At 60.4% G+C, this 46,923-nt stretch carries 41 protein-coding genes; 20 read left to right on the top strand and 21 right to left on the bottom strand.

All coding sequences use genetic code 11. From position 1 onward, the window contains the following. Window positions 1-104 precede the first annotated feature (104 nt). From ACW5XD_RS21835 to ACW5XD_RS21820, 4 genes are all read right to left on the bottom strand, one after another. Window positions 105-797 (bottom strand): ABC transporter permease, encoded by a 693-nt coding sequence (locus ACW5XD_RS21835; protein WP_456496702.1) that lies wholly within the window; start codon window positions 795-797, stop codon window positions 105-107. 3 nt (window positions 798-800) lie between these two features. Beyond that, the gene (locus ACW5XD_RS21830) at window positions 801-1,541 is read right to left on the bottom strand and encodes an ABC transporter permease (protein ID WP_456496701.1); all 741 of its coding nucleotides are present in this window, start codon (window positions 1,539-1,541) and stop codon (window positions 801-803) included. A gap of 205 nt (window positions 1,542-1,746) precedes the next feature. Next, on the bottom strand, window positions 1,747-2,520 hold the full coding sequence (locus ACW5XD_RS21825) for an ABC transporter substrate-binding protein (protein WP_456496700.1): 774 nt from the start codon (window positions 2,518-2,520) through the stop codon (window positions 1,747-1,749). 65 nt (window positions 2,521-2,585) lie between these two features. Next, window positions 2,586-3,356: an ABC transporter ATP-binding protein gene (locus ACW5XD_RS21820; RefSeq protein WP_456496699.1), complete on the bottom strand. Its 771-nt coding sequence runs from the start codon at window positions 3,354-3,356 to the stop codon at window positions 2,586-2,588. A 554-nt stretch (window positions 3,357-3,910) separates the two neighbouring features. Between ACW5XD_RS21820 and ACW5XD_RS21815 the strand changes: the two genes are divergently transcribed. Then, a complete protein-coding gene (locus tag ACW5XD_RS21815; RefSeq protein ID WP_456496698.1) occupies window positions 3,911-4,813 on the top strand; it encodes a lysine exporter LysO family protein in 903 nt (300 codons plus the stop codon). A 91-nt stretch (window positions 4,814-4,904) separates the two neighbouring features. Here ACW5XD_RS21815 and iadA read toward each other — a convergent pair whose 3' ends face one another. Then, window positions 4,905-6,035, bottom strand: coding sequence for a beta-aspartyl-peptidase (gene iadA, locus ACW5XD_RS21810; protein ID WP_456496704.1), 1,131 nt, complete (start codon window positions 6,033-6,035; stop codon window positions 4,905-4,907). Between the two features lie 182 nt (window positions 6,036-6,217). On the opposite strand from iadA, the gene ACW5XD_RS21805 reads away from it, so the two are divergent. Beyond that, window positions 6,218-6,838, top strand: a complete 621-nt coding sequence (locus tag ACW5XD_RS21805) for an acyl carrier protein phosphodiesterase (RefSeq protein ID WP_456496697.1) — start codon at window positions 6,218-6,220, stop codon at window positions 6,836-6,838. A 52-nt stretch (window positions 6,839-6,890) separates the two neighbouring features. Here the strand turns inward: ACW5XD_RS21805 and ACW5XD_RS21800 are convergent, their stop codons facing one another. Next, complete coding sequence (locus tag ACW5XD_RS21800; protein ID WP_456496696.1) at window positions 6,891-7,286, bottom strand: DUF2069 domain-containing protein; 396 nt, start codon at window positions 7,284-7,286, stop codon at window positions 6,891-6,893. Continuing rightward, window positions 7,283-7,633: an arsenate reductase (glutaredoxin) gene (arsC, locus tag ACW5XD_RS21795; RefSeq protein ID WP_456496695.1), complete on the bottom strand. Its 351-nt coding sequence runs from the start codon at window positions 7,631-7,633 to the stop codon at window positions 7,283-7,285. The genes ACW5XD_RS21800 and arsC overlap by 4 nt, the downstream gene beginning before the upstream one ends. Before the next feature lie 60 nt (window positions 7,634-7,693). Between arsC and ACW5XD_RS21790 the strand changes: the two genes are divergently transcribed. Then, entirely contained in the window at window positions 7,694-8,173 is a 480-nt protein-coding gene (locus ACW5XD_RS21790; RefSeq protein WP_456496694.1) for a TlpA disulfide reductase family protein, read from the top strand. Between the two features lie 124 nt (window positions 8,174-8,297). Here the strand turns inward: ACW5XD_RS21790 and bepA are convergent, their stop codons facing one another. Then, window positions 8,298-9,752, bottom strand: a complete 1,455-nt coding sequence (gene bepA, locus ACW5XD_RS21785; RefSeq protein WP_456496693.1) for a beta-barrel assembly-enhancing protease — start codon at window positions 9,750-9,752, stop codon at window positions 8,298-8,300. Window positions 9,753-9,873: 121 nt separating this feature from the next. Here bepA and ACW5XD_RS21780 point away from each other — a divergent pair, with 121 nt between their 5' ends. The 3 genes from ACW5XD_RS21780 (at window position 9,874) to ACW5XD_RS21770 (ending at window position 12,189) form a co-directional block, all read left to right on the top strand. Beyond that, window positions 9,874-10,116, top strand: coding sequence for a sulfurtransferase TusA family protein (locus tag ACW5XD_RS21780; protein WP_456496692.1), 243 nt, complete (start codon window positions 9,874-9,876; stop codon window positions 10,114-10,116). A 15-nt stretch (window positions 10,117-10,131) separates the two neighbouring features. Continuing rightward, on the top strand, window positions 10,132-11,202 hold the full coding sequence (locus ACW5XD_RS21775; RefSeq protein WP_456496691.1) for an AI-2E family transporter: 1,071 nt from the start codon (window positions 10,132-10,134) through the stop codon (window positions 11,200-11,202). A 180-nt stretch (window positions 11,203-11,382) separates the two neighbouring features. Next, a complete protein-coding gene (locus tag ACW5XD_RS21770) occupies window positions 11,383-12,189 on the top strand; it encodes a MipA/OmpV family protein (protein WP_456496690.1) in 807 nt (268 codons plus the stop codon). A 72-nt stretch (window positions 12,190-12,261) separates the two neighbouring features. On the opposite strand, the gene ACW5XD_RS21765 is transcribed toward ACW5XD_RS21770, so the two are convergent. Then, on the bottom strand, window positions 12,262-13,062 hold the full coding sequence (locus ACW5XD_RS21765) for an alpha/beta fold hydrolase (RefSeq protein WP_456496689.1): 801 nt from the start codon (window positions 13,060-13,062) through the stop codon (window positions 12,262-12,264). A gap of 261 nt (window positions 13,063-13,323) precedes the next feature. Here ACW5XD_RS21765 and ppk2 point away from each other — a divergent pair, with 261 nt between their 5' ends. Next, window positions 13,324-14,139, top strand: coding sequence for a polyphosphate kinase 2 (gene ppk2 / locus ACW5XD_RS21760; RefSeq protein ID WP_456496703.1), 816 nt, complete (start codon window positions 13,324-13,326; stop codon window positions 14,137-14,139). Window positions 14,140-14,242: 103 nt separating this feature from the next. On the opposite strand, the gene ACW5XD_RS21755 is transcribed toward ppk2, so the two are convergent. The 5 genes from ACW5XD_RS21755 to yejK all read right to left on the bottom strand — a co-directional run bounded on the left by ACW5XD_RS21755 (window position 14,243) and on the right by yejK (window position 20,828). Continuing rightward, window positions 14,243-15,379 carry an ABC transporter ATP-binding protein gene (locus tag ACW5XD_RS21755; protein ID WP_456496688.1) on the bottom strand — a complete coding sequence of 379 codons (1,137 nt, stop codon included), beginning with the start codon at window positions 15,377-15,379 and terminating at the stop codon, window positions 14,243-14,245. Between the two features lie 191 nt (window positions 15,380-15,570). Continuing rightward, on the bottom strand, window positions 15,571-16,461 hold the full coding sequence (gene malG, locus ACW5XD_RS21750) for a maltose ABC transporter permease MalG (RefSeq protein WP_456496687.1): 891 nt from the start codon (window positions 16,459-16,461) through the stop codon (window positions 15,571-15,573). A 12-nt stretch (window positions 16,462-16,473) separates the two neighbouring features. After that, on the bottom strand, window positions 16,474-18,126 hold the full coding sequence (gene malF, locus ACW5XD_RS21745; protein ID WP_456496686.1) for a maltose ABC transporter permease MalF: 1,653 nt from the start codon (window positions 18,124-18,126) through the stop codon (window positions 16,474-16,476). Window positions 18,127-18,201: 75 nt separating this feature from the next. After that, complete coding sequence (malE, locus tag ACW5XD_RS21740) at window positions 18,202-19,383, bottom strand: maltose/maltodextrin ABC transporter substrate-binding protein MalE (RefSeq protein ID WP_456496685.1); 1,182 nt, start codon at window positions 19,381-19,383, stop codon at window positions 18,202-18,204. A gap of 395 nt (window positions 19,384-19,778) precedes the next feature. After that, complete coding sequence (gene yejK / locus ACW5XD_RS21735; RefSeq protein ID WP_456496684.1) at window positions 19,779-20,828, bottom strand: nucleoid-associated protein YejK; 1,050 nt, start codon at window positions 20,826-20,828, stop codon at window positions 19,779-19,781. A gap of 73 nt (window positions 20,829-20,901) precedes the next feature. Between yejK and ACW5XD_RS21730 the strand changes: the two genes are divergently transcribed. The 10 genes from ACW5XD_RS21730 to hdfR all read left to right on the top strand — a co-directional run bounded on the left by ACW5XD_RS21730 (window position 20,902) and on the right by hdfR (window position 34,245). Then, the gene (locus ACW5XD_RS21730) at window positions 20,902-21,129 is read left to right on the top strand and encodes a YejL family protein (RefSeq protein WP_042034515.1); all 228 of its coding nucleotides are present in this window, start codon (window positions 20,902-20,904) and stop codon (window positions 21,127-21,129) included. Window positions 21,130-21,171: 42 nt separating this feature from the next. Continuing rightward, on the top strand, window positions 21,172-23,022 hold the full coding sequence (locus tag ACW5XD_RS21725; protein ID WP_456496683.1) for a DUF3413 domain-containing protein: 1,851 nt from the start codon (window positions 21,172-21,174) through the stop codon (window positions 23,020-23,022). A gap of 308 nt (window positions 23,023-23,330) precedes the next feature. Continuing rightward, entirely contained in the window at window positions 23,331-25,496 is a 2,166-nt protein-coding gene (locus ACW5XD_RS21720; RefSeq protein ID WP_456496682.1) for a TonB-dependent hemoglobin/transferrin/lactoferrin family receptor, read from the top strand. Beyond that, entirely contained in the window at window positions 25,496-27,574 is a 2,079-nt protein-coding gene (locus tag ACW5XD_RS21715) for a prolyl oligopeptidase family serine peptidase (RefSeq protein WP_456496681.1), read from the top strand. Before ACW5XD_RS21720 ends, ACW5XD_RS21715 begins: the two co-directional genes overlap by 1 nt. Before the next feature lie 32 nt (window positions 27,575-27,606). Further along, window positions 27,607-30,021: a proprotein convertase P-domain-containing protein gene (locus tag ACW5XD_RS21710; RefSeq protein WP_456496680.1), complete on the top strand. Its 2,415-nt coding sequence runs from the start codon at window positions 27,607-27,609 to the stop codon at window positions 30,019-30,021. A gap of 56 nt (window positions 30,022-30,077) precedes the next feature. After that, a complete protein-coding gene (locus ACW5XD_RS21705) occupies window positions 30,078-31,448 on the top strand; it encodes an Lcl C-terminal domain-containing protein (RefSeq protein WP_456496679.1) in 1,371 nt (456 codons plus the stop codon). Continuing rightward, on the top strand, window positions 31,445-32,002 hold the full coding sequence (locus ACW5XD_RS21700) for an Lcl C-terminal domain-containing protein (RefSeq protein WP_456496678.1): 558 nt from the start codon (window positions 31,445-31,447) through the stop codon (window positions 32,000-32,002). Before ACW5XD_RS21705 ends, ACW5XD_RS21700 begins: the two co-directional genes overlap by 4 nt. Before the next feature lie 220 nt (window positions 32,003-32,222). Then, entirely contained in the window at window positions 32,223-32,705 is a 483-nt protein-coding gene (eco, locus tag ACW5XD_RS21695) for a serine protease inhibitor ecotin (protein ID WP_043557129.1), read from the top strand. Window positions 32,706-33,007: 302 nt separating this feature from the next. Continuing rightward, window positions 33,008-33,370: a DUF413 domain-containing protein gene (locus tag ACW5XD_RS21690; RefSeq protein ID WP_290040610.1), complete on the top strand. Its 363-nt coding sequence runs from the start codon at window positions 33,008-33,010 to the stop codon at window positions 33,368-33,370. After that, window positions 33,370-34,245, top strand: coding sequence for an HTH-type transcriptional regulator HdfR (gene hdfR, locus ACW5XD_RS21685; protein WP_456496677.1), 876 nt, complete (start codon window positions 33,370-33,372; stop codon window positions 34,243-34,245). Before ACW5XD_RS21690 ends, hdfR begins: the two co-directional genes overlap by 1 nt. A gap of 73 nt (window positions 34,246-34,318) precedes the next feature. Here the strand turns inward: hdfR and tyrA are convergent, their stop codons facing one another. The 6 genes from tyrA to glpT all read right to left on the bottom strand — a co-directional run bounded on the left by tyrA (window position 34,319) and on the right by glpT (window position 42,207). Further along, window positions 34,319-35,458: a bifunctional chorismate mutase/prephenate dehydrogenase gene (gene tyrA / locus ACW5XD_RS21680; RefSeq protein ID WP_456496676.1), complete on the bottom strand. Its 1,140-nt coding sequence runs from the start codon at window positions 35,456-35,458 to the stop codon at window positions 34,319-34,321. A 118-nt stretch (window positions 35,459-35,576) separates the two neighbouring features. Then, complete coding sequence (locus ACW5XD_RS21675) at window positions 35,577-36,650, bottom strand: 3-deoxy-7-phosphoheptulonate synthase (protein WP_456496675.1); 1,074 nt, start codon at window positions 36,648-36,650, stop codon at window positions 35,577-35,579. A gap of 355 nt (window positions 36,651-37,005) precedes the next feature. Then, window positions 37,006-38,085, bottom strand: coding sequence for a glycerophosphodiester phosphodiesterase (glpQ, locus tag ACW5XD_RS21670; protein WP_456496674.1), 1,080 nt, complete (start codon window positions 38,083-38,085; stop codon window positions 37,006-37,008). A 101-nt stretch (window positions 38,086-38,186) separates the two neighbouring features. Beyond that, window positions 38,187-39,674 (bottom strand): glycerol-3-phosphate dehydrogenase, encoded by a 1,488-nt coding sequence (gene glpD / locus ACW5XD_RS21665; protein ID WP_456496673.1) that lies wholly within the window; start codon window positions 39,672-39,674, stop codon window positions 38,187-38,189. Window positions 39,675-39,988: 314 nt separating this feature from the next. Next, window positions 39,989-40,747 (bottom strand): DeoR/GlpR family transcriptional regulator, encoded by a 759-nt coding sequence (locus ACW5XD_RS21660; RefSeq protein ID WP_005310067.1) that lies wholly within the window; start codon window positions 40,745-40,747, stop codon window positions 39,989-39,991. 101 nt (window positions 40,748-40,848) lie between these two features. Continuing rightward, window positions 40,849-42,207, bottom strand: coding sequence for a glycerol-3-phosphate transporter (glpT, locus tag ACW5XD_RS21655; RefSeq protein ID WP_456496672.1), 1,359 nt, complete (start codon window positions 42,205-42,207; stop codon window positions 40,849-40,851). A 488-nt stretch (window positions 42,208-42,695) separates the two neighbouring features. On the opposite strand from glpT, the gene ACW5XD_RS21650 reads away from it, so the two are divergent. Continuing rightward, complete coding sequence (locus ACW5XD_RS21650) at window positions 42,696-43,544, top strand: MIP/aquaporin family protein (RefSeq protein WP_456496671.1); 849 nt, start codon at window positions 42,696-42,698, stop codon at window positions 43,542-43,544. Between the two features lie 54 nt (window positions 43,545-43,598). Then, on the top strand, window positions 43,599-45,101 hold the full coding sequence (glpK, locus tag ACW5XD_RS21645) for a glycerol kinase GlpK (protein WP_456496670.1): 1,503 nt from the start codon (window positions 43,599-43,601) through the stop codon (window positions 45,099-45,101). A 203-nt stretch (window positions 45,102-45,304) separates the two neighbouring features. Here glpK and ACW5XD_RS21640 read toward each other — a convergent pair whose 3' ends face one another. Continuing rightward, window positions 45,305-46,207 (bottom strand): LysR substrate-binding domain-containing protein, encoded by a 903-nt coding sequence (locus ACW5XD_RS21640; RefSeq protein ID WP_456496669.1) that lies wholly within the window; start codon window positions 46,205-46,207, stop codon window positions 45,305-45,307. A gap of 194 nt (window positions 46,208-46,401) precedes the next feature. On the opposite strand from ACW5XD_RS21640, the gene ACW5XD_RS21635 reads away from it, so the two are divergent. After that, complete coding sequence (locus ACW5XD_RS21635; protein ID WP_456496668.1) at window positions 46,402-46,758, top strand: DUF6404 family protein; 357 nt, start codon at window positions 46,402-46,404, stop codon at window positions 46,756-46,758. The last annotated feature ends 165 nt before the right edge of the window (window positions 46,759-46,923 follow it).

The raw sequence follows: 46,923 nt of genomic DNA, 5'->3' as shown, positions 1-46,923 counted from the left end.
TGCTGGAGCGTTACGGAAGGGGAGTAAATATCAAAGCGTGTTTGCATGAGGCGCTGGGGCACCCCATGCAACACGTAATTGGAACATAGCCTTTTTTATAGGGATTACACGGTGCGGGGACGCAGGTGGGCGTGCCAGCGGGCTTCCCACTTCTTGAACAGCCAGACGATGACGAAGGTCAGCAGCATGTAGAGCAGGCCTGCAGTCAAAAACGCCTCGAACGGGCTGTAGTAGCGGGAGTTGATGATCCGCGCCGCGCCGGTCAGGTCGACGATGGTGATGATGCCGGCCACCGCCGAGCCCTGCAGCATAAAGATCACCTCGTTGCTGTAGGCGGGCAGCGCACGGCGAAACGAGTTGGGCAATATGATGCGGGTCAGGGTCTGCCAGCGAGTCATGCCAAAGGCGTTGGCCGCTTCAATCTGCCCCTTGGGCATGTTGAGCACGGCGCCGCGCACTATCTCGGCGGTATAGGCCCCGGTGTTGAGGGTGAACGCCAGCAGGGCGCAGAACCAGGCCTGGGCGAACAGCTCCCAGGCGGCGCTGTTTTTCAGCCACTCCCACTGGGCGGCGCCATAGTAGATGATGAACAACTGCACCAGCAGCGGGGTGCCACGGAAGAAGTAGATGTAGGCCCAGATCGGCCCCTTGATCAGCCAGTTGCGGCTGTTGCGCAGGATACCCATGGGCACCGCCAGGGCCAGGCCGAGCACCAGGGATGCCGCCACCAGCAGTACCGTGGTGTAGAGCCCCTGCCAGTAGGTCGGCCACTCTTTGAGAATGATTGAGAAATCCATGGCTTACCTCGTCTTTATCGCATAGTGACGTTCGGCCCACTTGAGCGCCGAGGTCGAGACCGCAGTGAAGATCAGGAAGATCAGGGCCACCGCCATGTAGAAGGTGAAGGGCTGCTGGGTCGATCCCGCCGCCAGGGATGCTTTGCGCACCATGTCATCGAGCCCGATGATGGAGACCAGCGCCGTGGTTTTCAGCAGCACCAGCCAGTTGTTGCCAAAGCCCGGCAGGGCGTGGCGCATCATCTGGGGGAAGAGGATCCGCACAAAGACCTGGGTCGCCCGCATGCCAAAGGCGCGAGCGGCTTCCAGCTCTCCCTTGTCCACCGCCAGAATGGCGCCGCGGAAGGTCTCTGTCATGTAGGCGCCGAAGATGAAGCCGATGGTGGCCACCCCGGCCGCGAACGGGCTGATGTCGATGTAGTCGGGCAGCAGGGAGACCCACTCCTGGTTGGGATTGCTCGCCAGCAGGTAGTTGTTGTAGCTCTCGTTGACCCAGCTGCAGAGGCTGTTGATCAGCACCTGACCGCCAAAGAACAGCAGCATCATCAGCACCAGATCGGGAATACCGCGAATAACGGTGGTGTAGGTGGTCGCGATGCCACGTGCCCACTTGTAGGGGGATAACTTGGCCAGTGCCCCCAGCATGCCCAGCAACAGCGCCAGCAGCAGGGAGGCCAGCGCCACCTCCAGCGTGATCCAGGCGCCCTCCAGCAGGGAGGTTTCGTATCCTTTCAAATCAAACATATGCGGCTCCATTACAACTGATTGAGCGGGCTCGCCCATCCCAACATCCTTTCAAACCAAACACATGCAGCTCCATTGCAACTAAGCGGGCCCATCGCTCCCTTGCGAGAGACAACGGGCCCGATGACTACAGACGAGGGTCAACCTGTCGTGATGATTCGCCGCAATCCCGCCGGCTCCTACTCAGGGTAGCGAGCCGTTGGGGTTACTCGCCGTACACGTCGAAATCGAAGTACTTGTCGTTGATTTCCTTGTACTTGCCGTTGGCGCGCAGCGCCAGGATGGCAGCGTTGAATTTCTCTTTCAGATCCTTGTCAGCCTTGCGCACCGCGATACCGGCACCCTCGCCGAACCACTTGGGATCGGTCAGTTTCGGGCCGACGAACTCGTAGGCATCGCCACCTTCCTTCTTCAGCAGGCCATCGCTGATGGCAGCGGAGTCGGCCATCACATAGTCAACCCGACCGGATTTCAGATCGAGATAGGCTTCATCCGCAGTGCCGTAACGCTTGATGGTGGCGTTCGGGAAGTTGTCGGTGATGTAGGTATCCATGGAGGTAGCGCGTTGTACCGCAACTGTCTTGCCATCCATGAAGGCCTTGTCGAGCTTGACCTCGGTGCCTTTCTTGGCAGCAAAGCGGGCCGGAATGTGCTGGTACTTCTGGGTGAAGTCCACCTTCTTCTTGCGCTCTTCGGTGATATCCATGGTGGCGATAATGGCGTCATATTTGCGCGACAGCAGCGCCGGAATGATGCCGTCCCAATCCTGCTTGATCAGGGTACACTTCACCTTCATCTCTTCGCACAGGGCGTTGGCGATGTCGATGTCGAAGCCTTTCACCTCGCCACTGGGCTCGGTCCAGGAGAAGGGAGGATAAGCACCTTCGACCCCGATACGCACCTCTTTCCACTCCTTGGCCATCAGGCTGCCGGAAGACAGGGCAGTGACTATGGCAGTCGCCAGCATCAGCTTGTTCATGTATCTCTCCTTGATAAAGTCGTCGACTGTTGACGTTGCAGTTTGTTGAAGATAAATCCCGCCCATCAATAGATGGAAGAGATGAATTGCTTGAACCGTTCAGACTTGGGATGAGCGAAGATCTCCTTCGGATTGCCCTCCTCTTCCACGCGCCCCTGATGCAGAAACATTACCTTGTTCGACACATCACGGGCAAACGACATCTCATGGGTCACCACCAGCATGGTGCGCCCCTCCTCGGCCAGCTCGCGCATCAGGCCGAGCACCTCTCCCACCAGCTCGGGATCCAGCGCCGAGGTGGGTTCGTCAAACAGCATCACCTCGGGGTCTACCGCCAGCGCCCGGGCGATGGCCGCCCGCTGCTGCTGGCCGCCGGAGAGGTGGCCCGGATAGTAGTCGCGCCGCTCCCACAATCCCACCCGGTTGAGCAGGTGTTCTGCCTTGGCGATGGCCTCGGCACGAGGCACCTTCAGCACCTGGATAGGCACCTCTATGATGTTCTGCATGATGGTCATGTGCGACCAGAGGTTGAAGCTTTGAAACACCATGGCCAGCCGGCTGCGAATGCGCTCTACCTGTCGCATGTCCTCCGGCAGCCGCTCACCGGCCCGGTTGGATTTCATGCGAATAAGCTCGCCATGGAGTGAAACTGTGCCGGAAGAGGGCGTTTCCAGCAGATTGATACAGCGAAGAAAGGTCGACTTCCCCGAGCCGGAGGAGCCGATCAGGGAGATCACATCTCCCTTGTGGGCGGTCATATCGATGCCCTTGAGCACTTCGTGGGTGCCGAAATACTTGTGCAATTCACGAACTTCCAGTGCGGCAACGTCACTCATGCATTACAACCTTGTCTGTCCCTAGACGCCGCTACGGCGTGACTCACACCATCATGAATTTAACAAAAAGTTAACCGATGGCAACCTTCAGCGAAAATATCACTCGAATAGTTAAAAAACAATACAGAACAGAGGTCTTTGGTGTTTTGTCTGTGTTTTTATTGGTCTTGCTGGTATTTTTCAGCACTTTGTCTGCATAAAACTCTGTCCAACCCAGATGGGCGACACCGCCTTTTTATACCCTGATCGCAAGGGTGGCAAGAAAATTCCGACATCATGACAGGAAGATGGAGAAAACGACTTTATTCATCAAGCCACTGTTTGCATCTTGTTGAAAAATGGGCGAGGAGCTTGATTTTATTGCAGCTCTCTTGCTGCAAGTTCGCCGCACCAAGGTGGGCCTTTGAGACAAATGAGTGCAGGTTGTTGCACCAAAAACATAACAATCTGATAAAAAGCCCCGGATGAGCCATCCAAACACACAGAAATGTGACACAGAGCCAATAAGTAGTGATAAGGTGTTATTTTTATCAGTTTTTGTGATCGAGGCCCCGATGTTGCTCAATGTATTGCTGATCCTGCTGCCACTGGCAATCGGCTATCTAGTTCCCCTCTCCTCTGCCCGACTGATCAAGCTGGTCAACCAGAGTCTGGGCAAGATGGTCTACCTCATCCTGTTTCTGATGGGGCTGGGACTGGCCTATGTGGAAAACCTGGGCAGCAATCTGGCGGTGATCTTCAAGGTGGCCGGCGTGATGCTGACCGCCATCACCGTCTGCAACCTGCTGGCGCTCTGGTGGCTGGACAAGCGCAGCCCGCCGACCCATGAGGCCAGCGATGGCAAGATGCCAAGCAAGCTGCATCTGCTGTGGGAATCCCTCCAGCTCTGTTTTGTGGTGTTGGGGGGCGTGCTGCTGGGGTTGCTGGTCGATCTGCAAGCTCTGCCCATCGACAAGTGGAGCGAGTGGGCCCTGATGCTGCTGCTGTTTCTCATCGGGGTGCAGATGCGCAACTCCGGCATGCGGTTGCGCCAGATCCTGCTCAACCCCTGGGGCATGAAGATCGCCTTCACCGTTATCATCAGCAGCTGGCTGGGCAGTTTGCTGGCGGCCCAGTTGCTGGACATGCCATTCAGTCACGCCCTGGCCCTCAGCTCCAGCTTCGGCTGGTATTCGCTCTCCGGCATCCTGGTGGCCGACAAGCTGGGCCCGGTGCTGGGTTCTGCCGCCTTTATCAACGATCTGGGCCGCGAGCTTATCGCCATCCTCATCATTCCCATGCTAATGCGACGCCATCCCTCCGCTGCCATCGGCTACGGCGGCGCCACGGCGCTCGACTTCACCCTGCCGGTCATCCAAAAAACCGGCGGCATCCAGATGGTGCCTGTGGCCATCGTCTCCGGCTTTATCCTGAGTCTGCTCGGCCCCATCCTGATCCTGGGTTTCCTGGCGATCTAGGCCACACCTGCCGCCGCAGAATCAAAGAAGCCCGACATTGCTGTCGGGCTTCTTTCATCTGGATATACAACACTCTCGCGCTATCCGCCGTTTATCCGCGCCACTGACCGCCGCTCATCACCCGCTCGATGGCGAAAGAGTGGGGATGGATCAGCAGCAGATCCGCATCCTGCCCCACTCCGATCCTCCCTTTTGCGGTCAATCCCAGCGCGCGTGCCGGATGGGTACTCACCACCGCCAGCGCCACCTCGAGCGACACCCCGAGCTGGCAGGCGCGCACGCACTCCTGCCACAAGCTGGCAATCTGGCCGCAGCGCATCTCGATCAGGCGCCCCTCGCCATCAAAGCGCGGCAGGCTGGCGTTGGCATCTGAGCTGAAAGTAATGCGCTCGGCAGGCACGCCGGCGGCCAGCAACTCGATCAATCCATCGGCAGCCAGTCGTTCGCCATCCTCCACCAGATCGGGGAAGCTGGAAGTGGTGAGATCGACCCAGCCTCCCGCCTTGCCCCAGGCGATCGCCTCGGCAAACAGCCAGGGGTTGCGGTTGCAGTGGGTAGGATAGAGCTGGCACAGCGGAATGTCGGTTTCATCGCGCAGGGCCCGCAGCGGTGCCAGCGCCCCGCGGCCATCCCCCAGATGGAAGAAGCTGACGCCGCTCTTGCCCGAGAGCAGCCCGGCCACCCGCGCCTCGCCCACCAGCCGGGCCAGCTCGTCATGGGTGGGGGCGCTGGATCTGTGATCGCTGATGGCGACCTCCCCCACCCCCAAGACCTCGGGGATCAGGATGATGTCCGACTCCACCGCACCGGTGAGGGTCTTGACGGGCAGATGGTAGGAGCCGGTATACATGAAGGCGCTCACCCCGGCGGCGCGAAATTCACGCACCTTGCCGAGCACCTGGGCCGGCGTGCGGGTCAGGCTGTCGGTGCCGAGCGCCGCCACCAGCGTGGTCACCCCCGCCTTGAGGGCCTCCCCGGCGGCCAACTCGGGCGTGCGAAAACCAAAGCCCCCCTCGCCACCGCCCCCGGTGATATGGGCCAGCGGATCCACCAGTCCGGGAATCAGGTAGCAGCCACGCCCATCGACACGGCTCAGGGGCCAATTCGCAGGAACCGTCAACCCTTTGCCAATCCAGGCAATGCGGCCATCGGCCACCAGCAGATCCTGTTGCCCAAGGTGGGTAGGGCTGAATAGTTCGGCACCCTCGATCAGGGTCAACATCATGCTTGTTCCTTGTAAAAATGACCGCACCAGAAAAACGCGGCGATAACGCAATGTACCCATCACTCGTACACCAGTGAAAGCACTTCCTGACGATGTCTGAGTCTGCTCGGCATAGGCAAGCACGGTCGGATCCGCTAGTCTCACTCGCAATGCCCGTTTGCTGGTCGACATCCACCGTCATGAACTATCTGGCTCATTTGCATCTGTCCACCCATACCCAAAGTTCCCTCACCGGCAACCTGCTGGGGGATTTCGTCAAAGGCCCTTTGCCAAGCACGCTCGGTCCCGCCTTCGATGAGGGGATCTGGCTGCATCGCAAGATAGATGCCTTCACCGATGCCCACCCCGAGCACAGGGCGGCGGTGGCCTGCTTCGAGGCGCCCTGGCGCCGCTTTGGCGGCATCCTGGTGGACATGCTCTACGACCACTGGCTCAGCCTGCACTGGTCGCAATTTGGCGAGGTGCCCCTGCCCCGTTTCCTGCAGCAGAGTTATGGGCAGCTGCTGGCGGATCATCAGCGCCTGCCGGATGGCTTGCCTGTTGCACTCAAGCGGATGACGGAGCAGAACTGGATCGCCTCCTATCGTCACAGGGAGGGGCTCGGCCGTGCGCTCAACGGCATAGGCCACCGGCTGCGTCGCCCCATCTTGCTGGGCGATGCCCTCGCTACCCTGGACGAGGCAAGCTGGCACAGTGGCGAGCAGGGATTTCTGCGCTTCTATCCCCAGTTGATGCGCTTTAGCGAGCAGCAGCTCGCCCACTATCGCGAGACGGGCGACAGCGCCGGCTTGCGGCCATGAAAAAACCGGACCCAGGATCCGGTTTGCAGATAAAGGTGCACTGACGCAGGCCTTATTTCTCTTGCTGTGAAGGCTCACCCTTCTTCTTGCGAATGCTGAGCCCCAGCTCGCGGCCACGTAGGCGGGCATAATAGATGGTGCCGACGAAGGCGAGTATGGTGAATACCAGCTCCACCACCGCCAGCCAACGCTCTCCCTCGTCCGTGGTGATCAGGGTCAGGGCGTGCAGGAAATAGGGCATCAACACGAAGTTGCCCCAGGCGTGGGTGTAGGGGTTGCCCTGCACTATGCCCTTGAGCGGGAACAGCAGGGGCACAGTCCAGATCACCGGCAACAGCCAGGGATTGAGGTCCGGGTGAGGGGAGAGCCATGTATGCCAGAGGATGACCCACCCCAGCAGACCAAAGAAGCCGACCAGGGTCAGCAGACGGGCGAAGCGAGTGGTCACTTGAGGATCTCCAGCACCTGCTCGGGCGGACGGCCGATGCGGGCCTGACCATTCCTGATGACGATGGGGCGCTCGATCAGCTTGGGGTGCTGGTGCATGGCGCGGATCAGGGCATCGCCGTTCACCTCGCTCAGCCCCAGCTCCTTGTAGAGCTCCTCCTTGGTGCGCATCAGCTGGCGCGGATCGGTGAAGCCGAGCTGGCTCAGCAGGGTGCGGATTTGCGCCTCGCTCGGGGCCTGCTCCAGATAGAGCACCACATCAGGGGCGATCCCGTGCTGCTCCAGCAGGGCCAGGGTTTCACGGCTCTTTGAGCAGCGCGGATTGTGGTAAATTTGGGTCTCGCTCATGGTAACTCCCTGATTGATCGCAAGATGGGACAAGAAACGGCGCTATTGTAGGGGAAACTGATGGTCAGGGTAAGCGGCAGTGGAAAGGAATTGAAACGAATTTGTTGGCTGATTGTGGCCGCTCTGCTGAGCGCCTGCACCCCGACGCCCGAATTCACCAACGGTCAGGGCCAGCCGGCGACACTGGCGCAATTTGCCGGCCAGCCGCTGCTGGTCAACTACTTCGCCCCCTGGTGTGCCCCCTGCCTGCGCGAGTTGCCGCTGCTGGAGGCGTTGGCGCGGGAAGGCTCCCTCGCCGTAGTGGCCATTCACTATGACCCGAGCACCCCGGCCGAGCTGGCGACACTGGCGAGCCACTACCGGGTCACCTTTCCGCTGCTGATCGCCGATGATGCGGCAAGCTTGCCTTTCCCCCGCCCGGCCGGGTTGCCTACCAGCTATCTGCTCGATGCAGAAGGCAAGCTGCAACAGACGATCGTCGGCGAACTCGATGCACAGCAGATTGCCACCCTCAAGAAACAGGCGGCGGCATTTCGCTAGCGCCCCCCGCCACGCCTGGGAGCCGCCCACCACGCCGCCTTATGGCGCTCGGCACCCATGGAAAATGAAACGGGGTGCGTCATCGCTGACACACCCCGCGCTATCACGGCAGCCTGCTGAACTATCACCCTTTCAGGCTGTCGAGATCCTTCTTCGCCCGCTCCAGCTCTGTGATACGCGCTTCCAGCCTGGCCAGGGTCAGCTTGTCGCTGGTGGAGCCACGGGCCACGATCAGCTCATCGATGGCAGCCTGATAATCCCCGCGCAGGGAGAGCATCTCGGCCCGAGCCATGTGCAGTTCGGTCATGCGACCCGCCTTGCGATAGGCATCGGAGAGCAGGCTCCAGGCCAGGTTGTTCTCTTCGTGCTCGCGGGCGTAAGGGTCCAGGATGGCGATGGATTTCTTGTAGTTGCCCCCTTCCAGATAGGCGTTGCCGAGGTTGACCACCACCACTTCGTTGTCCGGCATGCGGGTACGAAACTTCTCCAGCCGCGCGATGGCCTGGGCGCTGCGCCCCTTGGCGAGATCGATGTCGGTGAGGGCATCCACCACGAACAGATCTTCCGGGTGACGGGTCGCCAACTCCTGCATCAGAGGATCGGCCTCGTCGGTGCGCTTGAGCTGCAACAACGCCAGCGCCTTGCCATAAATGGCCGCATCCTTGAGCGGATAATCTCCCTTCTGCAGGCGGTTGTCGAAATAGCTGAGCAGCGCCTGCGGGCTCTCGGTGCCATAACGCACCTGAATGCGGACCTTGGCCAGCCAGAAGTCCAGGCTGGGGGGCAGGTCCCGGCGAGCGTAACTGGACGCGCGGCCACGGGCTTCGGAGATCCGGGTCTCGGGCAGCGGGTGAGTCAGCAGCATCTCGGGCGGCTTGCTGGCATAGCGATACTCCGCTGCCAGTTTCTGGAAGAAATTGGCCATGCCCATGGGATCGAAACCCGCGTCATACAGAGTTTTCATGCCGATCCGGTCCGCTTCGTATTCGTTTTCGCGGGTATAGTTGATGGCCGATTGCATGGAGAGGCCGAGCGTCGTCTGCAGGGCGGCAATCCCGGCGGTGGGGTTGATCACCGCCAGCGCAATGGAGCCCACCAGCCCGGCCAGGGTCATGGCGGAGCTGCTCGCCTGCGCCTCCATGTAGCGGGCGATGTGGCGCTGGGTCACGTGGGTGATCTCGTGTGCCAGTACCGAGGCCAGCTCGCTCTCGCTGTCGGCATAGAGGAAGAGACCTGTGTGCACCTTGACCCGCCCGCCGAGGAAGGCGGCCGCGTTGATGCTGGGATCATTGATGAGGAAAAAGGTAAACGGAAAACGTACCCCATCGGCATTGGAGAGCAGGCGCTGCCCCAGATCATCGATGTACTGGCTCAATACGGGATCATCGATGATGGGCAGACCGGCCCGGGCGAAACGCATGAAGGCATTGCCATAGCGCACCTCCTGCTCGATGGGCAGGGCGGCCACCCCGGCGGTGCCGATGTCGGGAAGCTGGTTGTTCGCCTGGGCATGGAAGGTGGCGCCCATCAGGGAAGCCAGCAGGGGAAGCGATGCCATCAGGGGGGAAAAGCGTGCCACGTTATCTCTATCTCCATCAGAAGGGGCCTCGGCAGAATACCCTTGCCCCTCAAGGGCTACAAGCGTTGTTTCGTGCTCTCATCACGGCCATAATAGCCCCCTCATGCGCGATGGAGCCCTCATGGAACACCTCGATCTGACCCCCTGGCGCTGCCCCGAACCGCTGATCCAGCTCAAACTCTGGCTGCGTCAGGCCCAACCTGGTCAATCCCTGTCCATTCGACTGTCAGATCCGGGCTCCCGGCAGGATATTCCGGCCTATTTGCAACGCCAGGGCCATCCCTTCACGTTGCAGCAGGCACCGGACAATACGATCTCTTTGCAGTTGGTTGTCGGGGCGAAGACACCGTCATCGTCCCCGTAACGAAAGGATGCAGTCATGTTAGACGTTCTCAAACGCTGGTATCAGACCCGTTTCTCCGACCCCGATGCCGTTACCTTGTTCCTGCTGCTGGTGGCCTGCTTCGGCGTGCTCTGGCTGTTTGGCGATCTGCTGGCGCCGCTGTTGGTGGCGCTGGTAATGGCCTATCTGCTGGAATGGCCGGTGAGCCGGCTGCAGCGGGCCGGGCTCTCCCGCGCCCTCGCCACCAGCCTAGTGCTGCTGTTGTTCATCGCAGTGACCGTCATGGCATTCCTGGGTCTTATCCCGACGCTGGTAAGCCAGGGCATCAATCTGGCCAAAGAGTCCCCCGCCATGCTGGCCCATGCCCAGGACTATGTGCGCACCTTGCCGGAGAAATACCCAGAGCTCATCGACGTCACGCTGGTCGAGACCATCATAGACAACATTCGCCAGCGCATTCTGGCCGGTGGCGAACATCTGGTGAGCGCCTCCCTGAGTTCTCTGGTCAACGTCGTCGCCATCCTCATCTATCTCATCCTGGTGCCGCTAATGGTGTTCTTCATGCTCAAGGACAAGCGGGTGCTGATGAGCGGCCTGCGCCGCTTCCTGCCGCGCAACCGCACCCTGGTCAACCGGGTCTGGGTGGAGATGAACGACCAGATCATCAACTACATCCGGGGCAAGGTGATCGAGATCCTGATCGTTGGGGTCGCCACATATATCCCATTTGCCCTCATGGGACTGCGCTACTCGGTGCTGCTGGCGGTGGCAGTCGGTTTCTCCGTGCTTATCCCCTACATAGGGGCGGCGGCAGTGACGGTACCGGTCGCCATGGTGGCCCTGTTCCAGTGGGGACTGACCCCGGAGTTTACTTGGCTGATGGTGGCCTATCTGGTGATCCAGGCCCTTGACGGCAACTTGCTGGTGCCGGTGCTCTTCTCCGAAGCCGTCAACCTCCATCCGGTGGCCATCATCACCGCCGTTCTGATGTTTGGCGGGCTCTGGGGATTCTGGGGCGTCTTCTTCGCCATTCCCCTCGCCACTCTGGTCAAGGCCGTGCTCAACGCCTGGCCCAAGCGGGATGACGCCCCCCATCTTGGCACCTGACGGGGCACTTATCTTGCGCATCGGTTCATCTCCACAGGGCATCTCTTCGAAGATGCCCTGCATCGTCTGCCGGTTCATCGTGTTGGCTGTGTCAGCGCCCGGATAAAATGCGCTACTATCCAGATCCATGGTGTCAACCACCACACAACGACTCCTTACGCACATGGAACCGGAGAGACAATGACTCGACTTCACGGGTGCCGGCTTGCCAGCGCACTCACCGCCTTGATACTGCTCAGTGCTCCTGCTCATGCCGAAATCGATCTGGGTACCCTCGACGTGTTCGCCCACGACAGCCCCACCAGCCCCGTTCCCAAGGGGCTGGTGCTGGGGACGGCCGTCATCGGCGGGGATGCGCGCTACCAGGCGCAAGATGCCGCAGGCTACGTCATTCCCGGCTTTCTCTACTTTGGCGACCAGTTCATGTACCTGGGTGATCGGGCCCGTTACTACTTCTACAAGGATGATGCTCTGGCAGCCTACGGCTATGGCCGGCTGCGCTTTGGCAACCTGGATCCCGACGAATATACGCAGTTCAACGGCATGGAGCCGCGCAAGTGGGAGCTGGAAGGGGGGATGGGTGCCAGCCTGATCACTCCCTACGCCCTGCTCAGCACCCGCCTCAGTACGGATGTCACCGGGCGCAGCAACGGCCAGGAACTGTTGCTGTGGGCCGACTTTCCCATCATCCGCGACCGGCTGCTCATCATGCCCGGCATGGGGATGATGATCCGCAGCAGCAAGATGGCGAACTACTACTTTGGCGGCGTTTCCGAGAGCGAGGCCACGGCGCAACGGCCGGCATGGGACACGGGGACGACCCTCTCCCCCATGGTGGCCATTGTCACCAGCTACCGCTTCACCCCCAACTGGATCGGCATGTTCGCCGCCAACTACGAGCGCTATGATGAGGAAGTTCAGAACAGTCCCCTCGTTCAGCATCAGGGAGAGCTCTACGCCGGCTTCGGGATCGGTTATATCTGGTAAGCTGCGCCGCCGTCACCAGCAAGAAGGGAGCCCATGGCTCCCTTCTTTGTCAGTAACACTGCCGTGCCGGTATCAGAGTTCGGCCAGAAACGCCGCCAGGGCCTGATTGACGAAGACGGGATTTTCCAGCGACGAAATATGGCCCGCCGCCGGGATCTCCTTGAAGGGGCAACCCAGCACCTCGGCCATCAGATACCCTTCCAGCACGGGGCGTGCCTTGTCTTCGCAGCCGGTCATCACCAGCGCCGGCACAGCCATCTCTTCCAGCCAGTCGATGCGATCCTCGCGGGTCACGAAGCTGCGCCCCACCGCCACCATGGCGGCCACCTTGTCGGTCGGCCAGGTGGCGAGGCGAGCCTTGAAGCCGCTCATCAGGGCGGCGTCAGGCTGGTTGGCAAAGAAGATGGGGGCAACCTGTTCGATAATGGGTGCCGGCACGGTGCCGAGCAGCTCGATCATGCCCAGCATGCCGAGGTAACGTTCACAGGTGATCTGGGGCTCGAGGCCGACGAAGCTGTCCATCAGCACCAGGCCCTTGAGGCGACTTGGCGCCATGCTGGCCAGCTCCACACCCCACATGCCGCCGATGGAGAGACCTACCAGCACGCATTCGTCGATGCCGAGGGCATCGAGCAGGGCCAGGTGATCCCGCGCCAGGGTCGCCAGGGTACAAGGGCCTTCCGGCAGCAGGTCGGAATCACCGTGGCCCCAGAGCTCGGGCACTATGCAACGGTACTGGCTCTTGAGCGCGGCGACTTGTGGCGCCCACATGGCACTGTCCCACAGATAGCTGTGGCCAAACAGCAGCACCGGGCCCTGCCCCTCATCCAGATAGGCCATTTGGCGGCCCGCTATCTCCATAAATTGCTTCATGTTTTCTCCTGTTGCCAACTGCTGATAATGAGACGACAGTGCCAATTGCCATAAATGGCTTCATGTTTTTTCTATTGCCAGCGGCTGATGAGGCGGCAGTGTCAATCGCCATACATTGCCTCATGTTTTCTTCTGTTTCTGTTGCCCGCTATTAATGGGGCGGCAGTGTATCACGTCCCCCTTGGCAGTGGCGCCTCACTGGTGCAAGCTGAAAGTGACTCAAAGAAGTCACCCATGAAAGGATGCCAAAAGGAGAAGCGCATGGCGAAGGAGAAGAGCAAGAAGCGGCCGCGTCTGGACAAGAAGTGCTACGAGCACCACCTTGCCCACCTGCAAGAGGAGCTGGTCAAACTGCAGGAGTGGGTCAAACAGGAGGGACTCAAGGTGGTGGTGCTGTTTGAGGGACGCGATGCCGCAGGTAAAGGAGGGGTCATCAAGGCGATCACCGAGCCCCTCAACCCCCGGGTCTGCCGGGTCACGGCGCTGCCCGCCCCCTCGGATCGGGAGCGTTCCCAGTGGTATTTTCAGCGCTACGCCGCCCACCTGCCCGCCGCCGGCGAGATGGTGCTGTTCGACCGTTCCTGGTACAACCGGGCCGGGGTCGAGCGGGTGATGGGCTTTTGCAGCGATGCCGAATACCGCGAATTCCTGCGCGCCTGCCCCGAGTTCGAGCGGATGCTGATCCGCTCGGGCATCACCCTGATCAAGTACTGGTTCTCGGTGTCGGACGAAGAACAGGAGAAGCGTTTCAAGGAGCGCATCAACACCCCTATCAAGCGCTGGAAATTCAGCCCCATGGATCTGCAATCCCGCTCGCGCTGGGTGGAGTACTCCCGCGCCAAGGATGACATGTTTACCTACACGGACACGCAAGACAGTCCTTGGTTCGTGGTGGAAGCGGACGACAAGCGCCGGGCTCGCCTCAACTGCGTCGCTCACCTGCTCAGCAAGGTGCCCTACCAGGCAATCCACTACGAGCCCATCAAGCTGCCCCCCATCAACACCGAGGGCTATGAGCGCCCGCCCCTCACCAGCCAGACCTTTGTGCCCGATATTACCGTCGATCTCGAGTCCTGATCCCTGTCCCTCCGCCTGCCCGGCTTCCTAAACGGCAGGCAATAAAAAGCCGGTCTTGCGACCGGCAAAAAGGCATTGAATGTAGTGGAAAACCTCGGCGCCATCAGGCTCGGACATAGCGAGCCATGCGCGGGAAGGCTTGTTCATTGGCATCGAACAGGTAGCAGGCTTCGGCCGGAATGCCGACGCTGTACGCCTGACCCGTGGCCACGTCGATATCGGAGTGCGCCTTGACGGTGAAGTCGTGGCCATCCACATCCATATAGACGAAGGACTCGGCGCCCAGGTGCTCGGCTACCTGCACGACGCCGGTCACCTTGCTGTGTGCATGGGGGTGATCCAGGGTCACCAGGTGCTCGGGGCGAATGCCCAGCTCCACCTTGTCACCGACAGCGCCACGACGGGCATCCACCCGCGCCCGTACCGTATCGCCGGAGGTGAGCTTGACCACGCACTCCTGCTCACCGATTTCCAGCAACTCGCCCGCCAGGAAGTTCATCTTGGGTGAGCCGATGAAGCCCGCCACGAACTTGTTGTCCGGGTTGTGGTAGAGATCGAGCGGGGTGCCGAACTGCTCCAGGTTGGTCTCGGCGTCGCCCTTGAGCGGGCTCAGCACCACGATGCGGTTGGCCAGTGTCATGGCTTCCACCTGATCGTGGGTCACGTAGATGATGGTGGAGTTGAGCTCCTTGTGCAGCTTGGCGATCTCGATACGCATCTTGACCCGCAAGGCGGCATCCAGGTTCGACAGGGGTTCGTCGAACAGGAACACCTGGGGCTGCTGAACGATGGAGCGACCGATGGCCACCCGCTGGCGCTGACCGCCTGAGAGGGCCTTGGGCTTTCTGTCCAGCAGGGGCTCCAGGCCCAGGATCTCGGCTGCACGCATCACCCGCTTGTGGATATTCTCCTTGTCCATCTTCTTGAGTTTGAGGCCAAAGGCCATGTTCTCGTAGATGTTCATGTGCGGATAGAGGGCGTAGGACTGGAACACCATGCCCACGTTGCGCTCCACTGGCGGCACGTCGTTCATGTAACGACCGCCTATGGTCAGCTCACCGCTGGTGATGTCCTCCAGGCCCGCGATCATGCGCAGCAGGGTGGACTTGCCGCAGCCGGACGGGCCGACGAAGACGATGAACTCCCCTTCCTTGATGGACAGGTTGATGCTGCGCAGCGTGTCCTTGTGAACCGCCGGATCGTAATTTTTGCGAACGTTGTTGAGTACTACTTCAGCCATGACGAGCTCCGCTCTGAAATCTGTGCAAATCGTGATAGCGGGGGGAGTCTGCTCCCCCGGCCATTAAAACCATTAGCCGTTAATCGTTAACCTTTCACGCCACCGCCGGTGAGGCCACCGACCAGCCAGCCCTGCGATAGACCAGCAGGAACATCTTGGTGCTGGGGGCGTGGCGCATGCGGCAAGCACACTTAACCTTTCACACCACCGGCAGTGAGGCCACCGACCAGCCAGCGCTGCGCCATCAGGAACACCACAGTGATGGGCAAACCCGACAGCACGGCGGCGGCGGCGAAGTCACCCCACAGATAGTTCTGCGGATAGAGGTATTGCTGGGCACCGACCGCCAGGGTCAGGTTGTTCACATCCTGCAGCAGGATGGAAGCCACGGGCACCTCTGTGATGGTGCCGATGAAGGCCAGAATGAACACTACCGCCAAAATGGGCACTGACAGGGGCAACAGGATCAGGCGGAATGCCTGCCAGGGAGTCGCCCCATCGATGGCCGCGGCCTCTTCCAGGGAGGAGTCGATGGTCTCGAAGTAGCCCTTGATGGTCCATACGTGCAGGGCGATGCCGCCCATGTAGGCCAGGATCAGGCCACCGTGGGTATTGAGACCCAGCCAGGGCACATAGTCACCAATCTTGTTGAACAGCGCATAGATGGCCACCAGCGCCAGCACGGCCGGGAACATCTGGAAGATCAGCATCCCCTGCAATATGGTCTGCTTGCCACGAAAACGCAGACGGGCAAACGCATAGGCACAGGTGGTCGACAGCGTCACTATCATCAGCGCCGTGATGCCCGCGATCTTGATGGAGTTCCACAACCAGGTCAGCACCGGGAATGGCGGCGGCGTGATGCTGCCATCGGCGTTGGTGATGGACATGCCCAGCGCCAACTTCCAGTGATCCAGGGTCGGATTGGAAGGAATGACCTCCCCGACCGAGAAGTTGCCGTTACGAAACGAGATGGCAATGACCATGATCACCGGGAAGATGATCAGCGCCAGGAAGCCCCACATGACCAGGTGGGTTGCCCACACCCGGTATTTGACTGATTTGGGTTGTACGATAGCCATTGAGAAGCCTCCTTACTGTTGCTTGTCGGCTTTGGACAATTTCAGATTGAGCAGTGCAAGCGCGCCGACGATCAGGAAGATCGCGGTAGCGATGGCACTGGCCAGACCGTAGTCCTGACCACCCGAGCCCTGGAACGCGATCCGGTAGGTGTAGTTCACCAACAGATCCGTGGTCCCGGCCGGGGTACTGGCGCCTATGATGTCCGGTGCCCCGTTGGTCAACAACTGTATGAGTACGAAGTTGTTGAAGTTGAAGGCAAAGGATGCGATCAGCAGCGGAGTGAGCGGCTTCATCAAGAGCGGAACCGTGATCTTGAAGAAGTTCTGCACCGGACCCGCACCGTCCATGGCGGATGCCTCATAGAGATCTTCCGGGATGGCCTTGAGCAGGCCCATGCAGAGGATCATCATGTAGGGGTAACCGAGCCAGGTGTTGACGATGAGGATCATCACCTTGGCCAGGAAGGGAGTAGTGTACCAGTCCGGCTTGATGCCGAACGCCGCTTCCAGGAACAGGTTGATCTCGCCGAAGTTCTGGTTGAACAAGCCCTTGAACACCAGGATGGAGATAAACGCCGGTATCGCATAGGGCAGGATCAGCATGACCCGGTAGAAGCCGCGACCTCTGAGCTGCTCCCACTGCACCAGACACGCCATCACCATGCCGATAGCCAGGGTGAAGGCCACTGAACCGGCGGAGAAGATCACGGTCCAGACGAAGATCTGCATGAAGGGACCCTGAATACCCGGGTCTGTCATGATGCGCACGAAGTTTTTCCACCCCACGCTCACCACGAAACCGGGGGCCATGCCCTTGCCGACAAACTGTCCCTGCTCGTCGATGTATTGATAGAAGCCGGTGTCGCCGTTGGGCAGCATCAGTTCGCCGGTCTGGGTGTCACGCAGCAGGTTGCTGTCCTTGATCACCACCCCGGACTTGAGCACGGCACCATCCATCAGACGGGTGTACTGCTGCTTCTGGGCGGCAAACTTGCGCAGGCTGCTCAGGGTCAGGTGGGTGCCGCCGTCCGGTAATACCAGATCCAGCTCGCTCAGGTGAGTACGGTGGTCGACGATGGCACGGATGGGCGCCACCTTGTCCACGGCCTCCCCGGCAAAGGGTTGCAACGGGACAACCTGAACCGTGTCATGCACCTTGCCCTCGAGGACAGCCAGCTCACGGGCCTTGTTGTTCATCAGGGTAAGAGGTTGACTGATAAAGGATTGGTCGTCCTGTTTCAGCAGCAGCTGAAACTGATTGTTCTCACCACCCAGGAGGGTGAAATCGAATTCACCGCCCGCCACCTTATAGGTCTTTTTCAGATGGTAATCCCGTGCCTGCTCAAGAGAGAGCAGATTGGATCCTGAGTAGTTGGTGAAGGCGATGCCGATCGTGTAGGCAAGAGGGAAGATGATAAAAACAACCATGCCAGCCACACCGGGGAAGATATAGCGGTGGGCATAGGTCTTCTTGTTCATGAAGACATACAGACCGACGGACACCACCACCAGATCGAGCAGAGCGAATACCCACTCACCGCTGGCGTACATCATCACGGCCGCATAACCGTTGAGAATGGCTACCAGAGCAGCGATGGTCCACTTAAGCCAGGTGTGCTTATCCTTCGGACCGGCATAGGATTCAATAGAAGGTACTACTTCCATGCCAATTAACCTTTATAACGCCAAGAGAGATTTGAGAGAGTGGGAGGCCATTGCGGCCTCCCGGGTAGTGCATGCTTACTGAACGATACGCTTGGCAGCGGTATCCAGGGCTTCGTCAACGCTCTGACGGCCGGAAGTCACGTTCTTGAGGGCAGTTTCGAAGGAAGACCAGAAGCGGCTCATCTCAGGCACGGACGGCATCGGCTCGCCATTCTGGGCGTTCACCATGGTGGCCTTGATGTGCGGATCGGATTCCAGAGTCTTCTGGAAGGACTTCAGTGCCACGGCGCCCAGCGGCTTGTCGGCGTTGACCGGGGCCAGACCGGCGTCGGTCAGCAGATAGTTTTCCAGGAACTCGATGGCCAGATCCTTGTTCGGGCTGGCGGCGTTGATGGTGGCACCCAGCACGCCGACGAAGGCCTTGGCTGGCTTGCCTTTCAGGGTCGGCAGCGGCGCTACGCCGTACTTGATGCCGCTCTTGTCCAAGTTGCTCCAGGCCCAGGGACCATTGATCATCATGGCCACTTCGCCCTTGTTGAACTTGGCGTCCATCACCCCGTAGTCGATGCCTTTTTCCAGGTGACCGGACTTGATCATCTCGGAGATATAGCCAACACCGGCCTTGGCACCCGCGTTGTTCACGCCGGTGTCTTTCACGTCATAACCGGTCGCGGTTTTCTTGAAGGCGTAACCACCGTTGGCAGCTACCAGCGGATAGCTGAAATAGGGGGTGTCATAAGCCCACATGATGGCGCGCTTGCCATTTTTCTTCATGGTCTCGTCAAGCTTGGCGATCTCTTCGAAGGTTTTTGGCGGCTCAGGCAGCAGATCCTTGTTGTAAATCAGGCTGACGGCTTCCACCGCAACCGGATAACCGTAAGTCTTGCCATCGACCGTCATGGCATCCCATGCGAACTGTTCAAACTTGGCTTTGGTGGCTGCGTTCGGAGTAACTGGCACCAGCAGACCGGCCTTGACCCACTCACCGTAACGGTCGTGAGCCCAGAAGAAGATGTCCGGGCCGTTGCCGGTGGCAGCGGCTTGCTGGAATTTCACTTCCACCTGATCAGGGTGAGCAACCGTCACCTTGATGCCGGTTTCGGCTTCAAACTTCTTGCCGACTTCAGCCAGACCATTGTATCCCTTGTCACCGTTAATCCAGATGGTCAGTTGACCTTCGTCAATGGCGGCGGTGGCAGAGCAAGCCACGCCCAGAGTAGCCAGACCGATCAGGGATGACAGCAATTTCTTTTTCATGAGCCTTTCCTTGTATTAGTTCCGCGCTGTAAGAGCATTGTGTGCGAGATGAATATTATCCCAAGCCGTTACCGCCTCACATGACGCAACTCGCATTTTTGAAATGCAATTACGTATTTTCTTCCAAAAAGTTCTGAAAACATTTTCTTATTTCAGGGGGTTATCGCCATTTATTGGCATATCCCCCACCAAAAACAGAAATTAAACTACCAAATAGAAATAAAAATACACGAATGAAAGGGTTTTCACCTCATTGAAAACCCTTTCATGTTGGTTATTCTGTTTAATTTGTTAACAAAGCACCGAGTTGGTTTCGACGCCACTTCCCCCCTTAAATAAAAAGACACCGCAGCAGGCTGCGGTGTCTTTTTGCCAAAAATGGAAAGCAGATCACATTACGACTGGCGCAACAGCTGATCCTTGAGGTTGGGCGGCACACCACGAATGGTCAGGGTATCGGTCTGGGGATCATAAAACACCCGACTGTTCAGCAACTTCTGCTCGAAGCTCAGGGTCAGACCGCCGCCAGAGCCGACAAACTTGGTCAGGCCGCGCAGAGTGGAGCGATCGGCTGGGAAGCGATCTTCCAGCTCATATTCCTGCCCGATGAAGCTGTAAAAATCGAGGTCACCATCACCAGGCAATTCTGCAGAAAGCTCTTTGATTTCGATCTCTTCGCCGGCGCTGGCCTGTTCGGTGCAATATTTGAAAACCTGTTTCTTGTAGTCGTTGCGCTCGGCCGGCTCCAGCTGACGGCTGTCACAATAATCGTCTACCGCCTGCAGCAACCCCTTATTTTGCACCTTGGTATCCATCCCCTCACGGGCACCCAGCAGATCCATGAAGAAGTCGCCCAATTTGCGGCCAACCCGCCCCTTGCTGAAGGTGATATAACGGCGCGAATCCGGCTGGGTTTTCCATTCGGTCAGATCGATGCGGGCCACCAGATTGAGTTTGCCGATATCCAGATACTGGATATGACGCAGTTCCAGCGCCTCGCTGACGGTAACGCTCTCCTTGCCTTCCAGCAGGGCGATCATCAGGTAATCGACTCCTACATAGTTGTATTTCGCAAACAGCAGCACACCTTGCTCGTCGAGGGCGTGCTCCACCAGATTCTTGACCAGCAACTGGGTCATGTTGACCGAGAAAGGAACGAATTCGCTCTGATCGCCGAGCAGTTGTTCGAGGGCGATACGAAAAGCGGGAGAAGGTTGTTTGGGGGCTGCTTCCCCCTCCGCCAGCTCGGCGACGGCGGCTTCTGGATCGGCGAAAAAGCCGAAACCCTTGCCCCCCTTGCCATTGTAAATGCGATGCAGCTCCGCCATCAGCCCCTGTACCGCCTCATCGGCAGGCAGGGTCTGGCTGCGGGTGTCGGCGTGAGGTTGACCATCGCCGCCCTGGCGCAGGGAGTGAAGAATGATCTTGTCGATATCGAGACTCATGTCACAAAGCCATAGTGTTAGCCGAAAGGGTGAAGTATTATAAGACGCTTTGAACCGAGATGAACTGAAGATTATGCCCATCGTATCAAAGTACACAAACCAGCAATTTGATGACCTGATGAACGACCTGATCACCGTACTGGAAAAGCACAAAGCGCCAGTCGACCTCAGCCTGATGGTGCTGGGAAATGTGACCACCAATATCATCAATGGCATGGCCCCGGCACAACGCCAGGCGATCACTGAAAAATTTGTCCAGGCACTGACTTCCTCGGTTGACAATCGCCACGACGCACACTGAGTCGCCGCTTTTTTTGACGTTTTTCAAAGCAGATGGATCACTATGGTCGAAACTGGCAACCCCTATCGTGATAATGTCTCTCGCCTGATCACCTGGGGACATTGGTTCTCCTTCTTCAACATCATTTTGGCCATGCTGATTGCCACCCGCTATCTGGGGGCGATCAGCTGGCCGTCGACCACGCTCGGCGTGACTTATCTCATCATCAGCTGGATAGGTCACTTCTCGTTTCTGAGCTTTGTCACCTATCTGTTGACGATTTTCCCCTTGAGTTTCGTGCTGCCCAAAGAGAAGCCCCTGCGCTTCATTTCGGCCATCATAGCCACCCTGGCACAGGTGTTGTTGCTCATCGATACCCAGGTGTTCCAGCTGTTCAAGTTCCACCTCAACGGCCAGGTGTGGCAGCTGCTGCTGGAGCAGGCCCAGACGGAGGAGGGCTCGATCTGGAGCATCATCTTCGTCGCCGTGCCGACCATCTTCCTGATTCAACTGCTGCTGTCGGCCTATGTGTGGCGCAAGATAAACAAACACAAGCGCCGCCAGTACGGCAATCAGGTGGGGCTGGCCCTGCTGGTCTGTTTCATCCTGACCCACGTGGTCAACAGCTGGGCCGATGCCACCCTGTATCAACCCATTACCATGCAGCGCGCCAACTTCCCGCTCTCCTATCCCATGACCGCCAAGAGTTTCCTGGCCAAGCACGGCTGGCTGGATCTGGATCAGTACGAGAAGAAGGCCGAATCCCAGGATGGCACCAATGACAGCCGCCTGCGCTACCCGCTGCGTCCGCTCAGCGTCAACGCCCCCGCTGAGCACAAGAATCTGCTGGTGGTCGTCGTCGACTCGCTGCGGGCCGATATGCTCAACAACATCAACATGCCCAATCTGCAGCGCTATGCGGATCAGCACCTCAACTTCCGCAACCACATGAGTGGCGGCAACGATGATGTGATGGGGATGTTCAGCCTCTTCTATGGCCTGCCGGGCCACTATTACGACGACATTCGCAACGAAAAGACGCCCCCGGTACTGTTCGACGAAATGTTGCGTCAGGACTATCAGTTCGGCCTGTTCGGCGCACTGGAAGACGCCCAGCAGTATCGCCAGAGCCTGCTCTCTGGCCTGCGCAAGCAGGTGTTCGTCTCAGAGCAAACTGATGACAACCAGCTGATCGGCGACTGGCAACAGTGGCTCGCCAAACGTTCGCCGGACAGACCCTGGTTCTCGCTGGTCTATCTGTCGAGCCCGGGCGATTACCAGTTGCCGGCCAACATCAAGGGTCCCTTCCAGCCCGAGCTGACCAAGTTCAATCCGGCCACCGCCTATCAGGCCGAGAACTTGCAAAAGCTGGAGAATCGCTACAAGAACACTGTCTTCTATACCGACCAGTTGCTGGAACAGATGCTGACCCAGCTGCAACAGCAGGGGCTCAATGAGCAGACCATAGTCGTCATCACCTCCAACCACGGTCAGGAGTTCAACGAAACCCAGAACAACAGCTGGGGCTATGGCACCAACTACTCGCCCTACCAGGTGCAGGTGCCCTTCGTGCTGGCCTGGCCGGGCAATGACACCCTGCCGCAGAGTCAGGCGAGCAGTCATCTGGATCTGGTGCCAACCCTGATGCAGGGCATGCTGGGAGTACGTAATCCGGCGCGGGACTACAGCATAGGCCGCAACCTGTTCGACACCAGCCCGCGCAACTGGCTGCTGGCGGGAGATCAGCGCGACTTCGCCATCTATCAGGGCAACACCATCACCCACTTCAACAAGCAGGGGGACTTCGAGTTGCTGGAGCGCAACAGCTACCGTCCCATCGAGCACGGTACCCCCGACATGGGCGTCATGATCCAGGTGATGAACGAGCTGAACCGCTTCTATCGCGCCCCCTGAGGCCAGCCTACCCGCAATGAACAGCCCGCTCTCGCAGCGGGCTTTTTATTGCGTCTCAGCCAGCACAACCAGGGGAGAGAACAGCTCAGCACTCATCGTCAATCGGCGCCTCTCTCCCCCAGAGACCAGGCGGATCGCCTCCCCGGCAAACGCAAACGTTCGCTCCTACCTTGCTGAGTTTGCTATCAAAAAAATCAGTCTGATCAAGATCATAAAAATCAAATGATAACTATTATCAATCATTGATCTGGCTGGACCACTCTGCAATAATCCGTGGCCTTCAGGCTCAAATAATAACTATTCTCAATATGAAAACACTGCTTCACTACTGGCCCATGCTGCTGTCCGGTACAGCGCTGGCCGCCAGCGATCCGGCCGGGATCGACGAGACTGGCATCCCTCCTCACCTCAAGGCGCGCGAGACCATAGTGGTCAAGGGCCAGCGGGTCGAACAGAAACTGTCCGATATCTCGGGCTCCATCACCGTTATCACAGAGGAAGATCTGGAACGCCAGATCGCCACCGAGCTCACCGATGTGTTCAAGAACGAGCCCGGCGTCTCGGTGACCGGCTCGGCGGGCCGGCCGCAAAACATCAGCATCCGCGGCATTGGCGGCAACCGGGTGCTGATCATCAAGGACGGGGTCCGGGTCAGCGATGGCTTCGGCGCCGACGACCTCAACGACAAGGTGGGCCGTTTCAACTTCGATCTGGATGACGTCAAGCAGATCGAGGTGGCCAAGGGGGCCGGCTCCGCCCTGCACGGCTCGGACGCCATCGGCGGCACCGTGGTCATCACCACCAAGCAGCCGGAAGATTACCTGCAGGGGCAGGATGCCTACCTCAGCAGCAAGATGCTGCACGACGGCAGCAGCGACAAGCAGAAACTGAGCACCACCGGCGCCGCCCGCTTGGGTGAGAGCGCCCACCTGCTGCGCCTCTCCGGCTGGCAGGGGCACGAGACCGCCAACTACGACCAGAGCCGTATCCCGGCGGATCTCGACGGCCTCAGCGCCTCCACCAGCTCCAGCTTGACCCTTGATGAACAGCATCTGCTGCGCCTCGAGCTCGACTACTTCGAAGACAACGCCAAGCGGGATCAGGGGCCGCGCGAAGTACCCCAGCCCGACGGCAAGTGGCAGGTGCGCCAGTATCGCGAGAACAGCACCCAGCGCTCCCAGGGCGGCAAGCTGAGCTGGGAGGCGCAGGATCTCGGCCACCCGCTGGCCGACCGTTTTACCTGGAACCTGCACGGCAACTACGCCAAGAACACCGCCAACAAGCGCAGCCTGCTGCAAAATGACGTGCTGAGCGGCTACCCCCGCTATCGCAGCGAGCGGGAGCTGGCCACCTTCACCGAACACCTGCTCGGCAGCGAGCTGGATATCCGCCGCGATCTGGTCACCGGCGCCATCGAGCACAAGCTGAGCTACGGCATCGAGCTGGAACGCACCCGGCACGAGCGGCCCGTCGACAAGCTGACTCTGGAGGCGGGCATCCCCCAGCCCCGCCAGTCCGCCCCCTTCAGCAGCGCCCGCACCGATCGGGCCGGCATCTGGCTGGGAGACGTGGCGACCCTGGGCCAGTGGCAGTTCACCCCGACCCTGCGCATGGATCAGCAGTGGCTGAGCCCGCAGGATGGCCGGGGCGAGAGCAACCACAGCGGGCATATCTCGCCGAGCCTGGCCACCAGCTACCGCTTCAACGAGCAGTGGCGCAGCTGGCTGAGCTACGCCAACGGCTTCAGCGCTCCCTCCTACGACAAGGTGTACGGCAACATTCCCCACTACTTTGCCCTGCCGCCGTTCGAGATCATCGCCAACCCTAACCTCAAGGAGGAGACCAGCCACAGCTTCGAGTGGGGGGTGAGCGGCGAAGGGGATGAGTGGAGCATCAAGCCAGCACTGTTCTACAACCGCTACTACAACTTCGTCGACTGGCGTCAGGTGGGCTTTCGCCTGAGCGACGGGGTCATGCTCCGTCAATACCGCAACGTCGCCAAGTCCGAAACCTGGGGCGCCGAGATCGCCGCCAGCTACTGGCTGACTCAACAGTGGGAGCTGGCCACCAAGCTGGGCTGGGTCGACGGCAAGACCAGCCAGGGCGAATCGCCGCGCAACCTCACTCCGCTCGAGGGCAACACCCGCCTCAGCTATCAGACCAACGACTGGAGCCTGGGGCTGCAGGCCGACTACGCCGCCGCCATGAGCCGGGTGCCCAGCTGCGGCAACAGCCTGACCCAGCAGCAGGGCGAGTGCATGAAGAGCGCCGGCTGGCTCAGCTTCGCCCTGACCGCCGACTGGCAGATCACCGATGCCCTCAAGGCCAACCTAAAGCTCGATAACCTGCTCGATACCCGCTACACCCGCTATCAGGACGTTGCCGGGCTGGAAGCGGGCACGGATGCGGGCCTCTACACCCAGACGGGCCGCTCCCTGAGCGCCAGCCTGCGCTACACCTTCGTGGGGTTGTGATGCACGCACTCCTGATGCTGGCCAGCCTGCTGGCCAATCCGGCGCCCGCCCAGCCTGCCGACATTGCGACTGCCGACACCCCGAGCCAGGCCGTCGCCACCTCGGCGCCGCCCGCTGCCCCGCTTATTCCTCACCGCCCGCTGCCAATGCAGGGGGAGCGGGCCCGGCTCGATCCCTATGGCGGCTGGCGCGACGACAGCCGCCAGGATCCCGCCCTGCTGGCCCTGCTGGGCGAGCAGAACCGCTGGACCGAGCAGCGGCTCGCCGGCCAGCAGCCGCTGGAGCAGGCCCTGTTGGCCGAGTGGCAGGTGCAAGCACGCGGCGAGCCCATGCCGCAAGAGTGGCTGAGCGAGGCGGGCAGCCAGTGGCGGATGGAAGCCGACGGCAGCCTGTGGCAGCGAGATGGCGAGCAGACTGAGCCCCGCCAACGGCTGGCGGCCCGCCAGCCAGCCAGCGGCTACTACGAGCTCGCCAGCTGGGCCCTGCACCCGAACGGGCGCTGGCTGGCCCTGGCCGAAGATCTGCAGGGCGATCGGGATTACCGCATCACCCTGCTCGACCTGGCCGACGGCAAGCCCCTGGCGACCCTGACCCACCGGGCCAGCGATCTGCTCTGGAGCCTGGATGGCAAGATCCTCTACACCATCGCCAACGAACCCCGCACCCTGCGCCCCTGGCAGCTGTGGGCCTGGCGAGATGGCAAGGAGCAGCAGATCCACCAGGAGGCGGACCCCGCCTGGCTGCTCAGCCTCTATCGCACCACGGACAAACACCACCTGCTGCTGCAGAGCAACAACCACGACAGCTCGGAGCAGTACCTGCTGGACGAGGGGGCACCCTCTCTGCTCAAGGCCCGTCAGGCCGGCCTTGAGTACTACCTGGATACTCAGGGGGAACGGGTACTGCTCAAGAGCAACCGGGACGGTGCCCTCGGCCTCTATCAGGTGGCCGACCTGAGCCAGGTGGCCAAGGGAGAGTGGCAACAGCTCTGGTCTGGCGAGCAGAGGGGTCTCGAGAAGTGGCGCCTGTTTGCCGACTACACGGTGCTGCAGTATCGCCATCACGGGGATGCCTGGCTCGACGTGCTGGATGGCCGCGGCCGGCTCAGCCATCGTCTGCTGCTGACCGAGGGGGCCGGCACGGCCTGGATCCAGGGCGCCCACGACCCCGCCAGCGGGCAGATCCTGATCCGCCGCCAGGGCATGGCCGAGCCGCCGCACCAGCGCCTGCTCGACCTCGCCAGCGGCCGCTGGCTGCCGGACACCCGGGCCGCCCTCCCCTCCCCCTACCAGAGCGAGCGCCGCTGGGTGGTGGGCAAGGATGGCGTCAAGGTGCCGGTCTCCCTGGTGTGGCGCAAGGACATCCACACTCCCAAGGCCCTGCTGCTCTACGGCTATGGCGCCTATGGTACCCCCATGCGCCCCTACTACCAGCCGCAGGTGCTGAGCCTGCTGGATCGCGGCTTCGTCTACGCCATCGCCCACGTGCGCGGCGGCGGCATGCTGGGGGATGCGTGGTATCTGGCGGGACGCGGCCGCCACAAACAGCACAGCGTGGACGACTTCCTGACCGTGGCCGCTGCGCTGGCCCGGGATCCCGCCATCGACCCCGCCCGGCTGTTCGCCATGGGCGGCAGCGCCGGCGGCCTGCTGGTGGCGGCGGCCCTCAACCAAGCGCCGACCCGCTTCGCCGGGGCCGTGTTGCAGGTGCCCTTTGTCGATCTCATCGGCACCATGAGCGATCCCGAACTGCCGCTCACCCGCCAGGAGTACGCCGAGTGGGGCAACCCGGCCATTGCCGCCGATTACGCCGCCATGCGCCGCCTGAGCCCTTACGACAACCTGCATGCGGCTCCCTATCCCCCCGTCTATGTGACGGCCGGGCTGCACGACAGTCAGGTGCCCTACTGGGAGCCGCTCAAGTGGGTGGCCCGCCTGCGGGAACACAGCACGGGAGCGGGCCCCTATCTGCTCAGCACAGCCCTCGACGGCGGCCACCGCACCAGCCCGGGCAACGCGCGCCAGCAGGCGGCTCGCGAGTACGCCTTCCTGCTCACCCTGGCGGGCGCCCGCCGGTGATCCCTTTTCTCATTTTTGTGTTGGAGTAAACCATGAAACCCTCTTCCCTGGCCCTCTGGCTGGCGGCAACCCTGCTCTCCCAGCCGCTGCTGGCGGCCGAACTGCAGTTTGTCGATGAACAGCCGCTGACCACCACGCCGAAGCTCTGGCTCGAACAGCGCCTTGGCGTGACGCTCGCCCCCGACTACGACAGGGCCAGTCTGCTCGGCCATCACTACAGCTTCCGCCAGCTGGTCAACGGCCTGCCGGTGGCCACCATCCAGGCCGCCGTCAGCGTCGATCAAACAGGCAAGCCCTGGCGCATCTATCACAACAGCCGGCCGCTGCGGAGCAGCGAACCCGGCTGCGACGCCGCCGGCACTCTGGATCCCTTGCTGGAGCAGCTGCGCGACGGCGGCAGCGACATCGACACCCTTGGTCCGGTTGAAGCCTGGTACTGGCGCGACGGCGACACCCTGGTGCCGGCCCTGCGCCAGCGGGTACGCGAGCATCAGGCAGGCAACGCCAAGGCCAGCTATGTGCAGCTGTTCGCCAGTTGTGACGGCAGCCGCGAGCTCGGTCGCTGGATGGATGCGGCCACCACTCAGCCCAGCCGTGGCGCCGACGCCGGCTACACCCAGCTGGAGGCTCGGGTATTCGATCCGGATCCCCGAACCCAGCTGCGCGATGCCAGCCTGGTCTGGCACGAAGCCCTGCAACTGGCGGACGCCGCCTATCAGGACAAGGTGCCGCTGCCGGTCACCCTGGCGGGTGGACGCTATCTGCTGAGCGGCCCCCACGCCCGGGTGGTGGATGCCATGGAGCCGGACACCGCCCCCTTCAGCGCCGACAGCCCGCAGGCGTTTCGCCTCACCCGCGATGATCGCGGCTTTGCCGACATCAACGCCTATTACCATCTGGACTTGGCCCAGCGCCACATCAAGAAGCTGGGCTTTACCGGGCTCATCCCGGGGGCGCTCGACATAGACACTGAAGCCGGCTATCAGGACAACTCCCTCTATGATCCGTTCGAGCGCCGGCTGGAGCTGGGTCGCAGCGGTGTGCCCGATGCCGAGGATCCCATGGTGATCTGGCACGAGTTCGGCCACGCGGTGCAGCACCACATAGTGCCGGATCTCGGGGACGAGGCGGACTGGGGCGCCATCGGCGAGGGCTTCAGCGACTACCTGGCCGCCAGCCACCGCCAGCGCAGCGAGGCGGGTCGCCAGTTCGAACCTGCCATGGTATTCAACTGGGATGCCCGTTTCACCGGCCGCACCCCGCGCCAGCTGGACGATCTGCGTGCCCGCTACCACCCGGACTACAGCTACCCGGCCCACCGCACCATCAACGGCAGCAACGGCGATCAGTTGTGGGGCACACCGCTGTTCCAGGCGCTGCTGGCATCGGTGACCGAGCATGGCGAAGTGGCCCGGGACGAGTTTGATCGCCTCATCATCGAATCCCACTTCGGGCTGGGCCCGGCCATCCGCATGCCGCAGCTGGCACGTATCACGGTAGACACTGCGGCCCGGCTCTATCCGGCCCGTCACTACGCCCGTCATCTGGAACAAGCTTTCCGCCAGCACGGCCTCTTGCTGGCGCCAGTCAATATCGCCCTGGCAGAGGGCAGCGCCATCGAGCTGGGGCAGCGTCAATCCGTGCAACTGACCCTCACCAACCAGGGCAAGGCGCCGGTGACCCTCAATGAGCTGGCCCTGACCCTGCCCGCAGGGCTGCAAGCCGATCCCTATCAGTGGCAAACCACCACACTGGCGGCGGGTGCCAGCACCACCACCACGCAGCGGCTGCTGGCCCAGAGTCCGCTGGCCTGCGGCGATGAGGTGAGTCTGCCGGTAAGCCTCGCCATGACGGGAACCAGCCCGACCGAGCGCCAGTGGCAGCAATCACTGAGCCTGCCCATCGGCACGCCCATCATCAGCCACGCCACTGGCCAACCGCTGCGCCTCAACGATGCCCAGAGCGAGGAGGTGCGCGGCTTGAGTGAAGCCAGCCTGCTGCTGGAGCAGAGCAGTGACAAGGTGAGCGAGCAGTTGCAACTGAGCCTGGATCTGCAACACGACGCCCTGGATGAGCTGGAGATCTGGCTCAACTCGCCCTCCGGCACCCGCATCCAGCTCTGGGACAAGGGCTACAGCCCCTTGCCAAGGCTGAAGGGGATCTTCCCCACCGAGCTGCAGTCCCTGCAACCCTTCACCCCCTTGCTGGGAGAGCCGCTGGCCGGCAGATGGACGCTGGAAGTGGTGGACAGCAAACCCGGGCATCAGGGCCGCCTCAATGGCTGGAGCATCAGCCAGCGCATCGGCGCCCAGTGTGGTGAGCCAGTTGCCCCGCCAGATGACGGCATCATCCACTTCCAGGTGGATGACAGCAGCGGCGGCGGGGCAGCCAACCTGCTCTGGTTGCTGCCGCTGGCGCTCTGGCGCCGCCTTCGCCAGCGCGGCTGAGTAACCCACCCATATATAAGAAGAAGGGGCCCAGAGCCCCTTAACAAGGACAAGAGATGAACCTAACCTATTCCCGTCTGGCCTGCCTGCTGGCCCCCCTGCTCACCGCCTGTGGCGGTGGCGGCTCGGACGAGGCGCCGTTGGCGGCACCTGCCTATACCCTGAACGTCAATCTACCCGAGAGTGGCACCCTGTGCGTCAACCTCAACCAGAACACCCGCTGTGACGAGGGGGAACCCGGCGTCAGCGGCGTGGCCGGTGCCCGTCAGCTGAGCGGCACCTCCCCCGCCCTGCTGACCAGCCCGCTGCTGTTCCTGCCAACCAACCCGGCTGCGCCGACGCTGCTGCATCCGGCCGCCCGACTGGATGGCCAGACCCTGACCCCCAGCCTGCTCAGCACTCTGCTGCAAAGCCGCATCGCCGAGGGACATCCTCCCAAACAGGCACTCGACCAGATGCTGAGCGCGCTGGCACCGCTGCAACCGGGTCAGGGGCTGGCCGCCCTGTCGCAACTGGCCGACTTCAACCTGGCACTGGGGCAACTGCTGCAGACGGTGATCGATGCCGAGCCGGGAATATCGGACCTTTCGCCCGTCCTCGTGCAAGCCGTGGTGTGGCCGGCACTCGACAGCCTGCTGCCCGAACTGGCCAGCCACTTCGCCCTGCACGGCGAGCTGACCGGCCTGCAGGAGAGTGTCACCCGCCTGCTGCAACAGCAATACTCCCATCCCCTGGTCACCGGCAGTGGCGTCACTACCTACACGGATGGCGTCGACTACCTGCTCACCCAGGAGCCCGCCGATCACCCGGGTCAGGAGGCCAGCCTGGGCAAGGCCCCCTTGCGCTATCGCAAGCTGGATGGCAAGGGCCAGCCCCTGCCGGATGACGCCCCCGTCTGGGAGTGTGTGGAGGATCTCACTACCCGCCTCATCTGGGAGAGGAAGCTGAATGATGCAAAGAACCCGCGCGACCTGCATCGCACCTTCGCCTGGGAGCTTGATGACTATCACCCCACCCAGGAGGAGCGCGACTACGCCTGCCCCGAGGGCGAGGCCATCTGCACCACGGAGCAGTATCGCCAGTGGCTCAACGCCCAGCAGCTGTGCGGCATCACCAGCTGGCGCATGCCGCACTCGCGCGAGCTGATGAGTCTGCAGCACTACGGCTCGCTCGCCCGCCAGTATGGCCAGCTGGTCACTATGGATGTGCGCTACTTCCCCGATGTCGGCACCACCACCAAGGATTTCAGCGGCTACTACTGGAGCCAGACCCTGACCCCGTCCCGTCGGCTGGAGAGCGCCCCCCTGAGCGCCATCGCTCATATCTTCCTCGGCGATGACGCCGGCACCGACTACGCCACCACAGTTCAAAACAGCGATGATGCCAACGGTCTGCAACTGCGACTGGTGGCGGAGGTAACCCGATGAACCGATTGATGTTGACCCTGCTGCTGACCCTCGGCAGCCACCTCGCCCTGGCCACCGCCATCTGCGATGACACCATGCCCAGAACCAGCCCCACCGCCCGCTTCATCGATCGCGGCAACGGCACCGTCACAGACAGGAGCACGGGCCTGACCTGGATGCGCTGCCAACTCGGCCAGACCTGGCGCGACCAGAGCTGCAGCGGCGAGCCGACCCGGCTTTACTGGCAGCAGGCCCTGCTGACGGCAGAGCGGATCCGTACCGAACCCAGTCATGCCCTGTACGGCTTTGGCGGCTATCGCGACTGGCGCCTGCCCACCATCAAGGAGCTGACCAGCGTGCTGGAGTCCGCCTGCTACAAGCCTGCGCTGAACGAGACTATCTTCCCGCGCGCCATGGCTGGCGAAGGGAAAGAGGTGAACGATGGTTACGTCTATCTCTGGTCCTCGACCCCTGTGCCGGCCAGCAAGAGCGTCGCCTATCTGGATATCACCAGCGGCGCCATCGGGATGCGAGCACCTGGTGCTTGGGCCAAACAGGTGATGCTGGTGCGCTGATTGTGCAGGGGTGGCCGGAAGAGACTGCTGAAAACAGGATCCGCTTCCGGTCACCCCAGCCCCTTGCAGATGAGGCGTACAAGGAGTGTGCGCCCTGTCAGAAAACAGCCAGAACACGTCACTCTGTGCCGGATCCGGCATGATTTGCACCGCAGATCGCTGGCATGAAACGGACAGAGCGGTTAGTCTAGCGGCGTTGAACCAACCCCATGAGGTACAGATGAAAACCGTATTGCGTTTTAGCCTGCTGGGCGCCTTGTTGCTGGGCGGCCATGCCTTCGCCGCCGAACCGAAAAAATTTGATATCAGCATGTTCCCGGCCGCCGAAGTAAACCAGGAACGTGTCGTGATCCGCCTGCCGGAAGTCGAGAACGAAGCCGATATGATGGTCGAGCTGCAGGTCGGCAAGAAAATGATGGTCGATTGCAATGTGCCGCGCTTCGCGGGCAATCTGGAGCAGCACAGCGTCAAGGGCTGGGGCTACAACTACCTGATGCTCGGCAAGGTGTCCGATCCCATCAGCACCCTGATGGCCTGCCCGGATGGCCAGAAGAAAGAGACCTTCGTCCAGATCTACGGTCAGGGCTTCTTCGTGAACTACAACTCCAAGCTGCCGTTCGTGCTCTACGTCCCGCAGGAGTATGAAGTGCGTTACCGTCTGTGGCGTGCCGACAACCTGGCCCAGCCGGCCATGATAGAGTAAGTCTCCATCGAGACCAAACCTCCCGCTTTGGTTCATGAATGATGCAAAATAGAGCGCCAAATGGCGCTTTATTTTTAAGCAAAAATCGTCTGTACCGCCCGCCAAACCTTTACAGAACCTGACATAACTCCGCTTTTTTTCTCGCTTTTTTACTCCTGCCTCCCTTGAATGCCCACTGGATCATGGATAATTCACTTTCGATGAAAGAGATTTATCCATATAGTGAAAAAATTGATTTTGCACTCTGCGACGGCCTGATGATACTTGCCCGCAAAGGTCAAACTAACCAGAAAAAGAGCACTATGAGCTTCGAATCCGACAAGCGTTTCAACGACTTCAAACATTTTCCCCGTGGCCTGCGTCGCAGTGGCGAATTCACTGTGGCCGAAGCGGACAGTCTGGAAAAATACGGCACCGCCATGCTGGCGCTCTATCAGGGCAACCTGACGCCGCGCGATGACATAGAAAGCGCCTTTCTCGAACAGATCAAATCCGGTTCTGCCGGCAGCAACCCCCATGCCAAGGTGTGGTTCAAGTATCTGAAGGTGATAGGCCCCAAGCGCGTGCACCGTCTGTGCACAGTCGCGGGTGGCGCCAACGAGGAAACCGGTGGCGGCGGGTTTGAAGGTGGCAGTGGTGGCGGCAGCGACGAGTCCATCGATTAATGGATACCGAACTGCTTCGGACCTTTATCGAGGTCAGCAAAACCCGGCACTTTGGCCGGGCGGCTGAGAATCTCTACCTGACCCAGTCGGCGGTGAGCTTTCGGATCCGCCAGCTCGAGCAGCAACTCGGGGTCAGTCTGTTTGCCCGTCATCGCAACAACATCCGTCTGACCGCCTCCGGTGAGCGTCTGCTGCCCTATGCAGACGCCATCCTGCACACCCTGGGCCGGGCCAGGCAGGATGTGGCCCTCTCCCCCGGTTTCAGCCAGCAGCTCGCCATAGGTGCGCCTGCCGTGTTTTGGGAGCTCGACTTCAACGACTGGCTCAACCATGTCTATGCACTTGCTCCCGGCCTTGCGGTGCGGCTCGAAACAGCCTCCCGCGAGCACCTGTGCCGCCAGTTGCTGGAGCGCTCTCTCGACTTGGCCCTGCTCTCCGAGCCAACCAAGATCGACGAGATAGCACTGCATCCCATCGGCGAGCTGGTGTTCGAACTGGTGAGCCGGGATGCTGCCGCCAACGCCGACAGCCTGATGCAGATGCCCCACATTCACCTCGACTGGGGCACCAGCTTCGAGCCGCAACCCAGCCGATTGCAGAGCCTGCAAAAGACCCCGGTGCTGCACTCGAGCTCCGCCAACATGGCGCTGCAGTTCGTGCTGGCCAATGGTGGTGCCGCCTATCTGCCACGGCGCATGGTGAGCCCCTTCCTGGAAAAGGGACAACTGCATCTGGTGGAAGGAGGGCAGCCGCTGAGCCGTCCGCTTTATCTCGCCTATCTGGAGAAATCCGATCGCCGGGAGCTGATCGATCAGCTGCTGACCTTGCCGCTCGGTTGGGATGGCGCCGATCTGCGCCTGCCGCAGCCCGAATAACCTCGGGCCGGATAACACAGACAGAAAAGGGGCCTAACAGGCCCCTTTTTTATGATGCTTGTGTGCAATCTCGTCAGCCGTGCTGGCGGCGGTCGTTGGCCTGGGCCAGCAGCATGCGGCTCTCGCGCAGGAACTCATCGGCATGTTCGCCGAAGAAACCGGAAACTTGGGAAAAGGCTTCGATAAAACCGGCCCTGTCCCCCTGCTCCAACAGCCCCAGCACCTCGCCAAAGTTCTGGTAGTAGCGGCGGATCATCGCCAGATTCTGCGGGGACGACAAGATGATGTCGGCATAGAGCTCAGGATCCTGGGCAAACAGCCGCCCCACCATGGCCAGCTCCAGCCGGTAGATGGGAGAGCTCAAGCTCAGCAGGCGATCCAGATTGGCCTGCTCCCGCGACAGGTGCCAGCCGTAGGCGAAGGTGGCGAAGTGGCGCAGCGCCTGGATGAGGGTCATGGCCTCATCGTGGGCCTTGGCTTCCACCTGCTGCAAGCGGGCGCCCCAGATGGTCATCTGATCCAGCAGCCACTGGCTGGCGGCGGGGTCACGACCCTGACAGCAGACAATCACCTGTTTGGCGAGGCTCGCCACATCCGGTCCGAACATGGGGTGCAGCCCCAACACTGGGCCTTTGTGCACCGCCAGCATATGGGCAAGCGGCTCGCTCTTGACGCTGGTGACGTCCACCAGCAAGCAATCGGCTGGCAGGTTGCCGAGCCGGTCGATGATCTGGCAGGTGATATCGATGGGCACGGCCACCATCACCAGACCCGCATCGGCCAGAATGGCGTCAGCCCTTGGCCAATCGGCTTGTTCGAGTGTTTCGACGCGATAACCGGAAAGGCCGAACATGTGGCCGAACAAGCGGCCCAGCTGGCCCTGGCCGCCGATGATGACCACCTTGCCAAGCTCCGGCTTCATGCATTTGAAATGGTTGTCTTTTTCGCTGGCCGATTCGAGGATGTAGGATTCGCGCATCACCCGGCGCAACACATCCTCGATGAGATCGCCGGGCACCCCCAGCCGTTCGGCCTCGGATCGACGGCGGGCCAGCATGCTCGCCTCCCGATCCGGCGCATAGATGGGCAGGCCATGGCGGCTCTTCACCTCACCCACTTCCCCCACCAGAGCCAGACGGGCGGCCAGCAGATCAATAAGCTGCCTGTCCACCGCATCTATCTTGTCCCTGAGGGCATTCAACTCTTCAGCCATATCCAGTCCCTGCTGGCGCCGCTGGCGGCGGCGCCCTGTGATTCAAGAGGCAACAAGGGATCACCGCATGGGCGGTGATACCTCTATGGTTCAATCAGTTACGACAAGATACCACGGCTTACCGTGCAGTTCTGCCCTTGAGCGGCACCGCCAGCTCGCGATGGCATCGCTCCAGCAGAGCGGCGGTGCTATCCCAGTCGATGCAGGCATCGGTGATGGAGACGCCATAGCGCATCTGCTCTTTGGGCTGCTCGCTGGACTGGTTGCCCTCGAACAAGTTGGATTCGAGCATCACCCCTATGATGGAGCGGTTGCCCTCCTGGATCTGGTGGATGACGTTGTCGGCCACCTTGGGCTGCAAGCGGTGATCCTTGCTGGAATTGCCGTGGCTGCAATCCACCACCAGACCGGGCAGCAGCCCCGCCTTCTCCAGCGCCTCTTCCGCCAGCGACACATTGACCGAATCGTAGTTCGGGTGCTTGCCACCGCGCAGGATGACGTGGCCATCCGGGTTGCCCTGGGTCTGCAGCAAGGCAACCTGGCCCTGCTGGTTGATCCCCATGAAGGCATGGGGGCTGGAGGCCGCCTGCAGCGCATTGATGGCGGTACCCAGATTGCCGTCTGTGCCGTTCTTGAAGCCGACCGGCATGGAGAGGCCGGACGCCATCTCCCTGTGGGTCTGGGATTCTGTGGTGCGCGCACCTATGGCCGACCAGGAGAAGAGCTCTGCCAGGTATTGCGGGCTGATGGGGTCGAGCGCTTCGGTCGCCAGCGGCAATTCCAGCTCCGCCAGCCAGCAGAGCAGCTCACGGGCCCGGTGCAGTCCCAGCTCCACATCGAAGGTGCCATCCAGATTCGGGTCGTTGATGAACCCTTTCCAACCGACCGTGGTGCGCGGCTTCTCAAAGTAGACCCGCATGACAATGTAGAGAGAATCCTGGTAGGCATCATGCAGCGCTTTGAGTCTGGTTGCGTACTCTTTGGCGGCGTCCATGTCGTGGATGGAACAGGGTCCACAGATCACCAGCAGGCGGTGATCGCGACGGTGGATGATGTCGGCTATGGTAGTGCGGGCCCCTTGCACGAATGCCAGCGCCGGGTCGGAGATGGGTAGCTTCTCCTTGAGCTGGGCAGGCGTGATCATCACTTGTTCGGACTGGATATGGATGTTGTTCAGGGGGTCTCTTTGCATTTTCTCATTCTCTCTACAGTATTTAAGCCAATTGCGCCGATTGTATTTATTTGTTTACACAAGTCAGCACTTTGTTACGCAACCGCCCCCACCTTACCAAGGAAAAACAAACAATCAAGTGAAACTAGCGGATTAACTGTCTACAAGGTGGATAAACGACCAACCCAGCGTTCTAAACAGCCAGAAAGTAGCGGCTAAAAAGCTCCTTACCTGACAAAATCGTAAACATATAATTACACTCACAAGACTGCCGTCAGCGCAGCTCGACCACCATCCCACCCCGGTTCTTGCCTCCATTTTATAAAAAAAGCGGGGCACCAGGCCCCGCTTGCATTCCCGTGTTGCTCTTCTTTTACTATTTGCCGTGTGCCTTGATGGCTTCGACTGCCTTGTCGGGGAAGTCGCTGAATACCCCGTCCACATCCGCCTGATAGAGGAAGATGTTGAGCAGATCGCTGAAGTCCTTGGCATAGGCAGGGATCTGCCCCTCATCCTGACGGAAGGTATAAGGATGCACCTTGAGCCCGGCGGCATGGGCCTCTTTCACCATATTGGTAAACACAGGTTTGCCCAAGGTACCCGGCTCCGTGACTATCATCGGCTTCCAGGGGCCTATGCCTTCGGCGTAGCCGGCGATCGTCTTCATGGCACCCGGCTTGAACATCCAGTCATAGTCGTAAGGGGTTGCCTTGCCCTTGGCGTCATAGACCATGGTCTCGTTCCAGTCGGTCTCGGCCATCAGCTGCACCAGCTTGAGATCCATGCCCATGGCGGGCATCAGCTCGCTGTTGATACGCTTGAGCTCATTGGCATCGAAACACTGCAGATAGACCTTGTCGTTCTTGCTGGTGTAGCCGTACTCCTTCAGTACCTTGAGCACCGCCTTGGAGATGTCCTTGCCCTCATGGCGGAACAGCCAGGGAGCCTTGATCTCCGGGTAGATGCCGATGTTCTTGCCAGTGCTCTTGTTGAGCCCCTGGATCATCTCTATCTCTTCCTGGAAGGTGTGGATCTTGAAGCTGGACTTCCACAGCGGGAAGCGGGCCGGATAGACGGGTACCTGCTTGCCGTCCACCAACTGGAACGGCTCCGTCATGCGCAGGGAGCGCACCTCGTCCAGAGTAAAGTCCACCACATAGTAACGACCATCCGGACGGGCCCGGCCGGGGAAGCGCTCGGCCACATCCGTGATGCCATCGAGGAAGTGATCGTGCATCACCACCAGCTGGTCATCCTTGGTCATCACCAGATCCTGCTCCAGATAGTCAGCCCCCATGCCATAGGCCAAGGCTTTTGACTCGAGGGTGTGCTCGGGCAGGTAGCCCGATGCCCCACGGTGGGCGATCACGATTTTACCTTCATCGGCAGCCAGGGCAGGCAATGCAAGGGCGGCACCCAGGCCAAGGGCGATCAGGGAGAGAGAGATTTTTTTCATGCGTGGTGCTCTTTTTATTGTTTATGAGGTGTAGGTTATTGTTATGACAGAGGTTTATTTCAGTTTGACGACGGGCGGCCAAGGGGCCGCCCGCGTTTTCATCAGCTGGCCTTGGGCAGGGCGTGCTGGTGTTGATCCAGCCAGGCATGCAGTTGCTGCTGCTCAGGCTGGGACAGGCGCAGCCCCAGCTTGCTGCGGCGCCACAATATATCTTCCATCGAATGGGCCCACTCGCGGCTCATCAGATAACGCACCTCCGACTCGTACAAGCCGGCGCCAAAGTGCTGGCCGCGCTCCTCGTGCAACCAGAGGCGGGCGTGACTGCCATAGGCCTCGGCGATACGACGGGCGTTGCGCTCATCCAGCCAGTCGAATTCGAGCATATAGGCGCGGGCCAGTTCTGTGGTGGAGCAGTCGAACTCGCCACCGGGCAGACGGCTGCTCGCGGTCCAATCTTCGCCCATCTGGCTGAACCAGGGCTTGAGCTTGTTGCAGGCGGCCTGGGCCAGCTTGCGATAGGTGGTGAGCTTGCCGCCAAACACCGACAACAGCGGTGCGCCATCGGATTCGCCGGAGAGTTCCAGCGTATAGTCGCGGGTCACCGCCTGGGGGGAGTCGGATTCGTCATCGCACAGCGGACGTACCCCGGCATAGGTCCAGATCACATCTTTCGGGTTGATCTGGCGAGTGAAGTGGGCGTTGACCACCTTGCACAGGTAGCTGACCTCGGCGTCGCTGATCTTCGCTTCGCGCGGGCTGCCGTGATGCTCCACGTCCGTGGTGCCGATCAGCGAGTAGTCCTGCTGATAGGGGATGACGAAGACGATGCGGTTGTCCTCGTTTTGCAGGATGTAGGCCTCTTCGCGCTCATGGATGCGCGGCACTATGATGTGGCTGCCCTTGATGAGACGAATGCCGCGCGGGGATTTCTCGTTCAGGCTCTCGTCATAGAAGGTCTTGACCCAGGGGCCGGCCGCATTGACCAGACCACGGCAGGTGACGGTGAACTGCTCGCCCCCTTCCCGCTCCAGCGTCAGAGTCCAGTGCTTGGATCCACGCACCGCCTTGACGCAGCGGGTGCGGGTCTGCACATCGGCACCCTTGTCCCGGGCCATCATGGCATTTAGTACCACCAGGCGAGCGTCATCGACCCAGGCATCCGAGTATTCGAAGCCCTTGTTGATGCCGCTCTTGAGGCCGTCTTGCGGCAGGAAGCGCAGGCCGCAACTGCCCTTGAGCTTGTCGCGCTTGGCCAGGTTGTCATAGAGGAACAGGCCGGCGCGGATCATCCAGGCCGGGCGCAGGTGCGGGCGATGGGGCAGCCGAAAACGCATGGGACGGGCGATGTGAGGGGCCATGCCGAGCAGCACTTCCCGCTCCGCCAGCGCCTCTTTCACCAGCCGGAATTCGTAATGTTCGAGGTAACGCAAGCCGCCGTGGATAAGCTTGCTGGAATTGGAAGAGGTGGCAGAGGCGAGATCGCGCGCCTCGAACAGGGCAACCTTCAGACCCCGACCCGTTGCATCAGCCGCAATGCCCACCCCATTGATGCCGCCGCCAACGACGACCAGATCATAATGTTCGCTCATGTTCACCTACTCTTTCTTATTTTGTGTTGCCATGACAGCAATGTTTGATTTCGCTCATATTAGAGCATGAAAAAATGATAAACGAACATTTTATGGAGAAAATGTGATCGCGATTGTTTTGGCAATGCTAAAAATGCTGCCAGTCGGTGATCAGGACGTCAGCAGGAGGTGGGCAGGCAAAAAGCGTGCGCGAGATCGCGCTTATGCCAGGGGGAATCCAAGCGCAAGCGGAGTGTGTTCAAGCAGACAGGAGAAGGCGGAAAAGAAGCGGCCGCCAATGCGGCGGCCTTATGCCAGAGCAGGATGGTGGCGACTCAGCAGATGTGGCACTCGATCTGATGCTGGGACATCAGCCGCATCAGCTTCTCGGGCGGCTCCTGATCGGTGAACAGGGCGTGGATCTGGTTGAGGTTGCCCAGATTGACCATGGCGTTGCGACCAAACTTGGTGTGGTCGGCGGCCAGAAACACCTGACGGGAGTGGGCTATGATGGCCTGGGCGATCTTCACCTCGTGATAGTCGAAGTCGAGCAGGGAACCATCGTTGTCGATCCCCGAAATGCCGATGACACCGTAGTCCATGCGGAACTGGCCGATGAAGTCGCGGGTCGCCTCCCCCACAATGCCGCCATCCCGGTTGCGGATCTCGCCACCGGCAATGATGACGGTGAAGTCATCCTTGGCGGTGAGAATGCTGGCCACGTTGAGGTTGTTGGTGACCACGCGCAGCTCGCGGTGATCAAGCAGGGCGCGGGCGATGGCTTCCGTGGTGGTGCCTATGTCGATAAAGAGCGAGGAACCGTCGGGAATGTTGGCAGCCACTTCGCGGGCGATACGCTCTTTCTCCTTGAGCTGCATCACCTTGCGGGCGCTGTAGGCGGTGTTGACGGTGCTCGAATGCAGGGAGGCTCCGCCATGATGGCGCCGGATCTTGTTCTGTTCGGCGAGATCGTTCAGATCCCGGCGAATGGTCTGGGGGCTGACATCAAAGTGGGTCACCAGATCCTCGGTCGAGACAAAGCCCTGCCGCGTCAGGACGTCCAGGATCTCCAGATGTCGTTGGGTTTGCTTCACGCTTGAACTCCGATGATGAGACGAAAAAAGGCCCCGGCAGATGCGGGGCCTTTCGCAGTTTACCCGATCCCTTTTCGGATCAATAAGGGCAGGATCACGTTTTATGCCTTATCGGCAGCCGCTTTCTTGGCCGCGACGGCAATGTTCTCATGCTTGAGGGTCATGGCCAGCAAGATGATGGAGAGCACGCAAGATGCGGTCAGCACCATGAAGCCACCATCCCAGCCGAAGTGGTCAACCGTGTAGCCCAGCATGGCGTTGGCCGCCACGGCACCACCCAGATAACCAAACAACCCGGTGAAGCCTGCCGCAGTACCGGCCGCCTTCTTGGGTGCCAGCTCCAGCGCATACAGACCGATCAGCATGACGGGGCCGTAGATCAGGAAGCCGATGGCCACCAGCGCCATCATGTCGATGGTCGGGTTGCCGGCCGGGTTGAACCAGTAAACCAGCACGGCCACTGTCACCAGCACCATGAACAGGATACCGGCCGGGGCACGGCGACCCTGGAACATCTTGTCCGAGATCCAGCCGCACAGCAGGGTGCCCGGGATACCGGCCCACTCGTACAGGAAGTAAGCCCATGAGGAGTTGTCGACGGTGAAGTGCTTGGCCTCTTTCAAGTAGGTCGGTGCCCAGTCCAGCACGCCGTAACGAATGAGGTAAACGAAGGCGTTGGCAATGGCGATGTACCACAGCAGCTTGTTGTGCAGTACGTACTTGACGAAGATCTCCTTGGCGGAAAACTCCTTCTCGTGGCTGGCGTCATAGTCCTTCGGATAATCGTCCTTGTACTCCTCGATAGGCGGCAGACCGACCGATTGCGGGGTGTCGCGCATCACGAAGAAGGCGATCACCGCGATGGCCGCAGCTGCGGCAGCCGGTACATAGAAGGCACTGCGCCAGTCATTGAACCAGCCCATCCCCAGAATGAACAGCGGGCCTATCATGCCACCGCCGACGTTGTGCGCCACGTTCCAGACCGCAACCACTTCGCCACGCTCTTTCTGTGACCACCAGTGCACCATGGTGCGACCGCAGGGTGGCCAGCCCATGCCTTGTACCCAACCATTCAGGAACAAGAGCACAAACATGATGGCGATGCTGGAGGTGGCCCAGTGCACTGTCCCCATCATGAACATGATGCCAGCCGACAACAGCAGACCGGCGGAGAGGAAGTAACGGGCGTTGGATCGGTCAGAGACGTTCCCCATCAGGAATTTGGACAAACCATACGCAATGGAAACCCCGGACAGGGCCAAGCCCAGATCGCCGCGAGAGAATCCCTGTTCGATCAAGTAAGGCATCGCCAGACTGAAGTTTTTCCGTACCAGGTAGTAGCCGGCATAACCGAAGAAGATCCCGAAAAACACCTGCCAACGCATGCGTTTGTAGAAGGGATCGACCTTGTCGGCCGGGAGCCTGTCTATGTGTGGTGCAGGCCTGAAGAGACTAAGCATGTTCTGCTTCCTTATTGTTGTTGTGGGCGGTTGAGGGTGCCCTGTTCATGCTGACCAACCAGATGAGTCCTGATTCGAAAGCGAGCCTATTGTGCTCATATGTGAACATTTAATCTGTGATGGAAGCTCAAATATTGCAGTTTTATTACAAAATAAAGCGCCAAATGAGCAATCACTCATCAGCCGCAATCCCTTGTATAGCAAGGCTTTAAGATACCCACTAAGTGGTATAACCTTTATTGCAACTTGCTTTCCGTCACATTTCCTTAGCAATGAGTGGGATCTTGTCCACATTTTCTGCGGGGAAGGCGTGGTGAATGATCGATTTGGGTTTATTTTCTCTCTCGTCCGATAACGAGCGCAAACGAACATAACGTTTGCGCCAGCTCAAAAAACAATAAAAAACGTTTTCGGACGCAAAAATAGGACTGAAAAAACAACAAAACGGAACATCAAACCTACTCTGGGTGGATATAAGGAATAACGGTATGAGCATACAAAGACCCAATACCCTGCTTGGCGAGTGCATCGCCGAGTTTATCGGAACCGGCCTGCTGATATTTTTCGGCGTCGGTTGTGTAGCCGCCCTGGTGCTGGCCGGAGCCAACTTCGGACAATGGGAAATCTCCATTACCTGGGGTCTGGGTGTCGCCATCGCCATCTATGTGACCGGCGGTATTTCAGGTGCCCACCTGAACCCGGCCGTCACCCTGGCACTGATGACCTTCGCCGGCTTCGACAAGCGCAAGGTAGTGCCCTACATCATCGCTCAGATCGCAGGCGCCTTCAGCTTCGCTGCGCTGGTCTACTTCCTCTACAGCAGCCTGTTCACCCAGTGGGAAGTGACCCACAACGTGGTACGCGGCAGCATCGAGAGCCTAGGTACCGCCGGCATCTTCTCCACCTACCCCAATGCCCTGCTCTCCAACATGCAAGCCTTCGCGGTTGAGCTGGTGATCACCGCCGTCCTGATGCTGGGCATCATGGCGCTGGGTGACAACAACAACGGCGCCCCCAAGGGCTTCGCCGCCGCCCTGCTGATCGGTATCCTGATCGCCGTGATCGGCGCCTCCCTCGGCCCGTTAACCGGCTTTGCCATGAACCCGGCCCGTGATTTCGGCCCCAAACTGTTTGCCTTCCTGGCTGGCTGGGGTGACGTGGCCATGACCGGTGGTCGTGACAACCCCTACTTCTGGGTGCCCATCCTTGGCCCCATCGTTGGTGCCCAGATTGGTACCGCCCTGTATGTGAAAGTGCTGGCTCCCTGTGTGCCGGGCAACCGTGTTGCCGCCACCAAGAAAGCCGCCCAAAACGCCAAAGAAGAGGCTGCCGCATAAGAGCGGCCCCCTCCAACGTGTAAAAACGTGGAAAATAAAAACGTGGAGAACATCATGTCTGCTGAAAAAAAATATGTCGTCGCTCTGGACCAGGGTACCACCTCCTCCCGCGCCATCGTGTTTGACCAGGACGCCAACATCGTCGGCACCTCCCAGCGCGAATTCACCCAGCACTACCCGAAAGCGGGCTGGGTAGAGCACGACCCCATGGAGATCTGGGCGACCCAATCCTCCGTCTTTACCGAAGTGCTGGCCAAGACCGGCCTGCGCAGCGAAGAGATCGCCGCCATCGGTATCACCAACCAGCGTGAAACGACGGTTGTATGGGAAAAGGCCACCGGCAAGCCCATCTACAACGCCATCGTCTGGCAGTGCCGCCGCACCGCAGCCATCTGTGAAGAGCTCAAGGCCCGTGGCCTGGAAGAGTATGTTCGCGACAATACCGGTCTGGTGCTGGATGCCTACTTCTCCGGTACCAAGGTGAAGTGGATCCTCGACAACGTGGAAGGTGCCCGCGAGAAGGCGATGAACGGCGAGCTGCTGTTCGGCACCATCGACACCTGGCTGGTGTGGAAGATGACCAACGGCGAAGTGCACGTCACCGACCCGACCAACGCCTCCCGTACCATGCTCTACAACATCCGCGACCTGAAGTGGGACGAGAAGATGCTGGACGAGCTGGGCATCCCCATGTCCATGCTGCCAGAGGTCAAACCCTCTTCCGAAGTGTACGGCTATACCACCCGTGGCGGCGGCTCCCGTATCCCCATCGCCGGCATTGCCGGTGACCAGCAGTCTGCCCTGTTCGGCCAGCTCTGCTTTGAAAAAGGGATGGCCAAGAACACCTATGGCACCGGCTGCTTCATGCTGATGAACACCGGCACAGAGCCGGTTCGCTCCAACAACGGTCTGCTGACCACGGTCGCCATCGGCCCGAAAGGGGAAGTGAACTACGCGCTGGAAGGCGCCGTATTCATGGGCGGCGCCACCATCCAGTGGCTGCGTGACGAACTCAAGATCATTCACGATGCCCGCGATACCGACTACTTCGCTTCCAAGGTGGGTGACACCAACGGCGTCTACCTGGTACCGGCCTTCGTGGGTCTGGGTGCACCCTACTGGGATCCCTATGCTCGCGGCACCATGGTCGGTCTGACCCGTGGCGCCAACCGCAATCACATCATCCGTGCCGCGCTGGAATCCATCGCCTATCAGAGCCGTGATGTGCTGGATGCGATGCAACAGGACTCCGGCATCAAGCTGGCGGCCCTGAAGGTGGACGGTGGCGCCGTGGCCAACGACTTCCTGATGCAGTTCCAGGCTGACATGATGCACACCCCTGTGGTGCGTCCGACCCGTATCGAGACCACCGCCATGGGTGCCGCCTTCCTGGCGGGTCTGGCAGTCGGCTTCTGGAAGAGCTCCGACGAGCTGGAAGACAAGTTCAGCGTGGACAGAGAGTTCATCCCGCAGATGGACAGAGACGATCGCGCCAAGCGTTACAGCGGCTGGAAGAAAGCCGTTGAGCGTTCACGCCGTTGGGCTGAAGAGGAATAATCGGGCAACCGATATCCCGTTGAGATGAAAACCAAAGAGGCCGACAGCAATGTCGGCCTCTTCTTTTTTATTCGGTCAGGCATCCATTGTGGGCATTCACCACATCTGGCGGCCCGCCGATCAGAGCTCGATCTATTGCCATGGCTGGTTACCAACATCCTCTCCCCTTTGGCCGAAGAGTGTCGGCCCTTAAAACGCCGCCATCACAGGGTATGGCTGCCGAGCTGCTCCTTGATAAAGTCAAGCCAGACCCGCAGCCGGATGTCGCGCTGAGCATCGGAGTAAAACACCGCATTGATGGGGCGCGAGGCACCGCTGTTGCTGCGGGCCAGCACCTCAACCAGGGCGCCGCTCGCCCGATCCGGCCCGGTCATGAAGTCAGACAGGCAGGCGATCCCCTGCCCCGCCAGCGCCAGCTGACGCAAGGTCTCGCCGCTGCTGGCCCGCAGGCCGGGGGTGATGGCGAAGCGATCCCCCTGCTCGACACTGAGCAGCGGCCAGTGGTTGAGGTGATCGGGGTGCAAAAAGCCCAGCAGCTCGTGGCCAGCCAGCAGATCCGCCGGCTGGCGCGGGGTGCCGCGCTCGCTCAGGTAAGCGGGGGATGCCAGCAACCGCAGCCGCGAGTGGCCGAGCGGCAGGGCGCGCAGGGACGAGTCGGTCAGCTCACCGATCCGGATGGCCATGTCCACCCGCCGCTCCATCAGGTTGATGAACCCCTCCGAGCTGTGCAGTTGCAGCTCGATGCCGGGATAACGGCGGCGAAACTCGCCTATGATGGGCACCAGCCGGTGCAGGATAAAGGGGGTGGCCGCATCGACCCGCAAAATCCCTTCGGGCTGCTCCTTGCGGCTGAGCAGGTGCCCCTCCGCCTCGCACATCTCGGTCAATATTTTCACGGCCCGCTGATAGAACCAGCTCCCCTCCTCGGTCAGGCTGACTCGGCGGGTGGTGCGGTTGAGCAGCACGGTGGCAAGCTTCTCCTCCAGCCGCTTGATGCCACGGCTCACCACCGAATTGTCCATGCCGAGGTTCTCCGCCGCCTGGCGAAAACTGCCCGCCTCCACCACGGCCACAAACAGGGTCAGTTCATCAGAATGGGTCTTCATTGCTGTTATCCAGACAAGAGTAATGGGCCTTTATAGGCGCAGTGGCTGTGGATTGGCAAGTGAGCTCTGGTGCCACATCTTTGTTTGCATAGATAAATAACGTGATGGCCAGCTCAAACCAGACTCGCCCATTGCCGGTACAATGCGGCCAAAACGGCATCGTATGGCGCCACGATATAACAAGGAAGGAAACCATGACATTCGAAGCGCGGCTGACCGCCGCCCATCAGGAGCTGGCCAGCAAGGGGGTATGGCACGCCAACTACAATCCGCCTCTGTTCAGACTGCTGCGCAGGCTGGGTTGCCCGGTCAAACCGCCTCACTATCAGGGCTGGCTCGCCAACGTTCTCGGGTTTGGCATCAGCATAGGGCTGTTCTGGGGTCTGTTGATGTGGTTTTTCAGCTGGCAACCCATGGGGATGGATCCGTTATTTTCCCTGCGCCAAACAGCCCTGTTTGCCGGATTATTCGGTATTTTGATGGCAAGTTGGCTCTGGCTTAGGCGCAAGCAGCTTGCATTGACCCCGTGGGAGCAGCTGGGCAAGGAGTAACATTTGCAGGCATGAGTGGTGGCAAAGGGACAAGTCCACCCATATGGCTCTGGACATAATGCTGCTGCACCTATAAAAAGGCTATGTCCCAATTACGTGTTGCATGGGGTGCCCCAGCGCCTCATGCAAACACGCTTTGATATTTACTCCCCTTCCGTAACGCTC

This window comes from Aeromonas enterica (assembly GCF_054052465.1).
Note: the sequence above shows the minus strand (reverse complement) of the source record. Positions and strands in the feature narration are given on the sequence as shown.

Excerpts from the sequence above, each read along its gene's own strand:
- ACW5XD_RS21835 (WP_456496702.1), bottom strand. The coding sequence starts at position 797 with ATGGATTTCTCAATCATTCTCAAAGAGTGGCCGACCTACTGGCAGGGG.
- ACW5XD_RS21830 (WP_456496701.1), bottom strand. The coding sequence starts at position 1,541 with ATGTTTGATTTGAAAGGATACGAAACCTCCCTGCTGGAGGGCGCCTGG.
- ACW5XD_RS21825 (WP_456496700.1), bottom strand. The coding sequence starts at position 2,520 with ATGAACAAGCTGATGCTGGCGACTGCCATAGTCACTGCCCTGTCTTCC.
- ACW5XD_RS21820 (WP_456496699.1), bottom strand. The coding sequence starts at position 3,356 with ATGAGTGACGTTGCCGCACTGGAAGTTCGTGAATTGCACAAGTATTTC.
- ACW5XD_RS21815 (WP_456496698.1), top strand. The coding sequence starts at position 3,911 with ATGTTGCTCAATGTATTGCTGATCCTGCTGCCACTGGCAATCGGCTAT.
- iadA (WP_456496704.1), bottom strand. The coding sequence starts at position 6,035 with ATGTTGACCCTGATCGAGGGTGCCGAACTATTCAGCCCTACCCACCTT.
- ACW5XD_RS21805 (WP_456496697.1), top strand. The coding sequence starts at position 6,218 with ATGAACTATCTGGCTCATTTGCATCTGTCCACCCATACCCAAAGTTCC.
- arsC (WP_456496695.1), bottom strand. The coding sequence starts at position 7,633 with ATGAGCGAGACCCAAATTTACCACAATCCGCGCTGCTCAAAGAGCCGT.
- ACW5XD_RS21790 (WP_456496694.1), top strand. The coding sequence starts at position 7,694 with ATGGTCAGGGTAAGCGGCAGTGGAAAGGAATTGAAACGAATTTGTTGG.
- ACW5XD_RS21780 (WP_456496692.1), top strand. The coding sequence starts at position 9,874 with ATGGAACACCTCGATCTGACCCCCTGGCGCTGCCCCGAACCGCTGATC.
- ACW5XD_RS21775 (WP_456496691.1), top strand. The coding sequence starts at position 10,132 with ATGTTAGACGTTCTCAAACGCTGGTATCAGACCCGTTTCTCCGACCCC.
- ACW5XD_RS21770 (WP_456496690.1), top strand. The coding sequence starts at position 11,383 with ATGACTCGACTTCACGGGTGCCGGCTTGCCAGCGCACTCACCGCCTTG.
- ACW5XD_RS21765 (WP_456496689.1), bottom strand. The coding sequence starts at position 13,062 with ATGAAGCAATTTATGGAGATAGCGGGCCGCCAAATGGCCTATCTGGAT.
- ppk2 (WP_456496703.1), top strand. The coding sequence starts at position 13,324 with ATGGCGAAGGAGAAGAGCAAGAAGCGGCCGCGTCTGGACAAGAAGTGC.
- ACW5XD_RS21755 (WP_456496688.1), bottom strand. The coding sequence starts at position 15,379 with ATGGCTGAAGTAGTACTCAACAACGTTCGCAAAAATTACGATCCGGCG.
- malG (WP_456496687.1), bottom strand. The coding sequence starts at position 16,461 with ATGGCTATCGTACAACCCAAATCAGTCAAATACCGGGTGTGGGCAACC.
- malF (WP_456496686.1), bottom strand. The coding sequence starts at position 18,126 with ATGGAAGTAGTACCTTCTATTGAATCCTATGCCGGTCCGAAGGATAAG.
- malE (WP_456496685.1), bottom strand. The coding sequence starts at position 19,383 with ATGAAAAAGAAATTGCTGTCATCCCTGATCGGTCTGGCTACTCTGGGC.
- yejK (WP_456496684.1), bottom strand. The coding sequence starts at position 20,828 with ATGAGTCTCGATATCGACAAGATCATTCTTCACTCCCTGCGCCAGGGC.
- ACW5XD_RS21730 (WP_042034515.1), top strand. The coding sequence starts at position 20,902 with ATGCCCATCGTATCAAAGTACACAAACCAGCAATTTGATGACCTGATG.
- ACW5XD_RS21725 (WP_456496683.1), top strand. The coding sequence starts at position 21,172 with ATGGTCGAAACTGGCAACCCCTATCGTGATAATGTCTCTCGCCTGATC.
- ACW5XD_RS21720 (WP_456496682.1), top strand. The coding sequence starts at position 23,331 with ATGAAAACACTGCTTCACTACTGGCCCATGCTGCTGTCCGGTACAGCG.
- ACW5XD_RS21715 (WP_456496681.1), top strand. The coding sequence starts at position 25,496 with ATGCACGCACTCCTGATGCTGGCCAGCCTGCTGGCCAATCCGGCGCCC.
- ACW5XD_RS21710 (WP_456496680.1), top strand. The coding sequence starts at position 27,607 with ATGAAACCCTCTTCCCTGGCCCTCTGGCTGGCGGCAACCCTGCTCTCC.
- ACW5XD_RS21705 (WP_456496679.1), top strand. The coding sequence starts at position 30,078 with ATGAACCTAACCTATTCCCGTCTGGCCTGCCTGCTGGCCCCCCTGCTC.
- ACW5XD_RS21700 (WP_456496678.1), top strand. The coding sequence starts at position 31,445 with ATGAACCGATTGATGTTGACCCTGCTGCTGACCCTCGGCAGCCACCTC.
- eco (WP_043557129.1), top strand. The coding sequence starts at position 32,223 with ATGAAAACCGTATTGCGTTTTAGCCTGCTGGGCGCCTTGTTGCTGGGC.
- ACW5XD_RS21690 (WP_290040610.1), top strand. The coding sequence starts at position 33,008 with ATGAGCTTCGAATCCGACAAGCGTTTCAACGACTTCAAACATTTTCCC.
- hdfR (WP_456496677.1), top strand. The coding sequence starts at position 33,370 with ATGGATACCGAACTGCTTCGGACCTTTATCGAGGTCAGCAAAACCCGG.
- tyrA (WP_456496676.1), bottom strand. The coding sequence starts at position 35,458 with ATGGCTGAAGAGTTGAATGCCCTCAGGGACAAGATAGATGCGGTGGAC.
- ACW5XD_RS21675 (WP_456496675.1), bottom strand. The coding sequence starts at position 36,650 with ATGCAAAGAGACCCCCTGAACAACATCCATATCCAGTCCGAACAAGTG.
- glpQ (WP_456496674.1), bottom strand. The coding sequence starts at position 38,085 with ATGAAAAAAATCTCTCTCTCCCTGATCGCCCTTGGCCTGGGTGCCGCC.
- glpD (WP_456496673.1), bottom strand. The coding sequence starts at position 39,674 with ATGAGCGAACATTATGATCTGGTCGTCGTTGGCGGCGGCATCAATGGG.
- glpT (WP_456496672.1), bottom strand. The coding sequence starts at position 42,207 with ATGCTTAGTCTCTTCAGGCCTGCACCACACATAGACAGGCTCCCGGCC.
- ACW5XD_RS21650 (WP_456496671.1), top strand. The coding sequence starts at position 42,696 with ATGAGCATACAAAGACCCAATACCCTGCTTGGCGAGTGCATCGCCGAG.
- glpK (WP_456496670.1), top strand. The coding sequence starts at position 43,599 with ATGTCTGCTGAAAAAAAATATGTCGTCGCTCTGGACCAGGGTACCACC.
- ACW5XD_RS21640 (WP_456496669.1), bottom strand. The coding sequence starts at position 46,207 with ATGAAGACCCATTCTGATGAACTGACCCTGTTTGTGGCCGTGGTGGAG.
- ACW5XD_RS21635 (WP_456496668.1), top strand. The coding sequence starts at position 46,402 with ATGACATTCGAAGCGCGGCTGACCGCCGCCCATCAGGAGCTGGCCAGC.